The sequence below is a fragment of the Pseudoalteromonas sp. T1lg23B genome (assembly GCF_002964665.1).
Classification (GTDB): domain Bacteria; phylum Pseudomonadota; class Gammaproteobacteria; order Enterobacterales; family Alteromonadaceae; genus Pseudoalteromonas.
Genome location: NZ_PQBZ01000034.1, coordinates 231,114 through 288,784, shown reverse-complemented (window position 1 = coordinate 288,784; position 57,671 = coordinate 231,114). Strand labels below are relative to the sequence as shown.

The 57,671-nt window shown below is 43.1% G+C and carries 33 protein-coding genes, 1 pseudogene and 1 riboswitch (2 of these 35 cut by a window edge); of the genes and pseudogenes, 10 read left to right on the top strand and 24 right to left on the bottom strand.

What is annotated here, in order from left to right:
* Positions 1-1,332, bottom strand: partial view of an ATP-binding protein gene (locus C2M32_RS09775; RefSeq protein WP_234401272.1) — the 5' portion only. The gene continues 825 nt to the left of window position 1, outside the view; 1,332 of the gene's 2,157 nt are visible here — the first part of the coding sequence; its start codon is at positions 1,330-1,332; its stop codon lies off the left edge, out of view.
* A gap of 266 nt (positions 1,333-1,598) precedes the next feature.
* On the opposite strand from C2M32_RS09775, the gene C2M32_RS09770 reads away from it, so the two are divergent.
* The gene (locus C2M32_RS09770; protein WP_105168257.1) at positions 1,599-2,927 is read left to right on the top strand and encodes a dicarboxylate/amino acid:cation symporter; all 1,329 of its coding nucleotides are present in this window, start codon (positions 1,599-1,601) and stop codon (positions 2,925-2,927) included.
* On the opposite strand, the gene C2M32_RS09765 is transcribed toward C2M32_RS09770, so the two are convergent.
* Positions 2,928-3,650, bottom strand: a complete 723-nt coding sequence (locus C2M32_RS09765; RefSeq protein WP_105168256.1) for an NAD(P)-binding oxidoreductase — start codon at positions 3,648-3,650, stop codon at positions 2,928-2,930. It abuts the gene before it with no gap.
* A gap of 20 nt (positions 3,651-3,670) precedes the next feature.
* Positions 3,671-5,713 (bottom strand): winged helix-turn-helix domain-containing protein, encoded by a 2,043-nt coding sequence (locus C2M32_RS09760; protein ID WP_105168255.1) that lies wholly within the window; start codon positions 5,711-5,713, stop codon positions 3,671-3,673.
* 275 nt (positions 5,714-5,988) lie between these two features.
* Between C2M32_RS09760 and C2M32_RS09755 the strand changes: the two genes are divergently transcribed.
* On the top strand, positions 5,989-6,714 hold the full coding sequence (locus C2M32_RS09755) for a substrate-binding periplasmic protein (RefSeq protein ID WP_105168254.1): 726 nt from the start codon (positions 5,989-5,991) through the stop codon (positions 6,712-6,714).
* Positions 6,715-6,990: 276 nt separating this feature from the next.
* A complete protein-coding gene (locus C2M32_RS09750; protein WP_105168253.1) occupies positions 6,991-7,575 on the top strand; it encodes a hypothetical protein in 585 nt (194 codons plus the stop codon).
* A gap of 14 nt (positions 7,576-7,589) precedes the next feature.
* Here the strand turns inward: C2M32_RS09750 and C2M32_RS09745 are convergent, their stop codons facing one another.
* The 4 genes from C2M32_RS09745 to C2M32_RS09730 form a co-directional block, all read right to left on the bottom strand.
* Positions 7,590-8,213 carry a LysE family translocator gene (locus C2M32_RS09745; protein ID WP_105168252.1) on the bottom strand — a complete coding sequence of 208 codons (624 nt, stop codon included), beginning with the start codon at positions 8,211-8,213 and terminating at the stop codon, positions 7,590-7,592.
* A 151-nt stretch (positions 8,214-8,364) separates the two neighbouring features.
* A complete protein-coding gene (locus C2M32_RS09740; protein ID WP_105168251.1) occupies positions 8,365-9,939 on the bottom strand; it encodes a cryptochrome/photolyase family protein in 1,575 nt (524 codons plus the stop codon).
* Positions 9,932-10,090 (bottom strand): DUF2256 domain-containing protein, encoded by a 159-nt coding sequence (locus C2M32_RS09735; protein WP_105168250.1) that lies wholly within the window; start codon positions 10,088-10,090, stop codon positions 9,932-9,934. Before C2M32_RS09735 ends, C2M32_RS09740 begins: the two co-directional genes overlap by 8 nt.
* The gene (locus tag C2M32_RS09730) at positions 10,087-11,445 is read right to left on the bottom strand and encodes a DASH family cryptochrome (protein WP_105168249.1); all 1,359 of its coding nucleotides are present in this window, start codon (positions 11,443-11,445) and stop codon (positions 10,087-10,089) included. Before C2M32_RS09730 ends, C2M32_RS09735 begins: the two co-directional genes overlap by 4 nt.
* Before the next feature lie 251 nt (positions 11,446-11,696).
* On the opposite strand from C2M32_RS09730, the gene C2M32_RS09725 reads away from it, so the two are divergent.
* Positions 11,697-13,847: a carbohydrate binding family 9 domain-containing protein gene (locus C2M32_RS09725; RefSeq protein ID WP_105168248.1), complete on the top strand. Its 2,151-nt coding sequence runs from the start codon at positions 11,697-11,699 to the stop codon at positions 13,845-13,847.
* Positions 13,848-13,899: 52 nt separating this feature from the next.
* Here the strand turns inward: C2M32_RS09725 and C2M32_RS09720 are convergent, their stop codons facing one another.
* From C2M32_RS09720 to nhaD, 3 genes are all read right to left on the bottom strand, one after another.
* Positions 13,900-15,222, bottom strand: a complete 1,323-nt coding sequence (locus C2M32_RS09720; RefSeq protein ID WP_105168247.1) for a sodium-dependent transporter — start codon at positions 15,220-15,222, stop codon at positions 13,900-13,902.
* Between the two features lie 210 nt (positions 15,223-15,432).
* Positions 15,433-16,779 carry a lysine-sensitive aspartokinase 3 gene (lysC, locus tag C2M32_RS09715; RefSeq protein ID WP_105168246.1) on the bottom strand — a complete coding sequence of 449 codons (1,347 nt, stop codon included), beginning with the start codon at positions 16,777-16,779 and terminating at the stop codon, positions 15,433-15,435.
* 87 nt (positions 16,780-16,866) lie between these two features.
* Positions 16,867-17,041: riboswitch (Lysine riboswitch) on the bottom strand.
* A gap of 119 nt (positions 17,042-17,160) precedes the next feature.
* Positions 17,161-18,408 carry a sodium:proton antiporter NhaD gene (gene nhaD / locus C2M32_RS09710; RefSeq protein WP_105168245.1) on the bottom strand — a complete coding sequence of 416 codons (1,248 nt, stop codon included), beginning with the start codon at positions 18,406-18,408 and terminating at the stop codon, positions 17,161-17,163.
* A 150-nt stretch (positions 18,409-18,558) separates the two neighbouring features.
* On the opposite strand from nhaD, the gene C2M32_RS09705 reads away from it, so the two are divergent.
* The 5 genes from C2M32_RS09705 to C2M32_RS09685 all read left to right on the top strand — a co-directional run bounded on the left by C2M32_RS09705 (position 18,559) and on the right by C2M32_RS09685 (position 24,655).
* Positions 18,559-19,833, top strand: coding sequence for a hypothetical protein (locus C2M32_RS09705; RefSeq protein WP_105168244.1), 1,275 nt, complete (start codon positions 18,559-18,561; stop codon positions 19,831-19,833).
* The gene (locus tag C2M32_RS09700) at positions 19,820-20,371 is read left to right on the top strand and encodes a condensin complex protein MksE (protein ID WP_105168243.1); all 552 of its coding nucleotides are present in this window, start codon (positions 19,820-19,822) and stop codon (positions 20,369-20,371) included. Before C2M32_RS09705 ends, C2M32_RS09700 begins: the two co-directional genes overlap by 14 nt.
* Positions 20,368-23,160 carry an ATPase gene (locus C2M32_RS09695; RefSeq protein ID WP_105168242.1) on the top strand — a complete coding sequence of 931 codons (2,793 nt, stop codon included), beginning with the start codon at positions 20,368-20,370 and terminating at the stop codon, positions 23,158-23,160. Before C2M32_RS09700 ends, C2M32_RS09695 begins: the two co-directional genes overlap by 4 nt.
* A 67-nt stretch (positions 23,161-23,227) precedes the next feature.
* Positions 23,228-23,776 (top strand): DUF4136 domain-containing protein, encoded by a 549-nt coding sequence (locus C2M32_RS09690; protein ID WP_199886166.1) that lies wholly within the window; start codon positions 23,228-23,230, stop codon positions 23,774-23,776.
* 174 nt (positions 23,777-23,950) lie between these two features.
* Positions 23,951-24,655: a substrate-binding periplasmic protein gene (locus C2M32_RS09685; RefSeq protein ID WP_105168240.1), complete on the top strand. Its 705-nt coding sequence runs from the start codon at positions 23,951-23,953 to the stop codon at positions 24,653-24,655.
* 180 nt (positions 24,656-24,835) lie between these two features.
* Here C2M32_RS09685 and C2M32_RS09680 read toward each other — a convergent pair whose 3' ends face one another.
* Together C2M32_RS09680 and ggt are read right to left on the bottom strand one after the other, a co-directional pair.
* Complete coding sequence (locus C2M32_RS09680; RefSeq protein ID WP_158678192.1) at positions 24,836-25,714, bottom strand: hypothetical protein; 879 nt, start codon at positions 25,712-25,714, stop codon at positions 24,836-24,838.
* 176 nt (positions 25,715-25,890) lie between these two features.
* Positions 25,891-27,584, bottom strand: a pseudogene (gene ggt / locus C2M32_RS09675) (gamma-glutamyltransferase).
* A 460-nt stretch (positions 27,585-28,044) separates the two neighbouring features.
* Here ggt and C2M32_RS09670 point away from each other — a divergent pair.
* Positions 28,045-28,710, top strand: coding sequence for a hypothetical protein (locus C2M32_RS09670; RefSeq protein ID WP_105168238.1), 666 nt, complete (start codon positions 28,045-28,047; stop codon positions 28,708-28,710).
* Between the two features lie 35 nt (positions 28,711-28,745).
* Here C2M32_RS09670 and C2M32_RS09665 read toward each other — a convergent pair whose 3' ends face one another.
* The 12 genes from C2M32_RS09665 to C2M32_RS09615 all read right to left on the bottom strand — a co-directional run.
* On the bottom strand, positions 28,746-29,258 hold the full coding sequence (locus C2M32_RS09665; RefSeq protein ID WP_105168237.1) for an adenylate kinase: 513 nt from the start codon (positions 29,256-29,258) through the stop codon (positions 28,746-28,748).
* 260 nt (positions 29,259-29,518) lie between these two features.
* Complete coding sequence (locus C2M32_RS09660) at positions 29,519-29,770, bottom strand: zinc/iron-chelating domain-containing protein (RefSeq protein ID WP_105168236.1); 252 nt, start codon at positions 29,768-29,770, stop codon at positions 29,519-29,521.
* Between the two features lie 67 nt (positions 29,771-29,837).
* Positions 29,838-30,515, bottom strand: a complete 678-nt coding sequence (locus tag C2M32_RS09655) for a hypothetical protein (protein WP_105168235.1) — start codon at positions 30,513-30,515, stop codon at positions 29,838-29,840.
* A gap of 185 nt (positions 30,516-30,700) precedes the next feature.
* Positions 30,701-32,542, bottom strand: a complete 1,842-nt coding sequence (locus tag C2M32_RS21110) for a glycoside hydrolase family 16 protein (RefSeq protein WP_105168234.1) — start codon at positions 32,540-32,542, stop codon at positions 30,701-30,703.
* A 292-nt stretch (positions 32,543-32,834) separates the two neighbouring features.
* Positions 32,835-34,019 carry a prohibitin family protein gene (locus tag C2M32_RS09645; RefSeq protein ID WP_105168233.1) on the bottom strand — a complete coding sequence of 395 codons (1,185 nt, stop codon included), beginning with the start codon at positions 34,017-34,019 and terminating at the stop codon, positions 32,835-32,837.
* Entirely contained in the window at positions 34,016-35,680 is a 1,665-nt protein-coding gene (locus tag C2M32_RS09640) for a cyclic peptide export ABC transporter (protein WP_105168232.1), read from the bottom strand. The genes C2M32_RS09645 and C2M32_RS09640 overlap by 4 nt, the downstream gene beginning before the upstream one ends.
* Positions 35,681-35,812: 132 nt before the next feature.
* Positions 35,813-35,986, bottom strand: a complete 174-nt coding sequence (locus C2M32_RS20655; protein WP_199886145.1) for a hypothetical protein — start codon at positions 35,984-35,986, stop codon at positions 35,813-35,815.
* Between the two features lie 71 nt (positions 35,987-36,057).
* A complete protein-coding gene (locus C2M32_RS09635) occupies positions 36,058-36,609 on the bottom strand; it encodes a YcjF family protein (RefSeq protein WP_105168231.1) in 552 nt (183 codons plus the stop codon).
* 209 nt (positions 36,610-36,818) lie between these two features.
* Positions 36,819-38,060 carry a serine hydrolase domain-containing protein gene (locus tag C2M32_RS09630; RefSeq protein WP_234401270.1) on the bottom strand — a complete coding sequence of 414 codons (1,242 nt, stop codon included), beginning with the start codon at positions 38,058-38,060 and terminating at the stop codon, positions 36,819-36,821.
* Positions 38,061-38,304: 244 nt separating this feature from the next.
* Positions 38,305-39,267, bottom strand: coding sequence for a TauD/TfdA family dioxygenase (locus C2M32_RS09625; RefSeq protein ID WP_105168229.1), 963 nt, complete (start codon positions 39,265-39,267; stop codon positions 38,305-38,307).
* 59 nt (positions 39,268-39,326) lie between these two features.
* Positions 39,327-51,398 (bottom strand): non-ribosomal peptide synthetase, encoded by a 12,072-nt coding sequence (locus tag C2M32_RS09620; protein WP_105168228.1) that lies wholly within the window; start codon positions 51,396-51,398, stop codon positions 39,327-39,329.
* Positions 51,398-57,671 carry the 3' portion of a non-ribosomal peptide synthetase gene (locus C2M32_RS09615; protein ID WP_105168227.1) on the bottom strand. Its footprint extends 1,754 nt past the window's final position, so only the last 6,274 of its 8,028 coding nucleotides appear in the window; its start codon lies beyond the right edge, outside the window; its stop codon occupies positions 51,398-51,400. The genes C2M32_RS09620 and C2M32_RS09615 overlap by 1 nt, the downstream gene beginning before the upstream one ends.

The window sequence follows — 57,671 nt, the reverse complement described above, 5'->3', positions numbered from 1 at the left end:
TGCCTTTTGTAATGCTCGCTCTTTTTCCATTATATCCAGAGCTTGCTCTTGACGCACCACTTCGACGTTTTGCTTTAAGCGCTCAGTTTGCTGTTCTTCCAAATGGGCGTATAGCTTTTGTTGCACTTCAACAAACTTTTTAAGTGACAGGTAAGCTTGTTCTATCTCTTGAGACTCTTCGTATAGTTGAGTGTTTATTTCATGCAGTCTTTGCTGATATAGCAATCCTGTATTGGGCATAGATAACAGCAGTTCAATTTGCTGTCTTATCGCTTGTTTGTCTTTTTTGGCTATCGCAATATCCAGCAATGCCATACGTACAGTATGTTCGGTTCTTTTCGCTTTTGCTTCTAAAGCAAGTGTCAGCGCTTCTGTTGCAACGTCCCACGCCTTATCTAGCTGTTTTTCGGCCAAGTACACGCGAGCCATATTACTAAGCTGCCAACTAGTATCACTGGGCGCATCCATTTTTCTGGTTATTTCAAGACCCTTAGTGATGTTTAACTTGGCAAGTGCTAGTTCGTTCATCGCCAGATATACTTGGCCAAGTTTACCGTGACTGTTTGCAATGTGATAGGGATTCCCCAAAGATTGATCAACCAGCAGTGCCTGCTTAAAATGTAATAACGCTGAGTCGTACTGGCCTAAATCGCGATAGATTTCTCCAATGTTGTATAATGAGTCTGATAGACCTTGTTGGTTGTTGTTTTCACGACGAATATTCAATGACAGCTCATGATGCTTTAGCGCCAGTTCCACTTCTCCCATGTAATCATAGATCACACCAATTTGGTTGTGATCACGGGCTTGTTTTGCAAGATCCCCATGACTCAACTCAACAGACTTCTTTGAGTACTCTAGCGCCTTAGCGTATTTGGCCTGACTTCTGAAACTCATGCTTATCAGTGACAGTAAATCAGCTGTTAATAGATCATCTGAGATATTGTTTTGCTCAACAAGTGCTAAGCCTTCGCTCGCATAATTGAATACTTTTTCAGCGTCATTATGGCGTTCAGATAACATGGCCAGTAATAAAAGCGCTCTAGTGCGATACAAGGGGAACTGCTCAGCACTATGCAGCTGGTAAAGTTGCTCAGCGATGTTTTCAGCAGTGGTGAAGTCTCCAAGACTGATTTGGGCGTGTGCTTCAACCTCTTTTAGGATAAACCATGCTTCGCGGTTATTTTGCGGGGTATACGACTCTTTTTTAGCTATCTCAAGCGCCTGTTCAAGTGCAAGTTTAGGGTCGTTATCGAGTTGTATGAATAGTTGTTTTTCGACCTCTTGCCAATCATGTGAAGACCCAAACGCAGGGCTTACAAGCAAAGACAAAAAAAGGTAGCAGCTAAAAAGGCTTGTAAATTTCAACACAGATAATCTTTCGGCTTTCATACAACTTAGCTGTATAGTTTAAACCAAAATCGGTAATAAAAAACCCATATCTAGATTACAAACTATTACATGCGGAAAATAAAGTCTAACGTGCGCATAGAGCCTCTGTTAAGTTTTGTTTCAGATCAATTAGTAAGCCATTAATTTAGCGCTAACTTTACGTTTGAGCTAAGATCCCTAAAACATTTTTAATACGATAACAAAACATGCGTGGCCTCCCTTTATTTTTTCAACCCCTCGTTGAGCTGACCGCACAGTTTGACCGATTCATAACCGGTCGATTATGGCTGAAGGTACTGATTGCATTGTTTCTAGGGGTACTTTGTGGAATTGTGCTTGGCCCAGATTTGCATTGGGTTTCGAGTGATAATGTAAAAATAATCACAGCATGGCTTGCACTACCGGGTCAGCTATTTTTAGCTATCATACAAATGATAGTGGTTCCTTTGGTACTCGCGTCCGTCGTCAGAGGTCTTGCAGCAAACAACAACCCACTGGCCCTCAAACAAAATGGCATCATTGCCATCATTTTCATTTTTATTTCTACCGCCATCGCAGCCTCTATTGGGATTATGCTTGCGTTATACATTGAGCCGGGAAACTACATTGATGCAGGCTCCTTAATCGATGCCGAAGTAGCGCCACTCACCAGTACTGCTGTATCAGGATTCCCTGGCTTGTCAGAGCTTCCTGACAAAGTATCTGCACTGATCCCCAAAAATCCACTGGCATCGATGGCTTCTGGTGAGATGCTACAAGTTATTTTATTTGCCGCTGTATTGGGCGCAGCATTGCTGTCTATCCCAGCCACGCAATCTAAGCCTTTGTTTGATTTGCTTGGAGCACTTCAAGAAGTGAGTCTGAGAATCGTTTCTTGGGCAATGCTATTAGCGCCCTTGGCGGTATTTGGGCTTATCACCAAACTGGTAGCAAACTTAGGTATCGACGTACTCGCTGGCATGATGATTTACGTAGTGACGGTGATATCAGGCATTTTTCTGATCGCGCTTTTGTATTTCCTCGTCGCTAAACTAACTTGGCAAGGTCGGATCAGTACTTTTATAACCCATGTCAGAGAGCTTATGCTGTTAGCCTTCTCGACAAGTAGTTCAGCCGCAGTCATGCCACTTACCTTAGATGTAACAGAGAACAAACTTGGCATAAAAGCCGATATAGCGCGGTTTTTAGTGCCTCTTGGAGCAACTATCAATATGACAGGCACAGCCATGTATCAAGGTATTGCCACCGTATTTCTTGCGCAGGTGTTTAATGTTGATTTAAGCCTTACCAATTATTTGTTCATCGTAACGATGTCCGTTGCAGCATCCGTTGGGTCTCCTGCTACACCTGGCGCAGGAATAATTATTCTGAGTATGGTACTTGAAGGTGTCGGTATTCCTGCATCTGGCGTGGCGCTTATTCTCGGCGTAGATAGGATCCTTGATATGTGCCGTACTGCGGTCAATGTGCTTGGAGACGTAGTCACTTGTACTACCGTACAGTTTATTAAACAACGTAACGTGATGAAAACATGACTAGCCGTTATAGATCACCGGCATTTTTCCCTGCCATTGACGCCACAGCGCGTCTTCTGTCACCAATCTCATCATAAAGTTGGCCACATTGATACGACTTGTTCTACCTGCATCAAACACCACGTTACTTGTTGGAGAATGCTCCAAATAGTAGGTAGATACTTCTTGCTCATCTATTAGTGAATCTGGGCGCACACTGACCCATTGTATACATGGGTGATCTTTACCGATATTAACGCGAAGATGATCCGCAGCTAGTTCATTGTCACTTTGCGGCGGTAACAGTAACCTCAGCACCGCAACAACAATTCTTTGAGATAGTGGAATATATTCTTGAATATCTAAGTTACTCACCCCTGTGGTGTTCATCAGAATAACTTTTGTTTTTATACCTCTGTCTAGTGAACAAATAGCAACCGTCACTTTCTTAATAGCATCCGCTACCAACTTGTGCGGTGCACCATATATTCCCTTAAAACTTAAGTTATGGCCAAGACAAGAAATAACCGTATGGCACTGGCTTATATATTTAGCAAGCTGTGCTGAACTCACTTGTGAGATCTCTGCTTTTATTTCTAGGTAGTGCTCATGATCTCCGTATAAACTTTGTAATGAACTCAAAGGTCTAACAATAGCGATGACCTGAACATTTTTCGCAAGCAGCTGTGCCACTACAAGCTTTCCTGTCGCACCACTTGCGCCAATTACTAGCACTTTTCCCATGACTCTCCCTTCTTAAAGTTTCATCGCGCTAAGGTCCGATACACTTCGCTTCGGTAATGGGCTTTACCGGCGTAGAGCACAACGCCGTCGTCTACATCAAACCCCAAATAAGCATTGAGTGGCTGCTTTGATAATAATTGCAGTGAATCAGTAATTTTATAGGTGGTCAGCGTCTCACCATATTTACTCACCACATACAGCACATCATTTTCTATCAAGAGCTGTGAAAAGTCGGGAATATCCCCTATGACTGGCAAATTCTCCGTTGATGGTGACGAGAATAAAATATCGGGTGATGCTTTATATAATTTATTCTGTTTGTCGACGTAATAATGATTGGCTGGGTTTAATTGGTCAGCTAGTACAATGACAATCCCCTCTCCAAGCTGAGCTACTTTCTGTAACTCACTGTTGTATATTATGACTTGTTTAGAGTTTCTATGCTTGAGCGTGACTGAAAACAAGGTGTTGCTTAGCCAATGTTGCTTATACACATAGCCATCAATAAAAATGTCTTTAGGCTTTGCATGCTCGCTCGTTGGCACAATCCACAGGCGGTGCTTTTCTCGAAGCAACAAAAATTCATCATCGTTGGACAAACTCATTGATTCAATTTGAACGTTATGAGCAAGCTCGCTCACCAATTGTGCCGTCTGATCAGGTGCCTGAAAATATATCTGACTAACACCTGCACGATTAGATAAAAAGTAGTGACCCTCGCGCATGTGAGCAAATAACGGCGACCTGTCTATCACGCTACTATTATCAAGAGCATAGTTAGGCGATAGCCACTTCAGATCAATGTTTTTATCACTACTTGTGAACACATAGTCTTGATTGTTCGGATGACGGACGATGGCACAACACAGCCTTTCATTGACATTACCAAGTAATGTCGCCTCGTCACTATCTAAAGCTTGGTACAAAAGGCGGCTATTTGGCGCAGGGCTTACAAACACCAAACCTTCGCCACTGTGGTCCCATATTACTCGCTCTAATATACTGTTAAACTCTTTTTCTTTTCTTACTTGTTGGCTTGTGGGATCGTATACAAACGCAGCCGTTTTACCGTCAAATGAATGGGCATTGAGCAGAATTCGTTCGTCGTGAGGGTGTAAATCAATAGAAACAATACGCCATTGCTTGTCTAGTTCAATCTTGACTCGCTCTAATTGTTGTTCTGAGTTAGTAATATAAAGCTGATTATTATGTTCATGCATTTTCGGATGTGCCAGCACAAATAAACCATCACCCTCTTTATTCAACATGCTTTGGTGCACTGTTAAGTCGCCACATAGCGCTAACGTTGTTACATCTTCGCCAAAGCGTTTTGTTTGCGGGTCGAACTCAGCACTATACCAGCCACATTCACTCTCGTATCCAAAATATACTAATCTGCCATTTCGGTAAGCGACTAGTTGATCAATAAAGTGTCCCTGAGATTCAACCTGAACGGGAAGAATTCTAGAATTTGCGACACCATGACTTAGCCAAAGCTCGCGCTCTCGAAGCGTCACATTGATAAATAATAAGCTCTCGCTATCATCTAGAAATATGGGAGTAAGCTTTGAGCCATGAAACCTAGTAAGCGTGGAAGTATCACCATACTTTTTACTTCTAGCATCTGTATCCAAAAGAAAACTCAGCACAGCAAACACAATTATAATACCGAGCAATAGCCAAATGAGCGAAGAAACACGCAAACTTTGCTGTCGTGGATTAACTACCGGGGAGGGATCACTTGTATGCGCAACAACAGAAACCGGGGCAACGAATCTATATCCAGACTTGGTAACTGTTTGTATATATTTAGGTTCTTTGGCGTCGTCTCCTAGCGCTTTTCTCAGATTTGCTACGAGTTTATTTATCGCATTGTCGGTGACGATCACCCCCTGCCAAATATGCTCCTGTAGTTCATCACGGTTAATCACGCGTTGAGGGTTTTGTATAAAAAAAACAAGTAATGCTTGTTGCCTTGGGTCAAGTACAACCTCTTGCTCGTTATGCTTTAACTGAGATAAGGCTAAATTAAACTGAAATTCACCAAATTCTATGACTGACATCTATCTTCTTATAGTTCTTTATTGCGCGCCCTAGCATACTAGGTTTTTAAAATATTAATGCAAATGTAAATATGTATTAAATTGTGAATTGCACATTATTTCAAGCCAAATTTGTAAGGTCACCTTATCGTTGTGCTGTCATTTAACCTCACTTTATGAATGAAGTTTTATCCTTTTTATTAGCCCAAGTCGGTAAATTAGATGTGTAACATTAAAACTCTTATAGCACTTGCGCTATAATTCGCACAATTGCATTATTTAAAATTTAAACCTTCATGAAGTATGCCGTTCTATTACTTTTGTACCTTGCTTTCAATTGCTCAGCTCAGGAGTATCGCTTTGCATCAATAAATTATCTGATTGAGCAAGAAGTTGGTCGCATCGTTATTAAAGAAGTATATCAACAACTCGGTATTAAAATAGCGATTACTCCACTGCCCGGCAAACGCGCCCAACACGAAGCCGCCACAGGAATAAACGATGGTGAAATTATGCGCATCCACAGTTATGGTGATGAAACCCCCTCCACAACGCGTGTACCCACCCCCTACTATCACTTAGAAACCATGGTATTTACCAGAAAGAACAGTGGCATTGTAATCAATAAAGCGAGTGACTTGCGTAATTATCAGGTTGTTAGAGTACGAGGGGTTAAGCATACTCAAAACGTGACTCAAGGCATGACAAACGTCACCGATACTGACAATACAGCGCAAATGTTCAAGTTAGTTGACGCTGGGTTGGCAGACATTGCTCTGACCAATAAAATGGATGGTCTTATTGTATTGAAAAATTTGGGTATTACGACCGTTGAGGCACATCCACATAGCTTAGATAAACAAGCACTCTATCACTACATCCGCAAAGAGCACGTTAAGCTGATCCAAAAAGTTGATAATAAGCTCAAACAACTAAAACAAAGTGGCGAACTGGATAAGCTTATACGGCGTGCCGAGCAAGAAGTTTTCATGAGAAAAACGCACTTCACTGAGCAGCAATAGGCTGATTCATTGAACGTTTATGCACCCCAATGCAAACTCCACTATTTAGCGCACATGTATTATTGCCAATTCCAGCTTAATTTTAGGCTAAATATTAAACAGGAAACGCCGATAACACTATAAGCGCCTAAGATTTAATGAGTAATTTCTACATTTAGTTGTCTGTAATAGGCTGTAATCGCCAATTATTGTGAATGGTCGTACACTCAAATTGTGAGCTATAAGCGGTACAAAGTATGCATATTTTACGACAACACTTTTTAGCGGACCAACACAATGAAGCTTTCAAAGGAAGAAACTAAATTTATTTATCAAGTGTTACGAGAAGAAAGTAAGCCACACTTTGATGTATGCCTTGAAGATCAGCATGCATCACAGTTAAAACTGTGGCTTCACACTTTACGCCAAGCTTCAGATATTCAGCTGGTTGCTAAAGTGAATTCCGAAGTGGTCTACTTCCCAGCGCATTTACATACTTCTGAAGCAGGCTTGCCTAGTTTTTCATGTGATTTACCAAATATTTTCGCTGCAGAGTCAACTAATCGCCATTGGATAACTGAACGACTGACGGGTATTGTGCTTAAAACCGATGCTGTAAACCTCCCTTTTAGTGTTTTATCTCTCTCTCTTTCTGGGCTAGTGATCCGCACCCACCCATTTATAGCAAGCACGCTTTACGAGGCATTAACTCAAGATCAGGTCACCCTCCACCTGCCCAATAACAGACGAGCGCAGTTTGAAGTAGAGGTTGCTAAAATAGTTAACGACACCGCAGTGTCGTTAGAAATAATGGATATTCATGAAGGCTTACAAGAGCTAAAACAAGTTATCTTTGAGTTATATAGTGCAAGTTTAGCCTAGCTAACCATCTTATTTTAAGAAAACTGCGTAACGACAACTCTGAGCGCTAATAACAAAAATACAATACCCAATGCTTTATCAATAAAGCGCTGTTTTGATACCAAGTCGAATCTTTGTTTAGCCTTCGCCATCGCCACTGAAACAAAAAAGTACCAAATAGTATCTATCACTAATACCGTTGCGCACATTATAACTGCAGAGTAAAAGGTCAATTTTTCTGGGTCTATAAATTGAGAAAATAAGGCTAAAAAGAATATTGCCAGTTTGGGATTCAAAAAAGCTATGGCAAACCCATCTTGTGCCGCTTGACGCAAATTATCTTGGCTAACCGATTGTTGAACGTTAATTCCAGAGGAAGTACTGGTTAGAATTTTAATCCCCATATATGCTAGATAAATCGCCCCACCAATGACCAATGTTTGGAATAACAATGGGTAATGGGTTATTAGTCCGGCTAGACCTAGCAAAGATAGAACCGCATATAAACCTACGCCCATACCATGAGACACACTTGCCACGATGCCATGTAACGCGCTGTTATGTAATGAATGGCGCATGACAACAGCTAAACTTGGACCGGGTGACATTGCGCCCAAAATACAGATCGTGGCCAAACTGAGCCAAGTAGACAATTCCATAGTAATCCCTGAGTCAAAAATCACATGTTAAGTGATCTTGAACTGGAAATCAGCTTTTTACGCCAAGAAAATAGTATTCAGCTTAGCCAATGATATTTACGTACTGTAAAGCCCCTTTACACTCTGCGAGATAGACTACAAGGGGTATCATTTAGAGATTTTCAATATTTAACAAATAATGTTCAGCCTGAGCGATAATTTCCTCTCGCTGTGAATCGGATTTTTTCAACCAGTTTGCATATACCATCTTATTTCTTGGGTTATTTGCGAAAGCTGGTTGGTTTTTATCCATAAATCGCCAATAGAGCGAGTTAAGTGGACATGCGTTTTCCCCTGTAGTTTCACTCACCTGATAGTGGCACTGTGAGCAGTAATCAGACATTTTTTTTACATAGTTACCACTGGCAGCATAGGCCTTAGAAGCTACAATACCACCATCTGCAAATTGACTCATACCACGGGTATTTGGCATCTCTACCCACTCAATCGCATCTATGTAAATTCCCAAGTACCATTCATCTACCATGCTTGGGTCTATGCCTGCCAACAAACAGAAGTTTCCAGTTATCATTAAGCGCTGAATGTGATGGGCATAAGCATCTTCTAACGATTGGGAGATCACATGTTGCAAGCAATTCATCTGTGTATTCGCGGTCCAAAAAAACTCCGGTAATGTGCGATTTGCTGACAAGCTATTTAACTTCGAGTACTGGGGCATATTCACCCAATAAATTCCCCTAATAAACTCGCGCCAACCAATGATCTGTCTAACGAACCCTTCAATTTGTGACAAGGAAATTGTGTTTTTGTGCTGCTGGTAATATGCCAACGCCGTATTTACAACATAGGCAGGGCTTATCATTTTGGCGTTCAGTGCAAAAGACAAACGAGAGTGAAACAGACTCCACTGACGTTTATCTATGGCATTATCCAACGTACATGTCATTGCGTCCTGATATTCACCAAATAGCGGCAGACAGTGTTCACAAAAAAATGCCATAAGTTGCTTTGCTTGGGCTCTTGTCACAGGCCAAATAATTGAATCTTGTGTCTCCCCGATGGTTTTAATTGAATGCCTTTTTAGCCTCTCGAGTATCTCACTGACATCGTTTTCAAATAGCAAAGGTGCAGGCACTGTGTTGAAATCCTTCGGTTTTAACTTGTTTCTATTGTTTGAATCAAAGTTCCAACGTCCACCCTCAGGCTCACCATCATTCATAAGTATGTTGAATTGCTTTCGCATCCGACGGTAGAAAGCCTCCATGCGGTGGTGGTGACCCGCTTTGAATTCTTTTTTTAGTGCGTTTTCATCGAGATAAAAGTGCTCCGTTTCAAAGCAAGTGCAGTTTAACTGTAGGTTTTGGGCAAACTGAGCAAGCTGTTGCCTTAAGCGATATTCGTCGGGGAGTTGATACTCAAAATGGCTCGCCGCGTATTTGGCTATCAAATTGCTGAGCAAATCAGTTAGCGAAGCAAATGGTTTGGTATCGTCTAAGGTTAAATGAAGCACATGATGGCCCGCTTGGTCCAACGCTTGTGCAAAGTGATGCATGGCGCTGAAAAAAGCACAGACCTTTTGAATGTGATGGCGAACATAAGCGGTTTCTTGATGCAGCTCAGCTATAACATAAAGCACTCCCTCGTCCTTTTCCCTAAACCACGCGTGTTGAGGGTTAAGCTGATCGCCAAGGATGAGCCTGATACACCTGTACGAGGTTTTATTCATTATCAGTGACCTCTGTCTTAATAAACTTATTTCTGGCGCAGCGCTTTGAGCAGTATTTCACCCTCTCCCAATCTCTTTGCCACTTCTTTCGCCATGTAAACGGCCGTTGACAACACGCACACACTTTAACTGGCAACTGGGATTTGTTCATTCGCAGAATGGCCAATCGGATGGGTCAACACAGTCATAAGCAAATTCGTTGTTGCTATGGCCGCGCCATTTTTTAACGAATTGACCCTCAGCATCATATAATTGTGCTTGTTTAGGGATATTGAAATGACGCCCGCCACGAGGGTCTACACCCACCCCAGCGATGTATTGCCAATTCCCCCAATTTGAAGCAACATCATAGTCAATCAACTGCTGTTGGAAATAAGCCGCGCCATAACGCCAATCAACACTTAACTCGTTAACTAAACAACTGGCAACGATTTGCCGCCCCCTATTAGACATGTAGCCAGTTTCATTGAGTTGGTGCATACAAGCGTTGACTAATGGAAAAGCGGTTTCTCCAGCACACCAAGCAGCAAAACGATTAGCATAAAAGCTTGTCATGGGCTTGTTGCGCCCGTCTCCCTTAAACAAAAAAAACGATGTGCCTTTAAACTTAAGTAGCCATTGAAAGTATTCACGCCACAGCAGTTCAAATTTCAGCCAATATGTCGACTCATTTTTTACCTTCGTGCGTTCATATTCCTCAATTCTATGCCAAACTTGACGCGGCGAAAGGTTTCCAATTGCAAGATAAGCGCTCAATTTCGTAGAGCTGTAAAAACCGTCCAGATTGTTTCTTGTTTCTTTGTATTTGGATGGTGCATAGGAGTTGAAATAGTCATTGAGGTGATTATTTGCGCAGTGCTCGCCACCTATCATATAGCCCAAACCAACCATATCGAATGGGACTATTTCAGCGTTTACCTCAGATAGAAGACCGTCAAATCCCCTGCTCAATGCCGGTAAAAAACTATCAATGCCTTTCAAGTCAGTTTGGGGAATAAATACATTTTCGACTGAGATGGCCAGCGACTGCTTTTCTACATAGTTTCTAAATGTAGAAAATGACTTCATAGGTAAATCATGCTCACTAACCTGACTATTGTCGAATAACGTCGTCTGGCTAAAATGTTCGACAGTTAAGGTACTGTTACACTGACAGATACGAGCGATAGCACGCTGTTCATACACACCAAACTGTTGTGCTAACACTAAAGTCCCTACATTGTGAGTTTTAATGTATTGACCAATTTGTTCACTGGGCTCACCCACCAATAACTGCAAATGATGGCCCATCTCACTTAGCTGCTCATTCAGGTCTATCAAAGATTCACAAATAAAGCGCCAACGGTGTTTTCCCACCGTCATGTGGTGATAATTTTTTTGCGCGAACCATACAGGGTTAATCACATAAACAAATGCAACTTGTTCGTGTGTCTGTGCAGCCCATTTAACACCTTCATTGTCTTGTAATCGGAGATCCTGCGTAAACCAATACAGTGCCCTGTTCATATGATGATTTTGCTCCTTCAGCTAGCTTCTTACATAAACAATGACTCAATACGTGCTTGCTACCCATAAAGTTCACTATTCGACATATTTCTGATTGTCTCAAAAACTAAAACAAAGTTTGTATTTCATAGAGTTACTGACAATCACTTGTTGTTGTCACCTTTTTGTCACCTGATTTCCTGCCTTTATCATGCCTTTCTATGTGTTTACCAAGAAGATAGCCGACAAGTTTTTCTTGCAGGATATTAATAATGAAATATGCAAACTACATTTGTTTGGCAGTCGCTTTTCCAAGTCTATGGGTGAATGCTGAACAAACTTATCAACGAACGCCTTTAGCTATCACTAAAATCACACAAGCACCAACCATAGACGGCCATATTGAGGAACATGAATGGCAAGGAGCCAACCTCATTGAGCAGTTTGTTGAATTTCGTCCCAACCTTGGTGATAAACCCCTTTACCCCATTAAGGCCAGAATTGCTTATGATGATGCGTTTTTTTATGTTGCGGCCGAAATATTTCAACCACAAAACACCATCATAGACAGGGTACTTACTCAGGGCGAAACAATATGGAACGAAGACTATTTTGGGATCAGCCTAGATACAAATTTTGATAAGCGCGATGCATACCTTTTTCATGTAACCCCCTCTGGTGTGCGCGAAGATGGATTGATTGACGGAACTGGGTATATAGGTGAATGGAGTACAATTTGGTATGCCAAAACACAGCGCACTGATAATGGCTGGAGTGTAGAAATGGCAATCCCAGTGCAATCGATCTCGTTTGACCCGAATAAGCAGGATTGGGGCTTGCAACTGAGGCATAAACTTTCACAACCAAATAAACACATCTATTGGAACCTTAACGACCCAGAAAACGATGGCTGGACCGCGCCACAGGTGGGTAAAATAACCAATATCAACGGGCTTAATCAAGGTAAAGGCATCGAGTTAAAAGGCGGGCTCAGTTACAAAGAAAATCAAGAAGCAAGTAAGTGGACCCCATCTGCTGATGCTTTTTACAAGTTTACGCCAAACATCACCGGCGTACTGACTTTGAATACAGACTTTTCAGGCACTGATGTGGACGAAGTTAATATTAATATGACTCGATTTAGTGAGTTCTTTTCTGAAAAAAGGGACTTTTTTCTTCAAGATACACAGGTATTTAGCTTCGGCGGATTTAGTAATAACGACTATAATGGTATGCCTTTTTATTCTCGCCGCATTGGTCAAGGGCAACACAGTGGTGTATTGGATATAAACTGGGGCAGCAAACTGACGGGTAAAGTGCATAACACCAGCTTTGGTTTATTAAGCGTAAACCAGCAACAAGATGGCGCCAAAGATGACAACACTCAACTTACCGTCGCACGAGTTAAACAGCAGATTAATGACAATCATCAAATTGGCGTTATCGTAACAGACGGCAGCAGTGATGATGAAAAAAACAGTGGTCTTTACGGGGTTGATTATCGGTTTGCATCCGAATTCTTAGCGGAGCAACAAATACAAGCGCATGCTTGGTATCAGGAAACACAGAAAAAGAACGGCATGGAAGACACGAAAGCATATGGCGCTCAGTTATATCTACCCAATGACACCATAAACATTAAAGCTAAGTATCGCTATTTAGGTGACGACTTTAATCCCGATTTAGGCTTTGTTAACCGCAATGGGATCAACTACTATGAGCTAGAAACACGGTTCCGAGAGCGCCCTAAAACAGGGCTTCTCAGCGACTACCTCACTCTTTATCAGTTTGTTTATTTGTACTATCAGCGTAACGACACAGACAATAACTGGCTGAGTAAAGAATACGTTATTAGACCTTTTCATTGGTTAACAACAAGCAATGCCAGTGGTTATGTACAATACGAATCACGTAAAGAGCGGTTAAAAAGCCAATATGCCATGGGTAGAAACATCAAGTTCGACGCACAAGACTATGATTTTGATCAGTGGTCCATATTTTATGAAACCCCCTCGGATCAAATGATTTCAGGCTACATTAAACTTACCTCGGGTCAGTTCTTTGATAGTGACAGAAAGCAAATTTTGGGCGAGGTATTTTTCAAGCCGAATAAACATATTATGCTATCGCTGAGTCGTAGAAATCACTACTACGAACGAGACGGTATCAAAGACAATATGTACAGCACCCGTTTTAAGGCAAATATCGCATTCAACCAAGATTGGTCATGGAACACCATGATTCAACATAATACTCGCTCTGACAGGTTGTCCGTTTTTAGCCGATTACGTTATCAAACTGCGCCAGATGAGTTATACCAACTCAGTATCAATAAGGGTTACGATTTAGAAGACGGCTGGCATAGCAGAGAGACCGACTTTGATGAGAAAACCATTAAGCTTAATTATACCCATCGTTGGTAAATTAGTTTTAAGTAGTAAAAAAGCGCCATATTGGCGCTTTTTCAATGCACTTTTATTTCATCGCAACATTGAGAAATACCGCGGTCATCAGCACAGGACATACAAAACGTACATACTGAGCAAACCAATAGTGTGCGCCTTTGCACTCAAGTCTAAGTTGGTTACCACGTTTCCACATCCAGCCTACCGTAATAAAGTAAAATAGGCCCATCAAAGGTAATTGATATTGGGTGAACAGACTGATCACCAAAGCAAACATCCACTCGAAATTTAGGATAATGGCGCTGGCAACTAGCATGATAACCAACGTAACCCACCAAGTTGCGGTCTTACGCTCTAGGCCATGATTTTCAACTAAAAATGATACTGGGATTTCGGTTGAAGAAATAGTTGAGGTGAGTGATGCAATAGACATCAATACAAAAAACGTTAACCCGACCCAAAGGCCAATCGCGCCCATACTTGCAAACAGCTCTGGCAATACCGCAAAGATGAGACGACCTTCACCAATGAGCTTTCCATCTTGGAAAACTTGCACGCCGTTATGCTGCGCCACAAATACCGCAGGAATAATTAACAGCCCAGCGAGAAACGCAACACCAGTATCCAATGCCGCAACACTTAATGTTAACTTAGGTAGATTTTCGTTCGGTTTAAGGTAAGAGCCGTAGATCATCATACACCCCACCCCAAGAGATAAAGAGAAAAACGCTTGTCCCATCGCAGCAATGATCAGATCTGGGTCTGTAATTTTGGCAAAATCTGGCTTTAAATAGGCGCTAAAGCCTTCGGCAGCCCCGTCTAAGGTTGCGATATACCCTATCAAAGCAACCAATAACATAAGCAACATTGGCATTAAGCGCCGCGACCAAGCTTCGATGCCGGACTTTACCCCTTTGAGAATGATACTGGCGGTGAGCAGCAACATAAGTGGCGTGAAAACAAAATTACGCGCCATAGAATCACCTTGCAAAAATGCACTGACTTGCTCAAAACCTAATGCGCGACTGATGGGCTCCAGTGAGTATGCCAACATCCAGCCTGCCACAATTGAATAGAAGCTAAGCATGATAATTGCACCACTTAGGCCAAGGTAGCCAGCAGTAGCCCCAACTTTAGGTGCTTTTTCATGCCACGCCTGGCGAAGCGCATTAACGGGGTTGGATTGTGCCTGATGACCAAGATAGAGCTCAGTGTACAGTGCTGGCAACGCTAACAAGAATATAACAATAAAATAAACAAGTAAGAACGCCCCACCACCGTGATTCGCAGCTTGTGTGGGAAATCCCCAAATATTACCAAGTCCTACCGCAGCACCCGCCGCAGCGAGTACAAAGCCAATTCGGCTTTGAAAACCATCTCGTAATTGAGCCATAGAATGTCAAATTTAGTTATTATTTTAGGTGGCCGATTATACTCAAGTTGTTAAAAAATGCGAATAAAATAGGTCCATATCAGTGCGTTAGTTATGCCTTGCTGTAATCGCTAATAGACTGAATACAAAGCCATTAGTACCCGCATCAAGCAACCGCCGTAAAAATACTAGATATGGCAACCTCGCGATTGCCATATTTAAAATTTACCGCTAGGCCGATTCTAGTAATCGCGCATGGATTGATTGCACAACATGATCTGAATGTGACTGTTCAACCAAGAAGCACAAATTATGCTTGCTCGCACCATGGCATATCAAACGAATATTAAAGTCACTCAATACCTGCATTAAGTTCATTTCATGTTGTTTTAACTGGATTTCAGACCCAATGAGCGCAACAAGCGTCAGGTTATTTTCTACCGTCACGTGACAAAATTCACTGAGCTCTTGCAAACATGCCTGATCCAACTCTGGTCGAGAAGCATTTTGAGCGTTATCTAAAGTGATAGCAACACTGATCTCTGAGGTTGTAACCAAATCAACAGAAATATTGTAAGCGCTTAAAATCGTAAATATACGTGCTAAAAAGCCACTCGCTAGCAGCATTTCAGGGCTCTTCAAGGTCAGTAGTATTTGGTTTTTACGTTGTGTAACCGCACGAATGCCCGGCGTGTTTGATTTCTCTTTTTCAATCCATGTCCCTCCGGCCTGGGGGTCTCTACTAGAGCCAACAAACACCGCAATACCACTTCTACTTGCCGGTAAAATCGTAGCAGGATGCAACACCTTAGCACCAAATGTTGCCATTTCAGCAGCCTCATCAAAGCTCAGTCGTGCGATTGGTGTTGCTTTGTTGCACAGTCTAGGGTCTGTGCTGAATATACCGACCACATCGGTCCAAATGTGAACACTTCGTGCATTGATAGCCTCAGCAAGCAGCGCCGCACTGTAATCGGACCCCCCTCGTCCTAGCGTGGTCGTTTGGCCATATTGATCGCTGCCAATAAACCCTTGAGTCACGATTACTTTCTCATCTAACATCGGTATCAGGTGTTTGTGCGCTGCAACCGCCGTGGCCGCAATATCTGGCGTCGCTTTACCAAAGCGATTATCAGTTTTGAGCACTTTACGCACATCAAAGCGTTCAGCATCAATGTCCATGTTTCTCAAAACCTGCGTGAATAGATATGAAGACAAGCGCTCGCCAAAACTGAGCATCTCGTCACATTGCTGAGAACTTAAAGCTGGCAGCATAGCCAACGCCTTAAACTCGGTGATTGTTTGCTCAAACCCTTGTGCTAAGTCGGCATCAAGCGACAGCTCAGCCAGAATAGCATCTTGGATATCCAGTACAGCCTGGACCAACTCTAAGCGCTGTTGCTCATCTGCTTTTTGCTGAGTGAGTGTGACAAGATGATTGGTAACGCCAGCGCTGGCGCTGACAGCCACAACTCGAACTTGGCTATCATCTTTAATGATTTTTGCACAGCGTTGCATGGCTGAATAATCGGCTACACTGGTTCCGCCAAACTTTGCGACTGTGTACTGCGAGTTCATTATATCTCCTTGTGACCGCAACTTTTATGGGTCAATGTAAAAAGGAGAACTTGGCAATTGTAGGTACAATATGTATGTGAAATGACCTTTGCCAGAAGCTCTCCACCATTAAAACGGTGACAGTTCCGAGGATTCAGCCTCGTAAACCGAAAAGTCGCAGCGACGTACTACTACTTTCCTCGGCGAGTACTTCCCTCTTTAACGGTCACTGGTTTTCGTCACCTACCGTTAAATACCTAAGCATCGCGCCTCTTCTGTTTATTTTGCGTTATCCAACCTGAATAACAGCAAAATAAAAGCCCACTCAAAGAGCGGGCTTGTAAAAAGTATCTTTTAGCCGTCTAGGTGTCAAGTTTTAATTTTCGAGACACCTAAAAAACATCAAATAAACTGACCTGACAAGTATGCGCCTGCATAACCGATGCTGTAAGCCACCAATAAGTACACTGACATTCTTAGATAACTCATAAATGTCAATGCCTTAACTTTACTCATCGCGATAATGCCTGCCGCAGAACCAATCACTAACATTGAACCACCGACTCCCGTTGCGTAGGTGAACATCAACCATTGTTGCGCAGTCATGGTAATATCGGCCTTTAACAACGCTGCGGTAAGAGGCACGTTATCAACCGCTGCTGATAGCAATCCCATCAAATAGTTTGCGTACTCTGGACTCATGTAAACATATAAGTCAGTGAACATAGCAAGCACACCCACTTCTTTTAACGCCCCGACTAATAGCAACACACCCACGAAAAATAGTAGCGTGTCATATTCAATTTCTCGGATGTAATCGATGATTTTTTTATTAACGTCTTTTTTACGCATCAAGAACTGCGCGACCAAAAACATTAACGATAGACCGAATAAAAATGTCAGTAAGGGTGGCACTTGGTACTGCACGCTCAGAAACAGCGTCGCAAAGATGGTCGACATGAAGATCACCGCAATTGTAATATCGGTTTTTTCAATGCGTCTTAATTCACTTTTATGAAACTCAAGAGTTTTATTCATTCCCACTGATAACATAGCAGCAAGGGCAATGACACTAACTAGTGCAGGGGCAATCAATAGTAATAGATCAGGAATGGTTACTTTATCAGCCAAGAAAATCATCAGTGTGGTTACATCACCCGTAATGAGTGATACACCACCACTGTTTACGCTGAAGATGATTAATGTGGCATATTTTATCAGCTTCTTTGGGTCTAGCTTTAATGACATCACCACCGCCAGTGAAATCAACGTTGCGGTAATGTTGTCTGAAATCGACGAAAACACAAAAGCTGAGATCCCCACCAGAAACATCAGCTTTCTTTCGCTTATCTGTGCGGGCATAACACGATGTACGATGTTTTGGATAAATCCTTTGGAGTTTAAATAGGCAACAAATGTCATTGCAGCCATCAAGAAAAGCCATAGAGTAGCGATTTCAAGAATGTTATGATCTAGCTGATGTTGTACAGTTTCTGGGCTTTGACCATGAATTGGGGAGATAAAAGCGATAATCCAACATAAAGTACCAAAAAAAAGGGTAGTTTTGGCCTTGTTTACATGGATGATATCCTCTATAACGATAAGCAAGAACGCAATCGCTATCAGGGTAAGGATAATGGGCGTAACCATATTGCGTAAACAACCTGTAAGTAAAAGTAAATAAGTTTGAAGGTAACGTGTAAATCGGCGCGAAGAATAGCATTTGCTGCGAGTATGCGCTACGACTAGTCGTAATTAATTTACCCTGCATGTCACAAAATAGATACAAACTGGAAAGTTATGATCCCAGCAAAAAAAGTATTGAACACACTCAATGAACATTGGGGTGTTTTAGAGCTGCTTTTTAAACGGTTTAAAATGACCGATTTCAGCTTAAAAGATGTTCAAAACGTCATAAAGCACAAAAACCCACAGTGGACCAGTGAGCGCATTTTCAGAGAAACTAATCGCTTGTTAAATCAAGAGATAATCATACCTTTAGCGAAATCCTCACAACTGGAGATCAACCGTGCAGTCGCTGATTTTGCCAGCTTTTTGTTACAAGAAGAAGACCTTGGTTTAGCTGAAGAAATTACTGTGCTGGTCAAAGATCTGGAGCGCCTTGGTACGCGTTTACAGCAAGCGGGAGAAGAAGCTGATTTTAGTGAATTACGTCGTTTTAGCCGCATTATGGACGAGCGAGTCCGTAAGATAGTGAAATTATTTCAACACAATGAAAGCGCTATTTTTAATATTGTTGAGCAAGCGAAATCTGACAATAGCACGGTGTCATTACAAAAACGCTATCGTGCGGTGATTGAAGCCTTCGATGAATACATTGAACCTATGTTGGAAATGGTCGATATTCGTGGTCAGTTTCATGCCTGTTTTGCAGTGATCGAGCTACAAATTAGTAAGCAAATAGACAGCATTGAGTTGTTTGGTCGAGGCGCCCACGACAAACGCATGCTTGAGCAGTTGCGTACACGTATTTTAGATATGCATTTAATCGGACGCGAAAGTTTACGTAAAAGTGCGGATATGCTGATGCCGTTGCGTGAAGAGCTACGTCGTAACACATTGATAACGCGACAAGCAGCCAAAGTGCTCGGCATGATCCGTAAAAATGGTGTTGATCGTATGCTTACAGCCGTTCAACCAGAGTTTGTTTCTGACGTACAACGCTTTTCGCTTGGACAAAAGCGCCACATGGTTGCTTATATGGCTAGCTTGGCCCAGTTCGAACATGACGATTATCAACTGCCTGATCAAACCGATGTGCCCGCGTATCACAGCCCAAATATTCCAGATTATCAAGATGTACGCACAGCATTTGCACGCACCTTTGCCAATAATGGCAACAAACGTCAGGCTTTACTGGGCTTTTTAACAACTCAATACCCTAGCCTCGACGCTGACGAGATGCTGTTTTTATATCAAAAGCTCGTCAGCGACTCAGATTTTGAATTACAACAAGACAACGAACGCAGCAAGGTAACAATCAACGAACATACCTTTGCACTTTATCCGTTCAACGCAAGCACAGTACAAGAAAAAAACCATGACACAGATTAACTTATCAGAGCTGACCGAATTGCACGCTATCAATAAAAAATTGGTGAGCGGTTATCATATCAGCGAACAAGACACCACACTCTGGCAGCAACTGGACCAAAACATAGACGCCTATCAAGCTCTTTTTTGCGCCTTAGGCCACGACTTACAACATGACGGCCGTGGTTTTTACTATCTTGCCAGCGATGAAAGCACTCCTAATATGGGCAAGATCTCACGCGCCATTGCACTGACAGTCTTTATTCTTATTGAGCACTATGCGAATCAGGGCAAAGACCCACTACGCGCTTTGTTCGATGAGGTTGCCGATCTTGAGTTAATGCAAACATTAGTACAATTAAATAAACACCTATTTGATCAACTTGAAATCTTTTCTGGCTCAGACTTACGCAAAGACGTGTATTTGAGAATGGTGCGACTTGGTCTAGCAAAAGAAGTAGAACAAGGTTTTATGCATTTAGCCCCTATTTATCGCTACATAGATGCGCTAATGGAAGTAAATGAAGATAGTATTGACGGACTCGAGGAAGAAGTATGAGTAAGTTATATGGGCTAAGTAAATTAGCATTATTAAATACAGCCGGTTATGCCAAATGTGTTATCCCTTTAGATAAAAGTGCCTCGATTTGTGCACCAAACAATACTGGTAAAAGTTCGGTTATCAATGCATTACAGTTTCCTCTAATTAATGACTTGCGATTGACCGAATGGGATGGACACGATTTAGAAGAAACCAGAAAATTCTATTTCTCGACCGACCAATCATATATTTTGCTAGAAGCCAACCTTCCCCATGGAGATGTGGTAATAGGTGTTGCAGGGCTTGGTAAAATAGCCGGATTTGCCCATCAGTTTTTTTGCTTCCCTGGTAAACTGTCGCTTGATGACTTTACCGAAGGTAAAAGCATTATTAAATACACTAAGCTATTTAAACATCTCGAAGCCCAAGGTAAAAAACCAATAGAACTCAAGGCACAAGAGCTAAACGCGCTATTGACTGGCGGCGCTACCCCGTTTGATGGTGACGTCAACCTAAAAATGATCCCACTGAACAATGTTCAAGATGCAGCTATCTATAAAGAAATCTTCCGTAGGATCCTAAACCTGCATAAACTTGGGGCAAGCGATGTTAAGCGCTTCATGTTAAGAGTTTTTGAACGCCACATGTCTAACTCTCGTGTTGACTTTTATGAGGTTTGGCGACGCGCGTTTGATAAAGTAAATCGTTCACGTCGAGAGCTTGCCGCACTAGAGTCAATGCAAGAACCGATAGCTGCCCTTGAAACCATGCTTGAAAGCGAGGCCACCATTAAGGGCAAACTTGCAGCCTATGCCCCGAAAATTGATGTTGCCTTAGTTGAATACGATCACTATCAACAAGAGCATATGGCTGAGCTAAACGCACAATTAGAAGATATCGAGCAAGAAAAGCATGATTTCGAGCAAAAACAACAGCTATATTTGCAGCAATCGCGTGATATTGAACGTCGCCAAACCCAAATTGAACAATGGTTTATTGATTATCATGCTCTCAAATCAGAATTTGAGCTGACCAATCATGCAACGCTGAAAACCAACTTACAGCTATTGAAAAAAGAATATGAGCAACTGTCATTTTCGATCAATAGCGCCCAGGGACAAAGCCTACATACGCTCGATTACCGTATCAATGAAACCCAAAAGCAAATTAAGAGCCTAAAGCTGCAACTTAAAAACCTTGAATTCAATCTATTTACTCGTATGCGTGAAGATTTGTCTTTAAAAGAAGTTGAAGAGATTTCACGTATTTTAAACCCTGATTTGTTGTCTTTTGCAACCACTAACCAAGGCGATATCACCATCACAGATGATGATGCTTTTGGTGAGTTCTTAGAAAAGCTTTCTGCTAATGTAAAAGGAGGAGAGCTTACAGTTCCGGGTGCCATTATCAAGCTCAAAAAACTCAGCCCAGTGCAGATGCAAAGCGGTGAAAATAAAGAGCAGCTTAACGCCCAGCTTGATGCGCTCCAGCAGTCTCTCGTTGAGTTCAAGCAACAACGAGAAGTGGCTGCTAACGTGGCTCAAAAACAGCAAGAACGTGATGCCTTATACGATGAGTTAATGGGTCTGGAAAGTGCCCTCAAACGTTTCGAACAATATCAAACCATGCTGCAATCTGTCGAGGCTCAGGAGTTATTGCGCGAGCAACTCAATGCAGAGCGAGAGCAAGTTGATGAGTATTTACAAGATGTGCAGCGCAACGCAGGATCAATCTCTGATAGACGCTCAATCATTAAGAGTAAACAAGATTTATTATCTCGTCAGAGCGACCGTTTACGACAAGTTAAGTCGGAACGTATTGACCATACCTTGGATATTTTCAGTGGTAAGCAAGCCCCCTATCCTATTGATGTGAAGCTCGATTTTGATAACTTGGCTGAGGTTGTTCATCAGTTTAACAAAGACTGTAATGAGCTGAGAAATCTGGCAGTCAATGTACGCAACACCTATTTGCACATTTATAACGCGGGCATCACCAAGTTTGATAATGAAACGGATGAGACCAGTAAATATGCCAAGCTGATCAGTGCCTATCATAATATTGACAATGAACGTGATGCGGTAAACAGACAAGCACGAGTCGCTTTAACCGAGGTTGCGGCAACCATCAAAGGGCTACGTGAAGACCTAGATAGATTGCGACGCGAAATGAACAGTTTCAACCGTGGGATCAGCCAACATCGCATCTCAAATTTACAGTCATTTAAGATTAATGTAATCCCGCGTAAGATGCTCGTGGACAGTATCGATACCATCATTAGTACGTCAGACAACTATGAACAAGGTGATAACTTTGATCTGTTATCTTCACAACCAAGTGATGAGAAAGCAGTCAATGAAGCTAAAGATCATTTGATCAAGCTCGCCAGTGATAAAGCAGGTTTAACACTGACAGACCTGTTTGACATACGATTTGAGGTGGTTAATCGCGCGGGAGAAACCGAACATTTCGATAAAATTGATTCGGCGGGTTCGAATGGTACACGTATTACAATCAAGTTGTTATGTGGTATGTTGTTCATACGTTATTTGCTGTCTGATCAAGAGCAAGCGCTTTATCGTATACCGATTTACATTGATGAGGCGGCCGATATTGATCCACAAAACCAAAAAGCCATTATAGAAACGGCGTTAAGCTTTGGGTTTGTGCCAATTTTTGCTTCGGTAAAGCCGCAGATCAGTTGCGATTACATCGTCCCTATTCGCAGCGTTAAAAATGGCAGCCAAAACTGGGTTGATGAAAAAGACTGGATTGAAGTTGAACATAGTACCACTCAAGCAGTCTGATCTTACAAGGCAAAGTTGTTACGGTCAGCTAGCTAACAGTGAGCTGACCCAAGGAGATATCATTATGATTAAAAAATTACTTATGACATCGGCATTGTTATTACTCAGTGCCTGTACAAGTGTGCCAGATTGGGACTATGACAAATCAGTCGAATTTAGCAATTATAAGACCTTTGCTTGGGCACCCGATGCACAGTTGAAAGGTTCTATTAATGACTATCAAATCAATGAATTGATGGAAAAACGTGTGCGTACCGCTATTGCCCAAAACCTGTCAGCGCAAGGTATTACCTTGGTTGAAGGCGACAAAGCCGATATGTTGGTCAATTATCATGCCTCAGTTGAAAGTAAAATAGAGGCCGATACGCTTAATACCACCTATGGTGTACGATGGAATTACTGGGGCTGGGGTGTGCAAACACACACCACAACTAGAGAGTATGATGTTGGCACTCTGGTTATAGATGTCATTGATAACGCCTCAAAACAGTTAGTGTGGCGCGGTGCTAAAGAGGGTCGGTTACGAACAAAACAAACGCCCGAACAACGAGAAGCATCAATCAATAAAACCGTTGCTGAAATACTAGAGAACTTTCCGCCAAAAACACAATACTAATTATCAGCGTCAGTCAGGCCGTTTGAGTCTGGCTGACAATTCTGACGTCAACACTTGTTCCTCTGTCTCAATCTACTCATAATTTTCACATAACACCACCACAATGAGGGGATAAATTCGCTAACTTAAAAACTCCACGCTACACTTGTTGGTGTTAAACGTTGTGAGTTCATTATGTGCAGATATATCAGTACCCTACTGCTCAGTCTTAGTATTTTTTCAGCTGCTAGTACAAACGCATCACTGAGTGTATTTACCGAGCATTTTCCTCCTTATACCGTTGTTACTGATGGCCAGGCCCAATCGGGTATTGCTTATGAGTTGGTTAAAAGTGCCTTGGATATTGCTAATATTGATAGCTCAATTGATGTAATTCCTTGGGCAAGGGCCTATGAGTTGACGTTAACACAGCCTAACGTAGTGCTTTTTTCTATGGCCAAAACAAGCCAACGTGCGCCCTTGTTCAATTGGTTGTACAAATTCACTACTTTGGAATATAGCTTTTATTCAAACAGAGATAGCGACGTTAAAATTGCTTCGATTAAAGAAGCGCTTCGTTATACCACTGTTGCCATCAGAGGCAGCTACGAAGAAACGATTTTAAAATCCATGGGGTTTGTCACCGGTATTAATTTGGTGCTGGTCACAGACATGGGCAGTGCATGGAAAATGCTAGACAAACGGCGTGTACAAACCATCTATGCCTCTCATATCCCAAATCATCAACAAACGGCAAATAACATTAGTTACTTTCGCCATAGCAAAGTTGTAAGACACCAAGAGCTATATGTGGTTGCAAGTCTAAGTACACCAATCAGTACCGTCAATAGACTAAAAGAAGCGCTACAACTGGCACACACGCAGATGACCCATAACTAGCTATTGGGTATTGCGACTAAGCAGATGTAATAACTGTGCTGTACTTTGCGCGGGAGTTTGATTCGATTCTGCTCTGTGCTCACTTGGATTTGAACAAATCACTTCGATTTCTGTATGTGAGCTTTTTGCCTTTAAGGCGATGTCGCGCAGAACATGTTCCTGCGCGACGAGTATAAATACTTATAGTTTAGGTTTTACAAATAAGAACTGGCCATAGTTTGAAGTAACGGTGGGATATGCCAGAGATTCCATTTTTTCAAACTCTTTACCAACAGAATATGAAATCGCCGGCGTATATATGTATAGGCTCTTCACTTTAGAGTCTATTATTGCCTTTGTCAGAATCTCGTTAGGCATCATCAAGTAGTCAAAATGAACCGTAATGTAGTCTTTGTCTTTGTTTAGCCAAGGGTACTGTTCACCGCTCACTCTGGTTGAATTTTTTGTCGAAACTAAAATCGAGACAAGACATCCGCCATATTGCTCCATCTCTTTTTTGTAATACGCATCATAATCCTCTTTGAGTTTTTGATAACGCTCTTCTGCCGTCTTTTTAATCCAGATCCCAGGACCCTTTAAGGTTTTACCCTTAATGGCGATATCTAGGCGGTTTTCACAGTATTCATTATCTTTGACTAAAAACGTACGTCCTTGAAAACTGAAGTATTCATTAAAGCTCGTTGGCTCGATTGCTGATATTTTGTCACTTGGCAAATCATACATCGCGATATATAACTGACGTAATTCTTCATCAAACATACCAGCCACATCTTTTTGAGTAGCAGGCTGACCTTTGTCAACTTCCGCCAAACCAATCATAGAAATTCTACTGGCGCGGTCTTCTGGCTCCAACAAGTACCCAGCTAACCCTGTCAATGCGGAACTTGAAGCAGAGGAACCAGTTGAGTAAGAGAAAAGCGCCCACCTTCCGCCGTGACCTAACACTTGTTGCATCGAATCCTTGGGGACTTCTTTGTCAGCAAGGTTGTGGATATTTATGCCACGCATGATGCGTCTTGCATAACTGTCATCATCATAATTTGTTGTTGTTAATTCCATTGGCTCATTGCCAGATGACGCGCATCCAAGCATTAGTGTTGAAACCAACATTATTGATAGCTTTTTCACTGTTTGATATTCCCTATTATTTGAGGCGCCCTAGTATAATAACAAATGTAAAATACTCAATAACTGGCTGTAAAAATACATACAAAGTAGTATATAAATGGCTATATTCAGTAACCCACAGCCGCACTGTCAGCTCGCCTTGGATCAGACGCACCAAACAAGCCTTTATCGGTTACCATAATAGTCTGCGTTGAACCCATTGAGCTTTTCTCAACCAGATGGTGGCCTTTTGCCTCCAGTAATCTACGTGTATCAACATTTAGACTTTTTTCAACACGTATTTCATCAGGTAACCATTGGTGGTGAATACGTGACGCAGCAGTCGCTTCGGCAATATTTAACCCGTGATCAATGACATTGCTAATGATCTGCAAGGTTGTCGTTATTATCCGTGATCCTCCGGGACTACCTGTCACTAGAAATGGCTTTTGGTCTTTCATGACAATGGTGGGTGTCATTGAGCTAAGAGGACGCTTCCCCCCTTCAACCGCATTCGCTTCACCGCCTATCAGACCAAACCCGTTGGGCACTCCTGGCATGGCGGAAAAGTCATCCATTTCATTGTTCAATAAAATCCCTGTTCCATCAGCAACGATACCAGAACCATAGCTAAAATTGAGGGTATACGTATTACTGACAGCATTTCCCCACTTGTCAACGACCGAATAATGTGTGGTTTGGTCGCTCTCATAGGGAAGCAAATTACCAGGCTTAATGTCAATGCTGGGCGTAGCCTTCTGGGCATTTATCTGCTTGCTCAGCTGCTTTGCGTAGTTTTTATCTATCAGGGCGTCTAGCGGTACGTCAAAAAAGTCTGGATCTCCAAGATATTCACTTCTATCGGCATAGGCGCGTTTCATTACTTCAGCCAATAAATGAATGGTGGCTGCGCTGTTATGACCCAGCTCACCCACAGGATACAACTCAAGATATTTAGCATCTCAATGATATGTACCCCACCTGATGATGGTGGTGGCATAGAAATGACTTCATAACCTCGATATGTACCTGTTACGGGTTTTCGTTCTAGCACTCGATAATTTTTGAGATCTTCCAAGGTCATGATGCCACCCGCAGCTTTCACAGCGGCGACGATTTTATTTGCGGTTTCTCCTTGGTAAAAACCCGCGCTGCCATGTTTGGCGATTAGCTCCAACGAGTGCGCAAGATCACTTTGAATCCATGTCTCATTTGGTTGATAGATGCTGCCATCCTGCTTGTAAAATATCGCCTTTGATGCAGGCACTTCCAACAAGCGTTTCTTGATAAAAGGATGTGCGAGAGAATTAGCAAGACTAGAAGTGACTTTTATGCCCTTTTTCGCCTGTTGTATGGCTGGTTGCATTACCTGACGAAGCGTCATTGTGCCATACTTTTTGAGCGCTAATTCCATGCCCATAACGGTACCTGGTACACCAACCGCTAGGCCATGAGCGAGACTAAGTTTGGGGTCAACGTTGCCTTCTTTGTCTACGAAAATGTCTTTATGCGCTGAGCTTGGTGCCATCTCCCGGTAATCAATAGCGATAGTTTTGTTCTCTTTGGCTAAATGAACCAACATAAATCCGCCACCACCAATATTGCCAGCTCTAGGTAACGTTACGGCCAAGCTAAACCCTACCGCAACCGCAGCATCTACAGCATTACCGCCTTGCTTTAAGATTTCCACGCCAACTTGGCTTGCCAATGCTTCTTGACTCGACACCATACCCTGTTCAGCCCATACCGGCTGTGCTGTTGCCATTGAGCTGTATATCGGTGACTCATCAGCAAATGCTGAGTTGCTAAGCATCTCTCCCATACACAGCAATACGGTGCAACACCAAAGTAACGCTCTGATCTGAGCCATAACGACTTCCTTTATGTTCTTTACATTGCCTAGCAGTGTGGCATGAAAAAAAAGCCTAAACAATGTGTATGCGTTATACAACCACTAAGCCCAAAAAGGCAATACTGACCTATTAGTACGAACTGTAAAGCGCTCAAAACCGACATTGATTCTCTATTGGCAGCTCACTAAACTTGCCAAGTTCTCCAACCTCTTCTTACCAACAAGCCATTGAACCCCTTAAGATACTATGTGTCTTCTAATTTCAGACAGCAACAACGCAAGTTTTACAATGGCTGGTAGCGAAGTATTTTGCATTTCTCGGTACGAACGGTACTTCTAACTGACTGCCTTTTAGCCACTAACAAATGAACTATTCTTAATGTATAGGAAAATGAGTAATCAAGGTTCGTGGATATCAAGGAGATTATCAATGGCAGGCATGAATAGAGAGTTCGACCGACAAATTAATCATAAAACCATGCGCGTTATCATTGGCGCAATTGCCATTCTACTGGCACCTATAACCCTAATCTTTGCTGATGTAAGCTATGCTATCAATTCAGTAAGTGCTACATACTGGACCAACTCTGGCGATCTCTTTGTAGGCAGCCTTATCATCGTAGGCTTTTTCTTGGCTAGCTATAATGGAGCGAGTGGTCACAGAGACACCGAGTTTTATATAAGTAAAGCTGCGGCAATATTTGCATTGGGGGTTGCATTATTTCCCACCAAAGGAGTACATATTGAGCATGTAGAGCCTAGTTGGACAATTAAGTTGACCGAAAACATCGGCATTGCCCCAATCCATATTCATTTTATGAGCGCGGTTCTATTGTTTACATGTCTTATTGTACTGATGTTCTTCTTTTCCAAACGCGCAGCGAGGAAAGGCAAGCAAACTCGTTCGCTATTCTACAAATTCAATGCCGTACTCATGGTTGTGGGTATGATTGGCGCAGGCGTTTTTGGTGAGTTTGTATTGCACAGCGACGAAACGATACTCATTGTAGAGTGGATTGGTTTGACTTTGTTTGGGTTAGGTTGGCTGGTAGCGGGCAGTTACAAAAACGACAATAACCCATTGAGCCAAACGTAAACCATTTATCTGCAAGCAACTGTTTTTGCTTATTGCTATGTATGCAATGCAACAAATGAGTTCAGTTCACCGAGCGTTTTGACCACGTACACGTTTTTATCTTTGCCAAGAGCTTGAACTCTAGCAACAAATTCATCGTTCCAAAATTTTGGGCAAAGTTGCAGCGTTTTGTAACTATTGACGGTGCCTGTTACTACCGAGCTATTTTTAGGCCATCCCTCGGGATGAACAAATGGTGATTTTATTAGGCGCTTTGTGACCAGCCAGTAACTAAGCCAGTATGGCAAGTCGACATAAATTAGGGTATCGGCTCGTTCTAAACGCTCGTTGAATGCACGCAAAGGACCAAGCCCATCTATGATCCAGCTGTCTTTCATCAAAATCGTTTGGTGGAGCTTGTCAAAGGTAGTACGTTCCACTGGCTGACCTTCTTGATCATATAGCATCGAGTCTAAGGGATATAATTCAAGGCCAAGCGCTGAAGATAGTGACTTACTAAGTACCGACTTACCACTGCCTGGTTTTCCAAACACCGCTATTTTATTCATACACCCTCCATGGTGATAGCTGACTCTGGAGCAGCAAAAGCCAATCCATATTATGTATTTGTCCGATTCTGTAGATGTACTATTATGCAGTTACATTTTATATGATAGTTAACGATTTATAATGACAGTTAATGATACAAAAACCCACAGAAGCTCAAATATTAATAATTGCTTTTTCTTGGTTTTTAAATTTACTTTTACGTAAACGTTATTCATTTATAAACATCGCAACAGCTTACGTTAAGGTATGAATTTAGCGGCTAGTTGGTTAACGTTTCTAATTCAGTGAGTATAGAAAGTGCCTCTTGTGAGTTGTTGCCACATACCCATTCAGTTGCTTTGAAATCATGGCACACAGCAGGTCTCTCTGGCTTACCAAATAACTTACAAAGGTTGTCATCTGTCAGGTTTTTGCAGCGCTCGCCCGCAGCTTTTCCGTTTGGATGGTTAGGAAAGCTTGAGCTAATACTGGGAGCAATACAGCAAGCACCACAATGTAAACGACATTCCATAAATACAGCACAACCTCGATGATAAAACGCCACATTATAGCAGTTTTAATGGTATTTTCTAACAACATTACTGCTGTATGACAAAATCTCCCTCTGCACGCGTCTTAATAATGGCTTGGTCCAGCTTCTCTACTAAATCTTGGTGTTTTTTGTTAAGCAAGTGATAGCCGATTTTCTGCTGAATTAAAAACCGATTATGATATTTAAACTTGGTGCTTTTGGTGTAATCATCGAAAACGGCAATGGCATAATCAACTTTATTTTGGTCAAATATTTTCAGCAGCGTTTCAAAACTTGTCAATTCTATGATGTTAATTTCGCTGCCTGCCAACAGTTGAGCATAAAATTCATCTGCGGCAATAATACCTAAAGAACGGTTGGCGTTTTTTAGTACAGACAAATCACAAAGTAACGTTTTTTGACACAATAGCACCACATCGATTTGACTGATTGGGGTTGGCACCACAACGATGTTTTGATAATGATTTATGAATTCTAGTGACTTAGCCGTATCCGCATCAATCATGCCTTCGTTTAGTAGCTTCAACGCCCTTTTATCATTGATTAGTTCAAACTTTGGCTCAATTCCAAGCTTTTGATAAGCGCTATTAAGTAATGGCACATAGTATTTTATAATACCTTTGTGTTCTACATAACTGATCACAAAGGGCTGAGGTGTTGGGACTTCCTCTAAACACGTGGCGTTACTGGCAAAAAGTAGCATTAACAACAAACCGTATTTCATATCTAAATCAAAACGCCCCGACTTTTAGCGAATAAATTAATCTCTGTTTGTGTAAGCATAGACTGAACACTGTTGACTAGTAAATAGGCACACAGACATAGTATCGTTTACAGTGGTGTTTAACATCATGACAGACAAGAAAAAGGCAGCGCCATTTTGCTGCCTTGGTGATGCTTACAAGGGACTTACATCCAAGTTGCAGGGGAAATCATAAACCTTTGCTCTGTGGTATCCACAGCGCCGTTCGGCTTTAAATAGGTGAACCAATAACTAATTTCATCACCAATATTTAAATCATGAATAACTAACTCATTTCGCCCAGAGTTTAAGGGCATACGAACGTTTTGTTGCACACCACCGTTGATTTGATAGTGAACATCCGCCCATTGGCTGGTATTAACATAGAACTGAACACTTTGCGTGCTAAGTTGTGTGATACCAAATTCAGCAGCCACAATAGCACAGCCATTTTCATCAACTTGCGTATTGGCTGGCGTGTTTGGACATAGGTCTATCCCATCGGCTACCCCATCATTATCGCTGTCTGGTAAGGTGTTTGTTCCAGCTGTCCAGATAATGTCGTCAATAGCCATAGAAAACGGCGCTCTTGGAAGTTGTCCATCTACCGAAGCAATACTAAAGTGACTTTTTAATGATTGTAGGGCGATAAGCGGACCTGCAAGTTCGCGTATTGGTACAACCGCTTGTGCCCAATCGCCATTCCTAACCAACCCATATGTTGTTTCATCGGCGGCAAATGTCAGCCAGTTTTCATTGGTATAGGTGTCACTTATACCCACTTTAAATGCGATATTTTTAGGGATTTTGATCCTAAACCGTAGTTCCCCGTCAGCAAATGCACTCATATTTGTTGGCTGACGCGCTTGAATACCACCACCAAACCATTGGTTTGGTCTGTAGTCCCAAGCAATGACTTGCTCCCCTTCGAACGGCGCAATATTGCCCTGTGAAATTGAGTTTTGATTCCAAACATAAATATCCGAATCTACACCCACGGTTAGTTTGCTGTTTGTTTCTGTCAAGTCAGTAAATACGCCAAATGCTCCCTGCTCTGGTTCACTGCTATTGCCCACCTTAACTTCACCTAAGCCGTTGAACTCGTATACTCGCACATAGTCGACCACCATTTTACCTGGTAATGGCGCTGAGACTTGGTGGTTCATTTTGGCATCGGTAAAGTTACCACCAACAGCCAAATTCATGAGCAAATAAAACGGTGCGTTAAACTCATCTGACTCTTCACTTATAGTAAATGGTTGATCAAACATCGAGTATTCAACCCCTTGATCTTCGACCGTAAAACGGATTGTGGTATCAGTCCAATATAAACGGTAAGTGACAAAGCGGTCAGTAAGCGGCATGGTAGATAGATGCGCATTATCTGTTTGCCATGCCACACTGGCTGCACAGGTGGGATTACCGCTATTACAAGCTCCGTCACTATAGAAAATTAAATTAGAACCGGTGTAACTGTCTATATCTGAATTTGGGAACCCGGCATCAGTTCTAGCTTGCTCAGACTGGCCCATTTCCATGATGTCTATCTCGCCCTTTGCAGGCCAAGAAGCCGTGCTAGTGCCCAACATCCAAATGGCTGGCCACAAGCCTGTATCAACGCTTGATACTTTCATGCGTGTTTCTATCATGCCATATTGGATAGATAGTTTATTTTTGCTGTGGACCTTTCCTGATGAAAATCCCTTGCCGCCAATACTTTCTTTGCGCGCTTCAATTAATAGCCCACGGTTACCCGGCTCGCCTGCAATATCGGTAATTGACACATTGTCTGTGTGATACCACTGCAGCTCTTGATTACCCCAGCCACAAATACCCTGATCACATCCATCACCGATATCAACGTTCCAGATCTCGTTATTAAACGAATCAAAATTGTCTTGCCACAGCAATTTTCCTACTGATGCAGACGCTGGAGTGATTGTACACAGCGTAATGGCAACGGTTGAGATAGCTGCAAGGTGAATGTTTCGTAACACAAACTTGTTCATTCTATAGTTCCTTAACATGTTGTAATTTAGCGCTGAGACAAACCACACCATACTGCCAGCGCATATTGTTGATATATCAACAAGCCCAAAACCTACCGTATACGGGAATATGTAACAAAATAGGTTAGGTAACTTACAAAAAAGTAACATGTAAGCGCTTACATAAGCAAGTGGGAGAATAAAATTTAATTGCGATTATTTTCTAATAGGCTGATTTAAATTTGGAAATAACCATATAGAGAGAGCAACACAATGCCACCGAGACTCAATACTCGGTGGCGATTGCTAAGAATCAGCGGGGCTCACTGACCTCTTCAAGGGGAATATGCACACTGGCGGTAGGACTGCGATACAAACTCTCTTTCGAGTTCGTCTTACTATGTCCATCAGATTCGCTTATATTTTTAGGATCAGCCTTATGGCTATCACTTTGCTTAATAGCATGTGAACCATCATGTGTGCTATTAGGAGCGACTGCTGGCGCCAGACTGTTTTCAGTGTTTAGAATAAGCGGTAAACCATCTTTTCCACCACCGATCACCACCACTTTACTATTATTAGACTTCGCAAGCTCAATGGTCGCTTCAATACCACGCCATCTTAGGTAAGTTTCGTTGATACCACCTGCCACTGTTTTCTGAAACGCCGCGATACCTTGGGCTTCCATTTCTTTACGTTGCGCTTCTTTTTGAGCTACTTCTAAGCGCATATCATACTCCTGCTGGAGATAATGCTGATTGACTTTGGCAATAATCGCGTTGTGCACCTTATCTGGTACGTTCACTCTGCGGATCAGTACGTCATCTAAGTTAACCAAGGCATGACCTTTCATTTCGCTGGCCGCCTCTTTGAGTATGGTTTGCTCCTGAAGCTTTAATTCTTCTAGCACCTTGCCAAGCAACTGTCCTTGTACATCCATTCTTTGCTGGCCATACACCTCTTCGGCGGTGTAGTTTGACACAATCACACGCACTGCTGAGCTCACTTCTGGGATCACCATCTCATTCACATAATCAGGCCCGACGAGCTGGTGAAGAAATGGCACATGATCTACCACGGGGCGATAACGCACCGTCACATCTAAGGTGATCTTCAAACCTTGGTTGGTAATTGCATGTATTTGTCTATCTGCGGTTTGGAAGCGGCTGGAATAAATAGTCAATTTATCCCATGGCATCACCAGTACTGTACCTTCGCTAAAAGGCTTATTCAGGTATGTACCACCGCCAAGTCGCTTCCACAATACGCCGACTTCACCGGAATCTACTTTGATAAACACCACGGGCACCAAGGCAATAATCAAGAACAGCATGATTAAAAGGGTCACACCCGCTCTAAAACGCCAAGATAAAATGCGCTTGCGTAACTTGGGATAGTAACGCTTAAGCACTCGCATAATTAGATTGGAAATAACAATGACTAGACATACTCCGCCTAGTACTAATAGGCCTATATCCGGTGGAATAATTATGTTCATGAGGGCGCCCCCTCATTTTCAACAGTGTGATGTTCCATTAATTGTCCTTCTACCATTTTTAAATGTACATCTGCCAAATGGAAGTATGCGTCATCATGGGTTATGGCTATTACAGTATTGCCTCGTGCTTTAAGCTTAGGTAATACCTGTTCGTAGAACTTACGTCTAAAGATTGGGTCCTGATCGGCCGCCCACTCATCAAAAATATACACGGGTCGATTTTCCAAGATGGTACTTAGCAATGCCAGGCGCTTGCGTTGGCCGGTTGATAAATCGGTGGTGCTAAATTGAGCATTTTTCACACTTACCTTATTGTTCATCTCTAAAAAGACCAACCAATCATCAATTTCTTGTTGAGAGCTCACGCGAATGCCATATAGCTGTTTGAATAGGTGGAAGTCTGAAAATACTGCTGTAAACAGGCTGCGATAGGTATCTAACTCATCGCTAGACACGCCTCGACCATTGAGCAATATTTGCCCTCCTTGTAGTTCGTACAAACCAGTCAGCATTCGAATAAAGGTCGTTTTGCCACTGCCATTGCCGCCCGTGATAAACGTGATTTGCCCGGGTTTAATGGATAGATCAACCGGACCAACAAAAAAGGGCCTATCCCCCGCCGGACGATTGTGCTGATAGTACGCACCTTCTAAACGTATTTCTTCAAACGCACGCACTTCGGTTGAGCCACCACCTGACTCTTTATGTTTACTGCGTTGTGTGGCTTGTTTTAGCTCATTCTCGAGCGCCAATACGTTATTAGCCGCTTCTGTAGCGGTAGTATAAATGGGAATGCCGCCAACAATACTGGTGATCGGTCCTATTAAAAACAAAGACGCGGTCGTGACCTTAATCACCACCTCGGTATACACATTAGACATCATAGGCACGATAAACACCATGGCGCCCGTTGCAGCAAAGAACGTAATTTGCGACAACACAAAATCTGTAGCAAACAATGTTTGCGTGGTTGTTTTAGCTTTTTTAGCTCGAGTTGAATCAGCTATAAATTCATGCTCCAGATCATTGGCGCGAGGCACACTGAGCTTCACTTCTTTAAAGCCATCTAACAAATCAGATAACCGTTGAATTAGCATGTTCTCGCTTTCAAAAGAAAGCTGCATATTTTTTTGGATTTCATTCGCACGCAGACGATGAATACTTGCGCCGAGCATGATCAGCACGGAAATAACCAAAAATGCCACAAACGAGTGATAAGCAATATACAAAGAAGTAAAAAATACTAGGGTGATGGATTGTCCGATGATCACAAACAATTGAGCGGACTGCGAAATAGTCTGTAATTCTTTGCTGAGTGTATTAAAAATGCGCTCTTTACCAATTTTCTCTAGCGTTGACAGTTCGGTGTAGCGAACGCACTCAAATAACTCAACGCGTAAGCCAGCAATCGCCCGCTCTACCGTTCTCGCCGCTTTGGTCATCAATCGCTGCTGGGTAAGCCCATAAATGGTGATCGTCAAACTGAATAAAACCAGATAGTAAAGTATATGGTTTTCGCGATTTATATCAGAAATGTTTTCAGCTACGTTATTGATCAAAGCGAGTACCAAGGCGTTCGCAAGGCCAGAAATACAACCTAAAGCGACAAAGGTCCTTCTCTTTATTTTTATATTTCGACTAATTAAATCGTATAATACCATCTCATTATCTTTTCTTGTTTTTGTACTCAGCAAATTGTTAAGTGCTTGAGACTAAGTCTAAATTCCATGTAATTTAATGTAGGTGCTACGCAACAGCGTTTCATAACTACAAACTATGTACACACCGCTAAGCTACTCTTCCTCCTCTTCAATTGGCTCTCTTCGTTTGGCCAAAAATAGGATCAACAGACCAGCTAAGGGCGTAAAGACCAATGAGATCAAAAAGAACCCAACAGGCCCTGCAAATGTGTTTCTTCCCCAGTAACCAGATAGAATACACAAAGCTAAATACAGTATTACCAGCATCTTCAATTCCTTAAATTAACAACAGTATGAGAAATAAACCAGCAGAAATCTGCTGGTTTATCAAGTTACTACTAACTAGCAGCATTCACTTGAGCGTCTTCGTTACCTTTATCTTTACGATACTTCGCTGCCATATCAGAAATGTCACCCTTAATGCTCGAAAGATTAAGGTCTAACAAAGTTCCGCCATGTTCAAAGTGTCTGATAAAAGTGGTGCCAACTGCATGCGAAGATGCCGCTGAAACAACTGGCATAAATGCCAATGCACTCAAAGTGCCAAGTACTGGTACAGCTTTCAAGAAGCTGCTTAAACCTGCACCGCCGAGAGTTTGTGGAAATGATCCACCAATAACCGCAGTGATCGTACCGCGTAGCTTGTTATCACTATACGATTGACCATAGACCTTGGCTATTTCGCCGATCATCTTCATTTGGATGCCCGTCAACGCAACTAAGTCGACCGCCGGAATTGGGATCAATCCACTGCCAAACGACCACTTGGTATACTTGTCGACAATTAGCTGTGCAGCGGCTTCACGATTTTCAACCTCGACATGATTGGCATCCTGCTCGGTCTTCACTTCGTTTGCCTTTTCTTCCTTTGCTGTTTTTGTCGCTGTCATATTAAGTCCTCTATGAGTTAGAATTAAACAGTTGTTAAAACTTACCAAACTACGTCAAAGCCGTTTAAGCTTAGTCTTTAGCTTGCCCTTTTTCACTGTGCATACCTTCAAGATATAAACAGTAATCCTTTGTATGTACTGAATTTCTCAGCACGTGTTTTGAAAACGAAATACAACTGCGCTATTCCCTTTTCGTAAAATATTTACAGTTAGGCTTCGTCCAACACTCCCTGACAAGCCGTGGAGCGATGGCTATCGCTGTAGAAAATAATGTTTCTGATCTCACTAGAAATACAGTCAGATTCGGTGCCGGTTTTAACATAGTTGCTAAACACCATGACCGATTGGTCGCGCTCTAATAGTCGGTTAAAACTAGTCACCCATGAATAAGGGTAACTCCCCGAATACTGTAGGAATTTTTCGTACTTTCTTAAGTTAGTATCATTTGGATTTTGCGGACAATCCGATACTTTTCCGTATTGGTTAGGGTCAATGAATGTAACAAACCAGCCATAACCATAGTATTCACACGACTCCGTACTGCCAGTGTTTGAATAAGGTGCAAATGCAGCGAGTTTTTGCACATCGTCCAATATTTGCGTGCCATAGAGTCCTTGATCCCATTTATGCATATCTTCAACCGTTGAATACATATCACCCGCTGAATACAACACCAGAGGATTACTGTAAGGATTAACCAGAATATCTTCGTAAGGCGCTGGCCCCCCTACTTCTGGCGGACGGCCATTTGCCAATGGCAAGTATTGATTGTCTTTATAGATGTAGCCGGTTGTCATATTTTTGTAGATACCAATGGCGCTGAACGAACCACTGTCAGTCATATTTAGCGGGTTTAAAATCTGCTCTTTTACAATATTCTCAAACCAAAACTCACGATTTATGTCACCTTGCTGGCCTGCTGCCAATTGCTCAATGATGTTACCAATCAAATAATAATTGCAATTGCTGTACTGATACTGAGAACCGGGTGTAAATGAAGGTGCATCACCTTGTTCTGTACATGTACAAAAACGGTTACTAAAGCCTTCAGGACCATTTAAATTAGTGGTTTGGTCATATAGAAACGGCCGCCAACCATAGTTGTCATAGACTTGTTCATTGTCACTGTAGTTATCGATGCCTGATGACATTGTTAACAAGTGATGTAGAGATACATCAGCACATTGGTTTTTCGGATACCAAGGCAAATAATCACCAATGGTCTGTGTTCGCAGATCTTTACCTTCGAGCATGCGCATCAAAATCGCAGCGGCGAACGCTTTAGTGTTAGAGCCGATCCTGTATTTGGATTTAATGGTGTTATCCACCTCATACTGCATGTTTTGCGGACCACAATTTGCCTCATAAACGACTTGATCGGCAGCGGTAATGTAGACGGTTCCGAAGAAAACCATTTTGTTACAGTAGTCATTAACTGTTGTTTCGATCATTTCGATCTGACTAGCTGTAATGGTGGTGTTTTTTGCCACACTCTTTTTTTGTAAACAGGATGCCAGTATCAAACTGATAAAACACAGCACCATAATTTTAAATCGTGAATGCATTAGCCGTTTCATTTCTTTTGTTTCCTTCAATGAATATTTGTTTTTTGCTAACCACAAAACTACTAACAAAGCCTAACCATGCTTGAGCGAACAAGCTGAGCACACGCTACATCTGTACGTGAATATTTATTTAACCAACAATTTTCGCCATGCCTACCAGCACTTTTCTCACACCGCTGTATGCCTGACGACCATGGGTATACAACATGTTATCCAGCAATAAGATGTCATTTCTTTGCCATGGATATGAAAATGTTGCGTCCTGATAGACTTGGTTGATCACTTGAATGTCTTCATCGGCAATGGGGCTACCATCACCATAGTAGGCATTCCTTGGAAGGCGCTGTTCGCCTATGCTTGAGCGCACCAAATCTGGCATGTGTCCATCGATACTAGAGCTGTGAAACAGGTGTGCCTGATTAAACCAAACCTTCTCACCTGTTTGTGGGTGTATTGCCACAGCGGGGCGACGCTGTCGTGTTTGCAGTCGCTCGCCATGCCATTCAAATTCTATCTCGTTCTCTTTGCAGTATGCTTCAACTTCCACTTTGCTTTGGGTCTGAAAAACCTCCTGCCACGGTAAGTCAATTTCACCGTAGTTTCGAACATACATCACTCCCAATTGCTCAAATTTGTCACGAATAGACTGGGGGATGTTTTGATATATCACGCGGCTATCGGCCAAAGGTGTATCTCCTCCTGTTTTCGCAGGTACGACACAGAAAAAACCCATTCGCATTGGCCAGCGGTTAGAGTAAGCATTTTCATTGTGTTGTAAGATCACCTGATCGGCGTGATACTCAGTGGTGGTGTAAATATTGTTTCTCATTGCCGTGCGAGGTGATGAGCGATAAATATACTGGCTCAAAGGCTCACCGAAAATGGTTTCCAATATGGTGCTAAATTGGTTGCTGCTAACAATGTTCAACCCTCTTAGCAATGCAAAACCATCAGAATTAACCCATTGATTAATCTGTTCAACATGGTCCTTCACCCAAGCTAAACCACTTTGCTTTTGTGACGACAGGTCATGGATCCGATGATCGATAACCCCGGAGCTTTTATCCATCTTTACTGATAGTAATTGATCCATTTTAATCCCATCCTTTTGTTAGATAAGGCCTACACTGTAGAACATAATTTTTACATTTGTTAATTGAGTACATAATTCTTTTCCAATAACAGAGCCACCTCACGGGCATTACCATTTTGCAGTATTGTTAAATGATCACCTTGTAATTCAACCTGTTGTAATTGTTTACAAAGCCTCGCCCAGCCCAAATCAGAACTTAGCTGTTCTCCCGCAAAGTGTGATGTTTGACTGGCTTTAATAACCAATGTAGGTATTTCATTGAGTAACTCGTCCAGCTGCACTGGCGCGTTTAACTGAGCGCTAAACACGCGTTTGAATCTATCCAATTGCTCAATTGAAAAACGATAACCTGAGTCAGCCAAATAGTGGCTCAGCCATAAAAGCTGTTGCTGAGAATCAAGCGACTGATAATGTAGGTGTTGCTCTTCACTCACCTGTAGCGAAAAGAACTGACTAAAGTTTTCGAGTATAAACAATGAACACTGCTTATCGTCTACATACGCTCCTTGTGACGTTGGTACAGGTGTATCCAACACCGTCAGCGTTACCCTAGGCAAGTGATTATCTTGCCTATATTTCGCCATTTCATAAGCTATAAAACTACCAAATGAGTGCCCTACCAAATGAACTTGTTCTGTCAGTCCCGCTTGATTAAGCGCTTCTAAATAGTGATCTGCCGTGGCGTGAATCGACCCTGTAATGCGGTGTTCATAGGCTATTTCGTCTGGCTGTAAACCATAAACAGGGATACGCTCATCGAGATTCTGCACTAAGGCCTGAAATGCCATAAGTAGGCCACCAGCCCCCGCAATCAATACAATAGGTGCATATCCTGCTTGACCCTTTTGTAGGCATAGTAAAGAAGTAAGCGGTAATGGTTTACTGTCCTGCGCTTTTTCCTGTGCAAGCAATTCAATCGCGTCACTCAGCGCCCTAACACTGCGGTGTTGAAACACCAAATCAATCGGCACAGATAAATTGAGGGTGTGACCTAGCTGACCAACCAAGCGCATAGCTAGCAATGAGTGTACGCCCAAAGTAAATATGTCGTCGTCTAAGCCAATATACTCAAGGTCTAGCAGTGTTTTAAGTTGATTTGAAAGCGCACGTTGTAGCGGTGTGTGCGCCTCGGATACTGTGTTGTTATGAACTTGCTTTGCCGCTTTAGCCTGTGCTGCTAGACGTTTTCGGTCTACCTTGCCATTGGTGGTAAGTGGTAGTTCGTTTACACGAATGATCTGTTGCGGCACCATGTAATCAGGTACTTTGCGTGCAAGCTCAGAGCAGATCTGTGCCTCACTTACTGATCCGTGAGTGACCAAAAACGCCACTAACTGCTTAGACCCAGACGCATCATCACGTATTACTACCGCGCATGCTGCCACTTTCTCATCTTGTAGTAAGCTGCGCTCTATCTCACCAAGCTCTACACGATAGCCTCTGATCTTAACCTGCTCATCTAAGCGACCAATAAACTCAAGTTCTCTGTGTTCGTTTAAACGAACCTTATCACCTGTTTTATAAAGCCTTTGTTTTGAATAAGGTAAAACAATAAAGGCTTGATTGGTCTTTTCAGTATCGCCCAAATAACCCCGTGCCAAAGCATGACCACTAATATAAAGCTCACCAGGTATATAATCGGGTAATGCTCTTAAATGCTTGTCTAATATAGCCAGTTGCGTGTGTGCAACGGGATTGCCGATAGACACGTCACCCTCTTTATGATTGGTCACGTCTTTTAAAGTCGCGGAAATCGTCGCTTCCGTCGGACCATAAGCATTAATCAACCGGACCTTATCACCATAATGACGCTGCCAAGATGACAAGGCAGATAGTTGCATTTGCTCACCACCTATCGTGATCACCCGCAGTCGAGACCCTAAATCGACTTGTTCAAGCGCCAGTTGGTGCCAATATGCTGTAGGCAAACTCATAAGCGTCAAAGCAGAGCGTTGCGCCACTTGTGCCAAACCGCTTGCTGATAATAGTTGCTTGTTATCACTCATAACCAGAGTTGCACCGTTGAGCAGTGTACAGAACACTTCTTCGGCAAAAACGTCAAAGCTACAACTTGCGAATTGCAAATAATTATCCTGTGCGGTGATGCCATAACATTGGCTTAAGAACGAAACATAGTTCATTACACTGCGCTGCTCTACCATCACCCCCTTAGGTATACCTGTGGTGCCAGAGGTATAAATGACATAACACAAATCATGGTTTAGGTATGTGACGTCTGGTAGTTCAGTGGCTGTTACATTCTGTGTATCGATAGTTTGCATATTGATACACGGACAGGCAGGTAATGTGCCTTGCCAAGTGTTACTGTCGGTAATAAGGGCGGACACATTTGCATCTGAAACCATAAAATCACGGCGTTCAAAAGGAAGCTGCGGTGAAATCGGTAAATATGCGGCTCCCAATTTCAAACACGCTAAAATAGCAGTGATCAAATCAAAACTAGGCGCTAAGCATACTGCGACGATTGGTTGCGATGTGTTATGTGCCATACGAGTCTTGAGATAGCACGCTAGCTTTGTCGCTTCATTATCTAGCGTTGCATAACTCATGGTCCGTTGCTGGTCGTCATGATAAAACTCTAAGGCTATCGCTTGTGGATAGCGCTTAACCATATCAGCAAACCTTTGCTGTAACGTGCTTGCAGGCACAAATGGTACAAAATCCGAAGAACTCTCCAGCTCAAGGTTAAACGTGTCTATCTCTAAAAAGTCGTTACGGCTAGAGGTTAACGGCAGAGTGTTCAATCGGCTTTGTGGTGAACTAATAAAGGCATTGAGCAGGCTCTGTATGGTCTGCAAACTCTGCTGCGCGGTACTGTGGCTAAATAGGCTGGTATCATACCCTAGCGTCAAGGACAGACGTTGCCCTGTGCCCACCACAAAAGTGATTGGATAATGTGTGTCATCTTTATGGGACAGCTGAGTAACCCTAAATGGGGTATGCTCGGCACTATCTAGTGGATCGGTTGGATAGTTTTCAAACACATACAATGCGTCAAAAAGTTCGGTACCATTTTCAATCTCACTACAATCATGTACCAAGGTCAGGGCACTATGGCTATATTGAGCTAGCTGCAACTGATTGTGCTTAACAGAGTTTATGTAATCAACCACCGTGCTGGTGTCTGGAATAGCCAATTTCACCGCTTGAGTATTGATATATAAACCGACCTTTTGCTCCACATTAGCAAGTTCACTGGGTCTGCCAGAAATAGTTTGGCCAAACAATGCGTAGTCTTTATCACAACACACGCTTAGCCAGTATCCCCAAACCGCCTGCAGCACATGATTAAGTGTAAAGCTATGGTTTTGAGCAAACTCTCTGAGTTGTTCATATTGCTGTGCTTCAAGTTCTATCTCAAGCTCTTTGATTTGCACCTGTTCGGTCTTTGTTTGCGTTGCAATATGTGCGCTTAATAACGTCGGCTCTGGAGCATCGCTAAGATATTCACGCCAAAATGTACGCTCTGACTGCGTGCCTTTATTCAATAGATAAGCAATGTAATCTCGGTAATTATCTTGTGATATTTGTACCACTTGGCCCGTTATACGAGCATTGTATAAAGACATTAAATTAGCGAACAAAATTGGTAATGACCATCCATCCATAATCAAATGATGATATGTCCAGATAAACCCATATTGGCTGTCTGCCATCGGAACTAAGCGCAAACGCATGCAAGGCGCACGGGTTAAATCAATACCCGCTTCATACTCCTGTTTGGCAATACTGGCAATATACGCCGCGATTTGCTCATCACTTTGTTGCGTTACAATAGGTGTGTCTACCTGAAGCGGCAGTTCACATTGTGATACCACAACCTGAAGCGGCTCTTCTATTGCATGAACAAAGGCACTTCTGAGTATACTGTGTGTTGCTATTACCCTCTGCCACGCATAGGCAAACGCTTCTATATCTAGCTCACCTTCAAATTTCATCACTGCTTGCTCTAGATATGGCGATGAATTTTGACTGAGTCGTTGGCTGTGCAGCCACATGCCTTGCTGTAACATGCTTAACGGATAGATGTCTTCAATGGATTGTGTGGCAAATGGCGCAACCACACTTTGCAGTTGTAATCGTGACACGCCCGTCAACAAACTAAAGTCACTCGGCGTATAGTATTTATCAGTCTGCTCTACACAATGATTAACCACATTTTGTAAACTTTGTAGAAAATGCTGTGCAAACGCTTCTACGTGATCTTCACTGATACGGTGGCTATCAAAATCAAACGATAAAGTAAGTTGTGAATCACTCACCGCAGCGGTGATTTGCAAACCATAGTAAAGCTGGTTGTCATCACCATGTAATTTACCCACCGCCTCTTTTGCATCTGTTAACAGCCCAGTTTTGCTAAGTGCACCATCTAACTGCCCAAGATAGTTAAAAAAGACCTTATCTCTGGTATCGATATGCAAGGACTCTCGTACCGATTTTAATGGATGGTTATATCTCAATGCGCCATAACTACTGGCTATCTTGGTGGTAATGGCGAGTTGTTCTTTAACATTACAAATCACCTCACTTAAGTTGCTTGCATTACTGAATAAATGCAATGGAAACAAAGATGTTAACCATCCAACACTGCGATCATTAGCAAATTGCTGTTGCAGTAACTCACGACCATGCCCTTCTAGCATAATGACTTGAGACTTGGTGTGATAATGAAGCATCATCGACCACTGCAATGCGCTGAGCAGTAATGTTTGAACACCTGTTCCGTAAGCGTGATTTGCATCTTTGAGCAATGTGTTTGTCAAAGTTGTAGCACACGTTAGTTTATAGTTAGCTGCCCTGGGCTTTTGATTGTTAGCAACGCGCAGTGCCAATACATTGGGGGTTTTGGCGCGTTGCGCCAACTGTTGCCATTTGTCTAGATGCGTGTGTTCTTGACCTTGAGTGACAAAAAATTCGCTAACTAGCCTTAGATTTGTGGTGTGCTGTGTAAACTCAATCTTATTTCCCCGTAATACGCTTTCACAGGCATATTGCATGTCTTCAAGTACGATGCGCCATGACACTCCATCTATCACTAAGTGGTGAGCGACTATTAGCAGTCGGTTAGCACTTTCGTGCTGCGGCGTTTTAACGTAGCAAGCTCGCAATAAGCTTCGACGCGAGAATACAAAGCTAGCTTGTATGTGTTGTGCTTCTGTTGCAAGCGCTGAGCGCCAATCCGGAGCGTCACTTAGGTCTATCTGCTGCAAAACTTCGTCGATAGCAAAGTCATCAATCACTTCAACAGTAGCGCCATCTGTGACAACTCGAAGTCCATCATGATGCGCAATCAGACTTTGCAACACCATCGTCATATGATGCCAAGACAACGACTTATCGAGCGATAACATCAGCGCTTGATTCCAGTGTGTTGGCTGGGCAAATTGCTGTTCAAAAAACCACTGCTGAATAGGCAGCGCTCTGAACTCTCCAACATGGGCTGCTACTGGCGAAAATGAGCTGTGATGAACAGTTAAGTCTTGAACCTGTTCAGCGAGTGTTTCTATACTGCTGTAGTTAAACACATCAGCAACCGACACTGACAACCCTATCGCTCTGGCTCTGCTTGCTATTTGAATACTTAGGATTGAATCACCACCATGAGCAAAGAAATCATCGCGTGCTGTAAACGCGTCGTTATTCAGTACTTCACGATAGATTTTGAGCAAGTGTGATTGTGTTGAGTTAAGCGGTTCACTGCTCTCACTGTTGCTAGTTGACACAACCGGCTCTGAGTTGAAAGCAAGTTCATTCAAGGCTCTATGATCAATCTTACCGTGAGCCGTTAACGGCAACTGCTGAATCAAGATGTAATGGCTTGGGTGCATGTACACTGGCAGTTTGCAAGTGACTAATTGCGTGGCTGCATCGTGCACAGTTCGCTCGGTATTGCCATTTGAAACGATAAACGCCACCAACTGCTTGACGCTTTTAGCTGACGTGCAAATCTGTACAACACATTCATCAACCAAATGATGACTTAACAAAACCTGTTCAATCTCTGCAAGTTCAATACGGTAACCGCGCAGTTTAACCTGCTCATCGTTACGACCAACATATGCAATTCTGTTATTGTCTACACAACGTACCAAATCGCCGGTCTGATATGCTCTAACCGCTTTGCCTTGCTCGCAATTGAGTGTCACAAAGCGCTGTTCAGTGAGCTGCTCTTGGCATAAATACCCTCTAGCCAATCCTTCTCCAGCAACATAAAGCTCTCCCACCATTCCTTTTGGTACAGGGTGGCGTAAGTCATCAAGGATATACAAACTGGTATTATCTATGGGTGAACCTATATCTGGTGCTTGTTTATTACTTACCACAGTCCCTGAGGTCGCGACGACGGACGCTTCGGTGGGTCCATAGTTGTTTACCACGGTAAAGGGACGTTCACTCACATCCACTTGATTGAGCTTGTCTCCACCTACTAGCAAATAGTGTAAATATTGGGGGGCAAATTCTTTATCAGCCAGCATCACTTCAGCGATTGGAGTCGCTAAAAAACAATGCGTTACTTTGTTACGCGTCAGCACACTAGATAATGCTGATGGTGAGTTCAAGGTGTCTCTGGCGATAGTAACGACCGTTGCGCCACGACACAAATACGGCCATAACTCCCATGCAGCTGCGTCAAATGCGATATTTGCGGTTTGACTAGCAACACTTTGTTCAGATACATCAAACGCACGACGATGCCAAAGACACAAATTCATCAAACCATGATGTGGGATCATGACCCCTTTGGGATTACCCGTGGTGCCTGAGGTGTAAATCACATAAGCGAGCTGCTCTGGCTTAACAACAGGTAGACTCTTTACCTCTTTGGATGCAACAAAAATATCGTGTTCTAGATGGTAATCATCAATACACAGCACATGACAATCAGTTTGTACCAACGTAGAGAATTTATCGATATTGCGGCTTCGAGTAATGAGCCATTTGGCCTTACAATCTGACGCAATAAAATCGATTCTCGCCTGAGGATAGTTTGGGTCTACTGGTACGTAACAGCCACCTGCTTTCAAGACTGCAAGCAACGTCACCACTAAATCAATACCCGACGCCATACTGACCATCACGCACTGTTCAGCTAATAGTCCATTTGCCAAAAGATACTTAGCCAACTCAGTACTACGCTGCTCTAAATAATGATAGGTGACCGTTTGAGTATTTGTTGGGTCTACCAGCGCAACGTTGTCTTTTGACTCATGGCTGTGTGCAATACTGGCTATCTGGTCAATAACCGTTTGCCCATGGCCATCTTCGCTATATTTACCATGTAATATATGGTCTGGGATCTGCTCTTGAGTAAGTAACGGCAACTCAAACACACTGCGATTTGGCGTCTGAATAATCTGCTCTACAAGCACTGCAAAGGCATTGGCCATGGCTGAAATGGTATGTTCACTAAACAAATGCTTGTTATATGCCCAAGTAAAGCGCATATGAGGCTGTCCTTGAGCATTAAGTTCCTCAGTGCAGCTAAGTTCAATATCAAACTTTACCTGTTCTGAAAGCGTTGCTATGGCACTGCTCTCAAGACCTGCCAGCTTTAGCCTCGTATCAATTTTTGGGTTCAATGAGAAGGTCAGCTGAAAAACACTTTGATGACTTAGGTCTCTACTGAGCTTTAACTGCTCAACAATTTGCTCAAAAGGCATATGCTGATGTTGATGTATCTCTTGCAGCGTTTTCTTTTGCTGTAGTAACAAGCCTTCAAAACTCATTTTTGGTGTCAAAACAGTGCGAATAGGCAAAGTGTTTACAAAAAAGCCTACCAATGGTTCGAGCTGTGTGTGATGTCGACCCGAAAATGGCGCTCCAATTACAACATCGCAACTATTGCTATACCGAGCTATTAGCAATGAATAAGCGCTGTGTAGCCAAGTAAATGCTGTAATATCCAAACGCTGACAGTGCGCCCGAATAGCTTCACAGGTGGCTTTGCTGAACTTTTGCGTAACGTGCGCGCCCTGCGTCGAAAGCTGTTTCGTTCTAGGTTTATCCAGTGGTAACTGGTGTAAAGGGGGCGCACCAGATAAATGTTCCAACCAAAACGCTCTATGTTGTTCGAGCGACTCAGCGGTTAAAGTCTTTCTTTGCCAAAGTGCGTAATCAGCATATTGAATTGGTAAAGCATTTCTGAGGTTTTCAGGTAACGCCTGAGTATGAGCATAGTGATGATAAAAATGGCTAAACTCAGTAACCAAAATATCCAGAGATTTAGCGTCCGATGCAATGTGGTGCATATTGACCAGTAACCTGTAGTCATCGCATTGCCATTTCACCAGCACAACACGGATCATCAAATCACTGTCTAGTTTAAATGGTGTTTGTCGGTCATCACGTAATACCTTCAACCACACTCTGCGCTTTTGTTCATCACTCAGTGCAGTGCTGTCGACATAGTTAACAATATCACCGCGTACTTCATTAACTTTCTGAATCGGTCTGCCGTCTTGGTCCTTAACAATACAGGTTCTTAATACCTCGTGACGCGCGACAATGGCCTGCCAAGCCTGCGTAAAAGCATCAATGTTGAGCATGCCTTTAAGCGCAAATGCTGCACTCATATGGTATTCAAGACTGCCTTGTTGAATTTGGTCGATGCTCCACAAGCGCTGTTGTGCAAATGACAGCGGCAACATCGACTGCTTAGCACGAGCTTGCGGCATAATATCTTGGCTATCATGGCGCTGTGTTTGGTTGCTTTGGGCAAGTGCGGCAAGAGATTTAACTTTGGGTTGCTGGAATAAATCTTTTAAGGTGACATTGAGTTTGGCCTGCTCGCGTAATCTGGTAATCACCTGCGTGGCCAGCAATGAATGTCCACCCAACCGAAAGAAGTGACAGTCACGTCCAACCTTAGGCACTTGAAGGACTTCAGAAAAGCAATCGGCAATGAGTTTTTCAATGGGCGTATTAGGCTCGGTAAACTCATCACTTGGCCCCACCACATCCAGTGCCAACAAAGCTTTTTTGTCCACCTTACCATTCACTGTCAGAGGCATCTCGGATACCGCAATAACACTACTTGGTAGCATAAATTCGGGCAGTGTCTGACGCAAATATTGCTGTGTCTGTGATGTTAAGTCATCAAATTGCGCCTGCGCATCAAGCACCACAAAAGCGCAAATCCTCGCGCCTAACGTGTCATCACGATTAAGTAGCACCACCACTTCTGCAAGCCAAGGGTGGGTGCGAAGCTGGTTTTCTATTTCTCCCAATTCAATGCGGTAGCCCCTTACTTTAACCTGATCGTCTATACGGCTGATATATAGCAGTTCGCCACTGGCTAAATAACGCACCAGATCGCCAGTTTTGTAGAGCTTACCATTGTGAGTAAATGGGTCGGCGATAAAGCGCTCAACATTTAGGTCATCTCGTTGCCAGTAACCGCGACAAACACCCTGCCCGCCAACATATAATTCTCCCATAGCGCCCGGTGGCAGTAACTGTTGTTGTCTATCCAGTACGTAACAAGATGTGGTAGGAATAGGATGACCTATGTTGCTAGCACCTTGGGATATTTCATCCCCAGTTATACGTTTAAAGGTAACATGAACTGTGGTTTCAGTGATGCCGTACATATTGATTAACGCACAGTTATTGAAGCGCTTAGCCCACGGTGCAAGCTTAGCGGGTGCAAGGGCTTCCCCACCAAAAATGACATAACGGATACGGCTTTGTGCCAGTTGAGTGTCTTTGAGCGCGAGCATGCTGCTTTGTAGCACATAAAATGCGCTAGGCGTTTGGTTTAGGACACTTACCTGTTGTTCAATGAGCAGCTTTGCAAAGGCGTTGCTGTCTTTGCTTTGAGCGGTACTGACCACCACCAAGCGGCCACCGAACAACAACGCGCCGTACATCTCCCATACCGAAAAATCAAAACAAAAAGAATGGAATAAGGTCCAAACATCGTGCTCATTAAAATCAAATAGACTTGGCTCGGTAAACAGTAACCTTACTACCTGACGATGTTCAATTTGCACACCTTTTGGTCGCCCGGTTGTTCCCGAGGTATAAATCATGTAGGCCAGATATTCGGGTCGGATTTCAATATTTGGATTAGCGGTGTTTTTGCCCCCATGGTAAATATCACCGTCGCTGATGTTGATCACATCGTCGGCTAGAGACTGGAAGCGTTGGTAGCACGACTCATCACAAATCAGCAAGCTGCGATTTTGCTTTGTAGAGTTCACATCGTTGATGATGTAATCAATGCGGTCTTGCGGATAATCTGGGTCAATCGGAACATAAGCACATCCCGCTTTTAATATCGCCAGCAGCGTTACCACCAGGTCCACGCTGCGGCTCACACTGACTGGGATCATTTGTTCTTTACTGACCCCTTGTGCTAACAGCACATGGGCTAACTCATTGGCACGCTGGTTGAGTGCGCTATAGGTTAATACATTATGTTCATCGCTGAGTGCGATATGCGAGCCAAAGCGTTCAACTTGTCGCTCAAATATACTCACTAAGTTTTCAGCTTGTGGCCAACTCACATTGTGACACTGTGGCTGAGCAAGTAATGCCTGTTTTTGCCGTTCAGTTACCATGGGAATATGCGCACACACTGTATTGGGAGAAACACTAACATGCTCCAACAGCAAGGCGAAGCTGTCGGCCCAGTTGCTTATGGTCGCTAAGTCATACAATGCGCTGTCAAACTTCCAATTGAGCAACACACCGTGCTCATTTAGTTGCACATTTAATTCAAGGTCACATTTGATTGCACACTCGCTCTGTTGCACGCGCGCTTCTTCAATGGTCAGTCCTGGTAGGCTAAACGCCCCTTGCTCTGTCTGCTCAAGCGTAAACAAGATTTGAACCAATGGATGATGGCTTAAATCTCGTTTGCAGTGCAATGCATCAACCAATTTATCAAACGGCATATTTTGATATTCAAACGCCTGTAAGATTTGCTCTTTTTGCTTTTGCAACCAAACAGTAAAGTCACTGTTGTCATCAAGATCGGCGGGGATCACTATGGTGTTGACGAACAAGCCAATAAGAGGCTCAAGTTTGGGATGAATACGCCCCAATACAGGCGTGCCAATAAGTACCTTGTCAGCTTGATTCAAGCGACCAATAAACAGCATAAAACAACTTAATACCCACATAAATGGCGTGACATTTTGCTTAGCGCTTTGTTCAAGCAGTTTATGCTTGGTTGCAACACTCAATTGCTGATGGAACACCTGCCCAGCCAAAGCCTGTACCGCCGGTCTTGGCCTGTCTGTGGGTAAAGATTGAATGGGCTCTAAGTCTGTTAACTGGTTTTTCCAGTAGCTGGTGGCAGTTGCCAGATACTCACTGTTTAGCGTATCTCTTTGCCAATGCGAATAATCCGCATATTGAATCGATAAGACTGGCAAGGCAGGCTCGGTGCCTGACAATCGCGCGGCATAGATAGTTTCTATTTCCATCACCAAACGCGCTAATGACGCTCCATCTGAAATGATGTGATGCATGTTAAAGGCTAACCAATGTTCATTTGCATCTGACACCAACAATACACGCAACAGAGGTCCGTGACTCAAATCAAACGCTTGTGCCTGATGATTTACCAATACCTGCTGAATTTGAGCAGCGCGCTCTGATGGCGCAAATTCACTCGCATTTATCCATGTAAATGGCGTATTCATCGTTGCTTGTATGCGCTGCTGTGGTACGCCCTGCTCATCTGCAATAAACTGGGTACGTAATAACTCATGACGCGCAATAATCTCAGCGATGGTTTGCTTGAAAATACTCACGTCAATATTGCCATGTAATTTAAATTCAGCGGGCATATAATACTGCTTAGAGCCTTGCAATTGCTCTATAAACCACAACCCTTCTTGAGCAAAACTAAGGGGGATAGACGCATCACGAGATACTGCAACTAGCTCTTTACTATCACTTTTACTACCACTTTGAGTAAATTTTTGTTGTACAAAGTACTCAATGATCTGCGCTTTGTTGGCAATAATCCGAGCTTTCAATGCATCGGGGAAGTCACCGCTTTGCTTAAATGCCAAGCCACCATTTTTTTCATACAGGGTAATACCCGCGGCCAGTGCTTCGCCGATCAAGTTTTCAATTAATAAAGTCTGCTCATTCATTACAAAAACATCTCTTCAGAAGTATCACTTTGACTATCGCTCGGTGTGGCATCGTTAACCGCCTGATGAATTGCATACCACTGTGATATTGCCGCAATGGTTGGCCGCTCAAACAGTACACGCACAGGCATATCAATATCTAACTGCTCTTTTATCAATGCTGCACATTGGGTTGCCAACAATGAGTGGCCGCCCAACGCAAAGAAGTTATCGGTAATCCCTAGGGTTTCGACCTTTAATAATGCGGCGAAAATATGCTGAAGTGTGTGTTCAAAGTCATTTCTAGGTGCCACATTCTCGGTACTGATGACGGTTGAATTTGCCATCGTCTGAAGTGCATTGAGGTCTATTTTGCCATTGTTTGTAAGTGGTAGTTGCTCAAACACCACAAACTTTTGCGGCAACATGTACGCGGGTAAATATTCGGCCAACTGAGCCAATAATGGTGCAGCCTCAGATGCGCTCAACACAGCACCATGCTGATTGGTAAATTGCCCATTGTCCGATGTCGGGACAATGTAAGCTTCTAAATTTGACCCTTCACTATTTAGTGCAACAACAGCTTCTTTGACATCAGCAAGTTTGTTCACGTAATGCGTAATATCACCTAATTCAATACGGTAACCGCGTAATTTAACCTGATGGTCTGTTCGTCCGTAAAACTGTAATTGGTCAGCTTGAGCATCCTCGTTCGAAAGCCAGCGCACCTTGTCACCGGTTCTGTAAAGTCGTATGGCCTCACTATTGGCAGACAAAGATATGGAAACAAACTTTTGTGCACTGAGTTGCGGTTGCCCTAAATAACCATTGGCGAGGTTGTTACCTGCGATGTATAACTCACCCACAACCCCCAAAGGTACTGGGGTTTGTTGCTCGTCTAACACCACAAGTTGGGTATTTGCGATAGCACGACCAATTGGCACACTATGCTCACCTTGAGCTACTAAGGTTCGGATCTGCTCCTCACGAGCGTAATAAACACATGTACCCACTGTCGCTTCTGTTGGACCATACTCGTTCACCCATAACACATTCGGTAACCTGTGGCTCAACTGTTCCAGCACCTTAGTTGCTAATGCTTCCCCACCAACTACCACCGTGTGTTCAATTAACACCTCTTTATCTGCACCGATATTCAGAATCCCTTGTAAATGGGCTGGAGTGAGCTTGAAAAGCTTCGCCGATCCGCTGAACAGTTCTGTACTCAACGCTTCCAACTGAGTGTCATCATCGCTCACAACCTTAACGCTAATACCATGTAACAACGCGCCCCATATAGATGTGACGGTTGCGTCAAACGCTAAAGGTGTACTGACTATCGAGCATGTGAGCGCTGGATTTAAGTAATTGTCCTCAACATGCGCCAAATACACAGCCAAGTTTGCGTGGCTAATTGTCACCCCTTTTGGCTGTCCCGTGGTACCCGAGGTATAGATCACATAGGCGAGCGCCTGAGGATCAATATTTGGCTGAACATCCAGTGGTGGCATATCTTGCCAGCATGTATCCCCATCAACCGTGATTGCATGAACCTGCTCAGTCAAGGTTGCCAAGTCAAATAAGGCTGTGTTTACAATTAACGCCTGCGCATGACAGTCCTGCAAAATGAATTTTATGCGCTGTTTGGGTAATTTGGGATCAATCGGTACATAAGCACAGCCGAGCTGCCAGACAGCCAGCATCGCAACTATCATCTCACTCGAGGCAGGCAAGCAAATCGCAATGTTATCACCTTGATTAACGCCTTGCGCCTTGATGTAGGTAGCGAGCTGCCTCGCTTGTCGCTGTAGTGCTCTATAGCTTAGCTCACTGTTATCCGGCGCAATCACGGCAACTGCTTCGCCATGGCGTGTTACCGCGTCATCGAAGCGTGTCAGTAGCGCTGCGCTGTTGGTGATAGCGCTCTGGTGAGTATGCGCGAGTAACAACTCTGTTTGCTGTTGTTCAGTCATAACGGGGATGGCATCAACCAAACGATTTGGGTTTTCTAGTAACGCATCGATCATGACATTAAATGCGTTTGCCATTACGCGGACACTTGATTTCTTAAACAATGACGTTGCGAAGTTCCATTGTAGCTCGACACCTGTATCTGACTCGATGGCATTCACTTCCAAATCGAACTTCATGTTGTGTCCATCATCGGGTAGCTGTTCTACCTTAAGCGTAGGCAAGTTAAACTCCACCACTTCGTTGTTTTGTAGAGCAAACAGTATTTGAAATAATGGCTGGTGGGCTAAATCACGTGCAGGGTTTAGCGTCTCAACTAACTGCTCAAACGGCACAGCTTGATGTTTAAACGCATCTAGCACTACTTGTTTTTGCTGCGTTAAGAAATCCACAAAATTCATTTGCTCATCAACACGGGAACGGATCACCAGTGTGTTAACAAAAAAGCCGATTAAGTTGGCAAGTTCAGCGTTTTCTCTACCCGCCACTGGCGAGCCCGTCATCACATCTCGTGTTTGGCTAAAGCGCATCACTGTTAATGAGAACACACTATGCAACCACATAAATAAGGTCACCCCGTGCTGTGTACACTGCTGCTTGATCGCCGCTAGCTGCTCGACAGACAAATTTTGTATTAATCTATCACCCGCTAACTGCTGCAAAGTTGGTCTGGGATGATCCAGCGGCAATTGATGTAGCGGTGGATAGTCTTGTAAATGAGACCGCCAATAGCCCAAAGACTGTGTGATGCTTTGCTGGTGCTTATCTTGGCGTTGCCAATGGGCAAAATCCGCATATTGCACAGGTAATGGCTGTAAATATGTCGCAGGCAATTGATAGCCTGATTCTTTGCTAAAGTGACGGTAAAAAGCCATAAACTCTTTGACTAAAATGGCCATAGACCAACCATCACTGGCAATGTGATGCATGTTAAAATGCACTCGATATTGCTGTGCATTAAGGCGCACAAGCAACACTCTGATCAGTAGATCCGACGAAAGATCAAATGGTTGCTCAATGGCATGAGTCATTAACTCGCGCCACTTTTGTTCTTGAGCTTGCTTGTCAAGTGAAGATAGATCAACAACTTGTAGCGGTACACTAAATTGATCATTGACCAACTGCTCTGGCTGTTCGCCGCTACTGCCCGGTAAAATAATACTGCGCAACACTTCATGTCGTTCAATAATCGCATGTAGGGCTTGCTTAAGGGCTGGTACATCCAACTGTCCTTTGAACTCAAAGCTTGCCGGCATATGGTACTGCATTGAACCTTGTTGTACTTGCTCTATGAGCCAAAGACGCTGCTGAGCATAAGACAGTGGTAAACGCTGTGTTCGTGCCACTGGCACAATGCCATCTGAGGGCTTTATTTGGGGACTGTGTTCAAGCGCCTGAGCCAAAGTCGATATACTCGGCGTTTTGAATAGCTGCTCAAGCGTGACGTCGAATTGCTTTTCATCTCGGATATGACTTATCAAGCGAATGGCCAGCAATGAATGTCCACCAAGCTCAAAGAAGTTATCATTTAAAGCAACGTCATCACGGGATAATAGTTCGCTAAATAATTGTAATAGATAGGCTTGCAGTGGACTTAGTGCGGTCAGCTCAATCCGTTCAGAAGCTTGGCCGGATGCACGCTTAACACTTTCTTTCAGCGCGTTAATGTCAACCTTCGCATTGCTTGTAAGTGGTAGTGCGTCCACACGGTGAAATTGACTTGGCACCATGTATGACGGCAGAAATTCAGCGAGATGATTTTTGTATCGCTGTTCATTGTCTGAATTGTTAGAGGCGCATACATAGTGTGCACATAACGAGCCTTTTTGTTCATCTAATGTTACTGCACAATCGGTAACTTCAGGTATCGCCAATAAATGGTGACATATCGCGCCGACATCAATTCGGTAACCACGCAATTTGACGACATTGTCTTGACGACCACAATATCGCAAATAACAAGGCGATCCGTTGCTGTCCGCTTGCCAGCGTACCTTGTCTCCGGTGCGATAGAAACGCTGCTTGATAACCCCACCATTGCACGCTGGTAAAATGAGTTCGACAAACTTTTCACTATTGAGCTGGTCGCGGTTGATATAGCCTAGGCTCAATACTGGACCTGATATCAACAACTCCCCTTCAACTCCCACTGGCACAATGTGATCATATTGATCCACAACCAGCATTCCTGCCTGTGCAATTGGTAGGCCTATCGGTACATCTGGTACTTTTGTTAATTGCTCAAGTTCACTATCAGATTCAATAACATAAACGCTGGACCCCACAGTGGTCTCTGTAGGCCCATATTCATTGACCCAACGGCAACGAGGTAGCTTTTCTCTGAGCGCGAGTAATAAATCCGCACTCAAAGCTTCACCACCAACGACCAAAGTATGTTCACCATCACCTACTTCAAAGTGAGTTGATAGAGCTAAAACAATACGTAAATGTGCAGGCGTCAACTTAAAGAGCTTATTGGATTGCGAGCTGAATAATGTGGCAACCAACAAAGAAAGTTGCTCAGGACCTTCATTGAGTAATGTAACGGCCCCGCCACACATCAACATGGGAATAAGTGATGTAACCGTCGCGTCAAAGGCCAACGGGGTGCTTACCACTGACTCGCGTAACGAAGGTTTACTAAGATAATGATCACAGGCATGTTGCAAATAGGCATTGAGGTTTTTATGGGTGATCGCCACCCCCTTAGGTTTGCCTGTCGACCCAGAGGTGTAAATGATATAACACAAGGCATCAAGATCCTGTGTGGCAACTGAGCTCTCTTGTTCACTATCAGGCAAAGCATCGCTGTAGCCACTAAAGTTAGACTCAAAGTCAAAAATATCATCTAACAGCAAGAAGTCCGTGCCACTGTCGATCAATTTTTCAGTCTCTTCACTGAACGCCAATATCATCACCATATCGGCATCTTCAACGATATCTGCTAACCCTTTAGCGGGCATGTCTTTATGTAGCGGCACATACACATGTTGCGCTTTTAAAATCGCAAGTACGGCAACCACCATTTGTGCACAAGAAGGTAATAAAATGCCAATACGACTTTGTGGTTCAAAGGCCATTTCTATGAGACATTGCGCTAACTGATTGGACAACTTATCTAATCGTTCGTAACTGAGCGTCAACTCGCCATCGCGCACAGCAATTGCGTGAGGCTGAGACGCGACTTGAAAAGCAAAGCGGTGATGCCAATGTTGCTCTTGTGAGTCAACCTCCAAAACCTGTGCGTGTGCTAACAACTGCTGCCGCTGTGCTGGTGCACATAATTCTAGCTGCTTAACCTGACATGTGTGATTAGCAAGACACTGAGTGAGCACATGGCAATATTGCTCAAAAAACTGCACCACACTATTGTGATCCCAAAGGGCGGTGTCATATAGCCACTCCATAACCATAGTGTCACCGTCATCAATCACGCTCACTTCTAAATCGAGTTTGGCACTGCGCACTTGCGTGTCGTAAATATCAACCTGCAAACCATCTAGTTCCAGTGCTTCATTGACTTGATTATTCACCCTAAATACGATTTGCATCAGCGGATGAATTGCCAAACTGCGCTCGCCTGCCAACGCATCAACCAAGGCATCAAAAGGCAATTGCTGGTGTTTCAATGCATCATTCAATGTTGTCTTAGCGTGACTTAATGCCTGTTCGAAAGTGGTATGTGCATCAAACTCACTACTAAGCACAAGGGTATTAATGAAGTTGCCAATAATGGCTTCAAATTCAGTACGTGCTCGACCAGATACCGGTGTGCCAATCATGACTCTATGTTGATTAGATACTCGACTCAGCCACAAAGCGAAGACTGTTTGCAATGTCACAAATAAGGTATGGCCCGAACTTTTTACAAACTCTCTAAGCTGTCGTGCTAATGGATTTGGTAAGCGTTGACAATACAGTGCGCCGCCGGCAATGACCTTATTGCTACGCTCACGATCTGTTGGCAATTCATGCACCTTGGGTGCATCTGCAAGCTGTGCTCGCCAATACTCAAGATCCTGCGTGGTCGTTGCTGTCACTTGCTGGGCTCGCTGCCAATAAACATAATCGATATAGCTGTATTGTGGTGCTGCTAAGCTTGGTGCTCCGCGGCGAATACTTTGATACGCTGTTGATAACGACTGACACAACAAGTCGATAGACCAACCATCTGATACAATGTGATGCATTGTCACTATCAAAGTATGTTGCTGTTCACTCAATTTAAGGAGCGTAACTCGCAGCATCAAATCCGATGTTAAATCGAAGCTATGTTGGTAGTCGGCGAATATCGCTTTGTCTAATTCACGGGCTTGGGTCTGC

What these genes read in the sequence shown, in the direction of transcription:
- C2M32_RS09770 (WP_105168257.1), top strand. Translation starts at nt 1,599, where the DNA reads ATGCGTGGCCTCCCTTTATTTTTTCAACCCCTCGTTGAGCTGACCGCA.
- C2M32_RS09765 (WP_105168256.1), bottom strand. Translation starts at nt 3,650, where the DNA reads ATGGGAAAAGTGCTAGTAATTGGCGCAAGTGGTGCGACAGGAAAGCTT.
- C2M32_RS09760 (WP_105168255.1), bottom strand. Translation starts at nt 5,713, where the DNA reads ATGTCAGTCATAGAATTTGGTGAATTTCAGTTTAATTTAGCCTTATCT.
- C2M32_RS09755 (WP_105168254.1), top strand. Translation starts at nt 5,989, where the DNA reads ATGAAGTATGCCGTTCTATTACTTTTGTACCTTGCTTTCAATTGCTCA.
- C2M32_RS09750 (WP_105168253.1), top strand. Translation starts at nt 6,991, where the DNA reads ATGAAGCTTTCAAAGGAAGAAACTAAATTTATTTATCAAGTGTTACGA.
- C2M32_RS09745 (WP_105168252.1), bottom strand. Translation starts at nt 8,213, where the DNA reads ATGGAATTGTCTACTTGGCTCAGTTTGGCCACGATCTGTATTTTGGGC.
- C2M32_RS09740 (WP_105168251.1), bottom strand. Translation starts at nt 9,939, where the DNA reads ATGAATAAAACCTCGTACAGGTGTATCAGGCTCATCCTTGGCGATCAG.
- C2M32_RS09735 (WP_105168250.1), bottom strand. Translation starts at nt 10,090, where the DNA reads ATGAACAAATCCCAGTTGCCAGTTAAAGTGTGTGCGTGTTGTCAACGG.
- C2M32_RS09730 (WP_105168249.1), bottom strand. Translation starts at nt 11,445, where the DNA reads ATGAACAGGGCACTGTATTGGTTTACGCAGGATCTCCGATTACAAGAC.
- C2M32_RS09725 (WP_105168248.1), top strand. Translation starts at nt 11,697, where the DNA reads ATGAAATATGCAAACTACATTTGTTTGGCAGTCGCTTTTCCAAGTCTA.
- C2M32_RS09720 (WP_105168247.1), bottom strand. Translation starts at nt 15,222, where the DNA reads ATGGCTCAATTACGAGATGGTTTTCAAAGCCGAATTGGCTTTGTACTC.
- lysC (WP_105168246.1), bottom strand. Translation starts at nt 16,779, where the DNA reads ATGAACTCGCAGTACACAGTCGCAAAGTTTGGCGGAACCAGTGTAGCC.
- nhaD (WP_105168245.1), bottom strand. Translation starts at nt 18,408, where the DNA reads ATGGTTACGCCCATTATCCTTACCCTGATAGCGATTGCGTTCTTGCTT.
- C2M32_RS09705 (WP_105168244.1), top strand. Translation starts at nt 18,559, where the DNA reads ATGATCCCAGCAAAAAAAGTATTGAACACACTCAATGAACATTGGGGT.
- C2M32_RS09700 (WP_105168243.1), top strand. Translation starts at nt 19,820, where the DNA reads ATGACACAGATTAACTTATCAGAGCTGACCGAATTGCACGCTATCAAT.
- C2M32_RS09695 (WP_105168242.1), top strand. Translation starts at nt 20,368, where the DNA reads ATGAGTAAGTTATATGGGCTAAGTAAATTAGCATTATTAAATACAGCC.
- C2M32_RS09685 (WP_105168240.1), top strand. Translation starts at nt 23,951, where the DNA reads ATGTGCAGATATATCAGTACCCTACTGCTCAGTCTTAGTATTTTTTCA.
- C2M32_RS09680 (WP_158678192.1), bottom strand. Translation starts at nt 25,714, where the DNA reads ATGGAATTAACAACAACAAATTATGATGATGACAGTTATGCAAGACGC.
- C2M32_RS09670 (WP_105168238.1), top strand. Translation starts at nt 28,045, where the DNA reads ATGGCAGGCATGAATAGAGAGTTCGACCGACAAATTAATCATAAAACC.
- C2M32_RS09665 (WP_105168237.1), bottom strand. Translation starts at nt 29,258, where the DNA reads ATGAATAAAATAGCGGTGTTTGGAAAACCAGGCAGTGGTAAGTCGGTA.
- C2M32_RS09660 (WP_105168236.1), bottom strand. Translation starts at nt 29,770, where the DNA reads ATGGAATGTCGTTTACATTGTGGTGCTTGCTGTATTGCTCCCAGTATT.
- C2M32_RS09655 (WP_105168235.1), bottom strand. Translation starts at nt 30,515, where the DNA reads ATGAAATACGGTTTGTTGTTAATGCTACTTTTTGCCAGTAACGCCACG.
- C2M32_RS21110 (WP_105168234.1), bottom strand. Translation starts at nt 32,542, where the DNA reads ATGAACAAGTTTGTGTTACGAAACATTCACCTTGCAGCTATCTCAACC.
- C2M32_RS09645 (WP_105168233.1), bottom strand. Translation starts at nt 34,019, where the DNA reads ATGAACATAATTATTCCACCGGATATAGGCCTATTAGTACTAGGCGGA.
- C2M32_RS09640 (WP_105168232.1), bottom strand. Translation starts at nt 35,680, where the DNA reads ATGGTATTATACGATTTAATTAGTCGAAATATAAAAATAAAGAGAAGG.
- C2M32_RS20655 (WP_199886145.1), bottom strand. Translation starts at nt 35,986, where the DNA reads ATGCTGGTAATACTGTATTTAGCTTTGTGTATTCTATCTGGTTACTGG.
- C2M32_RS09635 (WP_105168231.1), bottom strand. Translation starts at nt 36,609, where the DNA reads ATGACAGCGACAAAAACAGCAAAGGAAGAAAAGGCAAACGAAGTGAAG.
- C2M32_RS09630 (WP_234401270.1), bottom strand. Translation starts at nt 38,060, where the DNA reads ATGATCGAAACAACAGTTAATGACTACTGTAACAAAATGGTTTTCTTC.
- C2M32_RS09625 (WP_105168229.1), bottom strand. Translation starts at nt 39,267, where the DNA reads ATGGATCAATTACTATCAGTAAAGATGGATAAAAGCTCCGGGGTTATC.
- C2M32_RS09620 (WP_105168228.1), bottom strand. Translation starts at nt 51,398, where the DNA reads ATGAATGAGCAGACTTTATTAATTGAAAACTTGATCGGCGAAGCACTG.